The 56,176-nt window shown below is 69.5% G+C and carries 52 protein-coding genes and 2 pseudogenes (1 of these 54 running past the window's edge); 26 read left to right on the top strand and 28 right to left on the bottom strand.

Going from position 1 to position 56,176, the window contains the following annotated elements; all coding sequences use genetic code 11:
- The 3 genes from V5E28_RS20005 to V5E28_RS19995 form a co-directional block, all read right to left on the bottom strand.
- The coding region (locus V5E28_RS20005) for a DUF4158 domain-containing protein (protein WP_336208460.1) at positions 1-446 on the bottom strand (446 nt) is incomplete at its 3' end.
- Positions 447-809: 363 nt separating this feature from the next.
- Entirely contained in the window at positions 810-1,526 is a 717-nt protein-coding gene (locus V5E28_RS20000) for a TetR/AcrR family transcriptional regulator (protein WP_336208459.1), read from the bottom strand.
- Between the two features lie 380 nt (positions 1,527-1,906).
- Positions 1,907-2,635 (bottom strand): GbsR/MarR family transcriptional regulator, encoded by a 729-nt coding sequence (locus V5E28_RS19995; RefSeq protein ID WP_336208458.1) that lies wholly within the window; start codon positions 2,633-2,635, stop codon positions 1,907-1,909.
- Positions 2,636-2,942: 307 nt separating this feature from the next.
- Between V5E28_RS19995 and V5E28_RS19990 the strand changes: the two genes are divergently transcribed.
- The 5 genes from V5E28_RS19990 to V5E28_RS19970 all read left to right on the top strand — a co-directional run bounded on the left by V5E28_RS19990 (position 2,943) and on the right by V5E28_RS19970 (position 8,044).
- Entirely contained in the window at positions 2,943-3,317 is a 375-nt protein-coding gene (locus tag V5E28_RS19990) for a DUF1048 domain-containing protein (RefSeq protein ID WP_336208457.1), read from the top strand.
- Positions 3,318-3,546: 229 nt separating this feature from the next.
- Complete coding sequence (locus V5E28_RS19985; protein WP_336208456.1) at positions 3,547-4,785, top strand: serine hydrolase domain-containing protein; 1,239 nt, start codon at positions 3,547-3,549, stop codon at positions 4,783-4,785.
- A 500-nt stretch (positions 4,786-5,285) separates the two neighbouring features.
- The gene (locus tag V5E28_RS19980) at positions 5,286-7,010 is read left to right on the top strand and encodes a CocE/NonD family hydrolase (RefSeq protein WP_336208455.1); all 1,725 of its coding nucleotides are present in this window, start codon (positions 5,286-5,288) and stop codon (positions 7,008-7,010) included.
- Between the two features lie 219 nt (positions 7,011-7,229).
- Entirely contained in the window at positions 7,230-7,355 is a 126-nt protein-coding gene (locus V5E28_RS19975; protein ID WP_336208454.1) for a hypothetical protein, read from the top strand.
- 161 nt (positions 7,356-7,516) lie between these two features.
- Positions 7,517-8,044, top strand: coding sequence for a GNAT family N-acetyltransferase (locus V5E28_RS19970; RefSeq protein ID WP_336208453.1), 528 nt, complete (start codon positions 7,517-7,519; stop codon positions 8,042-8,044).
- A gap of 79 nt (positions 8,045-8,123) precedes the next feature.
- On the opposite strand, the gene V5E28_RS19965 is transcribed toward V5E28_RS19970, so the two are convergent.
- Entirely contained in the window at positions 8,124-9,011 is an 888-nt protein-coding gene (locus V5E28_RS19965) for a serine/threonine-protein kinase (protein ID WP_336208452.1), read from the bottom strand.
- 39 nt (positions 9,012-9,050) lie between these two features.
- Positions 9,051-10,853 (bottom strand): N-6 DNA methylase, encoded by a 1,803-nt coding sequence (locus V5E28_RS19960; protein ID WP_336208451.1) that lies wholly within the window; start codon positions 10,851-10,853, stop codon positions 9,051-9,053.
- Positions 10,854-10,929: 76 nt separating this feature from the next.
- Between V5E28_RS19960 and V5E28_RS19955 the strand changes: the two genes are divergently transcribed.
- Both V5E28_RS19955 and V5E28_RS19950 read left to right on the top strand, forming a co-directional pair.
- Positions 10,930-11,700: a PP2C family protein-serine/threonine phosphatase gene (locus V5E28_RS19955; protein ID WP_336208450.1), complete on the top strand. Its 771-nt coding sequence runs from the start codon at positions 10,930-10,932 to the stop codon at positions 11,698-11,700.
- A gap of 112 nt (positions 11,701-11,812) precedes the next feature.
- The gene (locus V5E28_RS19950; protein ID WP_336208449.1) at positions 11,813-12,715 is read left to right on the top strand and encodes a CHAP domain-containing protein; all 903 of its coding nucleotides are present in this window, start codon (positions 11,813-11,815) and stop codon (positions 12,713-12,715) included.
- An 18-nt stretch (positions 12,716-12,733) separates the two neighbouring features.
- Here V5E28_RS19950 and V5E28_RS19945 read toward each other — a convergent pair whose 3' ends face one another.
- Positions 12,734-13,774 carry a glucose 1-dehydrogenase gene (locus V5E28_RS19945; protein WP_336208448.1) on the bottom strand — a complete coding sequence of 347 codons (1,041 nt, stop codon included), beginning with the start codon at positions 13,772-13,774 and terminating at the stop codon, positions 12,734-12,736.
- Positions 13,775-13,877: 103 nt separating this feature from the next.
- Here V5E28_RS19945 and icmF point away from each other — a divergent pair, with 103 nt between their 5' ends.
- Both icmF and tpx read left to right on the top strand, forming a co-directional pair.
- Positions 13,878-17,099 (top strand): fused isobutyryl-CoA mutase/GTPase IcmF, encoded by a 3,222-nt coding sequence (gene icmF, locus V5E28_RS19940; RefSeq protein ID WP_336208447.1) that lies wholly within the window; start codon positions 13,878-13,880, stop codon positions 17,097-17,099.
- Positions 17,100-17,139: 40 nt separating this feature from the next.
- Positions 17,140-17,646, top strand: coding sequence for a thiol peroxidase (gene tpx, locus V5E28_RS19935; protein WP_336208446.1), 507 nt, complete (start codon positions 17,140-17,142; stop codon positions 17,644-17,646).
- Here tpx and V5E28_RS19930 read toward each other — a convergent pair.
- Positions 17,633-18,538 (bottom strand): TIGR03619 family F420-dependent LLM class oxidoreductase, encoded by a 906-nt coding sequence (locus tag V5E28_RS19930; RefSeq protein WP_336208445.1) that lies wholly within the window; start codon positions 18,536-18,538, stop codon positions 17,633-17,635. The genes tpx and V5E28_RS19930 overlap by 14 nt on opposite strands.
- 3 nt (positions 18,539-18,541) lie before the next feature.
- The gene (locus V5E28_RS19925; protein WP_336208444.1) at positions 18,542-19,345 is read right to left on the bottom strand and encodes an SAM-dependent methyltransferase; all 804 of its coding nucleotides are present in this window, start codon (positions 19,343-19,345) and stop codon (positions 18,542-18,544) included.
- A gap of 123 nt (positions 19,346-19,468) precedes the next feature.
- Here V5E28_RS19925 and V5E28_RS19920 point away from each other — a divergent pair, with 123 nt between their 5' ends.
- A complete protein-coding gene (locus V5E28_RS19920; protein ID WP_336208443.1) occupies positions 19,469-20,260 on the top strand; it encodes a helical backbone metal receptor in 792 nt (263 codons plus the stop codon).
- Here V5E28_RS19920 and V5E28_RS19915 read toward each other — a convergent pair.
- Genes V5E28_RS19915 through V5E28_RS19900 form a run of 4 tightly spaced genes read right to left on the bottom strand, consistent with a single transcriptional unit; the run spans position 20,225 to position 24,549 of the window.
- Positions 20,225-21,406: an ROK family transcriptional regulator gene (locus V5E28_RS19915; RefSeq protein WP_336208442.1), complete on the bottom strand. Its 1,182-nt coding sequence runs from the start codon at positions 21,404-21,406 to the stop codon at positions 20,225-20,227. The two genes, V5E28_RS19920 and V5E28_RS19915, sit on opposite strands and share 36 nt — an antisense overlap.
- Before the next feature lie 5 nt (positions 21,407-21,411).
- Positions 21,412-22,257, bottom strand: a complete 846-nt coding sequence (locus V5E28_RS19910; protein ID WP_336208441.1) for a carbohydrate ABC transporter permease — start codon at positions 22,255-22,257, stop codon at positions 21,412-21,414.
- On the bottom strand, positions 22,254-23,165 hold the full coding sequence (locus V5E28_RS19905) for a carbohydrate ABC transporter permease (RefSeq protein ID WP_336208440.1): 912 nt from the start codon (positions 23,163-23,165) through the stop codon (positions 22,254-22,256). Before V5E28_RS19905 ends, V5E28_RS19910 begins: the two co-directional genes overlap by 4 nt.
- Before the next feature lie 16 nt (positions 23,166-23,181).
- Positions 23,182-24,549 (bottom strand): ABC transporter substrate-binding protein, encoded by a 1,368-nt coding sequence (locus tag V5E28_RS19900; RefSeq protein WP_336208439.1) that lies wholly within the window; start codon positions 24,547-24,549, stop codon positions 23,182-23,184.
- A 597-nt stretch (positions 24,550-25,146) separates the two neighbouring features.
- Between V5E28_RS19900 and V5E28_RS19895 the strand changes: the two genes are divergently transcribed.
- The 3 genes and pseudogenes from V5E28_RS19895 to V5E28_RS49560 all read left to right on the top strand — a co-directional run.
- Positions 25,147-26,103 (top strand): zinc-dependent alcohol dehydrogenase, encoded by a 957-nt coding sequence (locus V5E28_RS19895; protein WP_336208438.1) that lies wholly within the window; start codon positions 25,147-25,149, stop codon positions 26,101-26,103.
- Positions 26,100-26,885 (top strand): sugar phosphate isomerase/epimerase family protein, encoded by a 786-nt coding sequence (locus tag V5E28_RS19890; RefSeq protein ID WP_336208437.1) that lies wholly within the window; start codon positions 26,100-26,102, stop codon positions 26,883-26,885. The genes V5E28_RS19895 and V5E28_RS19890 overlap by 4 nt, the downstream gene beginning before the upstream one ends.
- A pseudogene (locus tag V5E28_RS49560) lies at positions 26,882-28,060 on the top strand (MGH1-like glycoside hydrolase domain-containing protein); the annotation flags it as partial. The gene V5E28_RS19890 and the pseudogene V5E28_RS49560, both read left to right, overlap by 4 nt.
- 9 nt (positions 28,061-28,069) lie before the next feature.
- On the opposite strand, the gene V5E28_RS19885 reads toward V5E28_RS49560, so the two are convergent.
- Together V5E28_RS19885 and V5E28_RS19880 are read right to left on the bottom strand one after the other, a co-directional pair.
- A complete protein-coding gene (locus V5E28_RS19885; RefSeq protein WP_336208436.1) occupies positions 28,070-29,179 on the bottom strand; it encodes a zinc-dependent alcohol dehydrogenase in 1,110 nt (369 codons plus the stop codon).
- Positions 29,172-30,122: a Gfo/Idh/MocA family protein gene (locus V5E28_RS19880; RefSeq protein ID WP_336208435.1), complete on the bottom strand. Its 951-nt coding sequence runs from the start codon at positions 30,120-30,122 to the stop codon at positions 29,172-29,174. The genes V5E28_RS19885 and V5E28_RS19880 overlap by 8 nt, the downstream gene beginning before the upstream one ends.
- Positions 30,123-30,228: 106 nt before the next feature.
- Between V5E28_RS19880 and V5E28_RS19875 the strand changes: the two genes are divergently transcribed.
- The 3 genes from V5E28_RS19875 to V5E28_RS19865 all read left to right on the top strand — a co-directional run bounded on the left by V5E28_RS19875 (position 30,229) and on the right by V5E28_RS19865 (position 33,244).
- Positions 30,229-31,203 carry a glucosyl-3-phosphoglycerate synthase gene (locus tag V5E28_RS19875; protein WP_336208434.1) on the top strand — a complete coding sequence of 325 codons (975 nt, stop codon included), beginning with the start codon at positions 30,229-30,231 and terminating at the stop codon, positions 31,201-31,203.
- A complete protein-coding gene (locus V5E28_RS19870) occupies positions 31,200-32,321 on the top strand; it encodes a glycosyltransferase (RefSeq protein ID WP_336208433.1) in 1,122 nt (373 codons plus the stop codon). The genes V5E28_RS19875 and V5E28_RS19870 overlap by 4 nt, the downstream gene beginning before the upstream one ends.
- Before the next feature lie 233 nt (positions 32,322-32,554).
- Positions 32,555-33,244: a carbon-nitrogen hydrolase family protein gene (locus V5E28_RS19865; protein WP_336208432.1), complete on the top strand. Its 690-nt coding sequence runs from the start codon at positions 32,555-32,557 to the stop codon at positions 33,242-33,244.
- On the opposite strand, the gene V5E28_RS19860 is transcribed toward V5E28_RS19865, so the two are convergent.
- Complete coding sequence (locus V5E28_RS19860) at positions 33,245-34,039, bottom strand: universal stress protein (RefSeq protein WP_336208431.1); 795 nt, start codon at positions 34,037-34,039, stop codon at positions 33,245-33,247.
- Between the two features lie 77 nt (positions 34,040-34,116).
- Between V5E28_RS19860 and V5E28_RS19855 the strand changes: the two genes are divergently transcribed.
- From V5E28_RS19855 to V5E28_RS19840, 4 genes and pseudogenes are all read left to right on the top strand, one after another.
- Positions 34,117-34,431, top strand: coding sequence for a hypothetical protein (locus V5E28_RS19855; RefSeq protein WP_336208430.1), 315 nt, complete (start codon positions 34,117-34,119; stop codon positions 34,429-34,431).
- 87 nt (positions 34,432-34,518) lie between these two features.
- Positions 34,519-34,806: a hypothetical protein gene (locus tag V5E28_RS19850; RefSeq protein WP_336208429.1), complete on the top strand. Its 288-nt coding sequence runs from the start codon at positions 34,519-34,521 to the stop codon at positions 34,804-34,806.
- A gap of 12 nt (positions 34,807-34,818) precedes the next feature.
- Positions 34,819-35,079: pseudogene (locus V5E28_RS19845) on the top strand (phosphatase PAP2 family protein); the annotation flags it as partial.
- 9 nt (positions 35,080-35,088) lie between these two features.
- A complete protein-coding gene (locus V5E28_RS19840) occupies positions 35,089-36,003 on the top strand; it encodes a threonine ammonia-lyase (protein ID WP_336208428.1) in 915 nt (304 codons plus the stop codon).
- A gap of 66 nt (positions 36,004-36,069) precedes the next feature.
- Here the strand turns inward: V5E28_RS19840 and V5E28_RS19835 are convergent, their stop codons facing one another.
- Both V5E28_RS19835 and mscL read right to left on the bottom strand, forming a co-directional pair.
- Positions 36,070-36,654: a hypothetical protein gene (locus tag V5E28_RS19835; RefSeq protein WP_336208427.1), complete on the bottom strand. Its 585-nt coding sequence runs from the start codon at positions 36,652-36,654 to the stop codon at positions 36,070-36,072.
- A 120-nt stretch (positions 36,655-36,774) separates the two neighbouring features.
- Complete coding sequence (gene mscL / locus V5E28_RS19830; protein ID WP_336208426.1) at positions 36,775-37,206, bottom strand: large conductance mechanosensitive channel protein MscL; 432 nt, start codon at positions 37,204-37,206, stop codon at positions 36,775-36,777.
- A gap of 262 nt (positions 37,207-37,468) precedes the next feature.
- Here mscL and glgX point away from each other — a divergent pair, with 262 nt between their 5' ends.
- The 4 genes from glgX to V5E28_RS19810 all read left to right on the top strand — a co-directional run bounded on the left by glgX (position 37,469) and on the right by V5E28_RS19810 (position 44,620).
- Positions 37,469-39,562 (top strand): glycogen debranching protein GlgX, encoded by a 2,094-nt coding sequence (gene glgX / locus V5E28_RS19825; protein WP_336208425.1) that lies wholly within the window; start codon positions 37,469-37,471, stop codon positions 39,560-39,562.
- Entirely contained in the window at positions 39,555-41,690 is a 2,136-nt protein-coding gene (treY, locus tag V5E28_RS19820; RefSeq protein WP_336208424.1) for a malto-oligosyltrehalose synthase, read from the top strand. The genes glgX and treY overlap by 8 nt, the downstream gene beginning before the upstream one ends.
- On the top strand, positions 41,680-43,389 hold the full coding sequence (treZ, locus tag V5E28_RS19815; RefSeq protein WP_336208423.1) for a malto-oligosyltrehalose trehalohydrolase: 1,710 nt from the start codon (positions 41,680-41,682) through the stop codon (positions 43,387-43,389). Before treY ends, treZ begins: the two co-directional genes overlap by 11 nt.
- Before the next feature lie 214 nt (positions 43,390-43,603).
- Positions 43,604-44,620, top strand: coding sequence for a hypothetical protein (locus V5E28_RS19810; protein ID WP_336208422.1), 1,017 nt, complete (start codon positions 43,604-43,606; stop codon positions 44,618-44,620).
- Positions 44,621-44,630: 10 nt separating this feature from the next.
- On the opposite strand, the gene V5E28_RS19805 is transcribed toward V5E28_RS19810, so the two are convergent.
- A complete protein-coding gene (locus V5E28_RS19805; protein WP_336208421.1) occupies positions 44,631-45,902 on the bottom strand; it encodes a hypothetical protein in 1,272 nt (423 codons plus the stop codon).
- A 148-nt stretch (positions 45,903-46,050) separates the two neighbouring features.
- Here V5E28_RS19805 and V5E28_RS19800 point away from each other — a divergent pair, with 148 nt between their 5' ends.
- Entirely contained in the window at positions 46,051-46,980 is a 930-nt protein-coding gene (locus V5E28_RS19800; RefSeq protein WP_336208420.1) for a hypothetical protein, read from the top strand.
- Positions 46,981-46,988: 8 nt separating this feature from the next.
- On the opposite strand, the gene V5E28_RS19795 is transcribed toward V5E28_RS19800, so the two are convergent.
- The gene (locus tag V5E28_RS19795; RefSeq protein ID WP_442945843.1) at positions 46,989-47,117 is read right to left on the bottom strand and encodes a VOC family protein; all 129 of its coding nucleotides are present in this window, start codon (positions 47,115-47,117) and stop codon (positions 46,989-46,991) included.
- On the opposite strand from V5E28_RS19795, the gene V5E28_RS19790 reads away from it, so the two are divergent.
- A complete protein-coding gene (locus V5E28_RS19790; protein ID WP_336208472.1) occupies positions 47,116-47,388 on the top strand; it encodes a hypothetical protein in 273 nt (90 codons plus the stop codon). The two genes, V5E28_RS19795 and V5E28_RS19790, sit on opposite strands and share 2 nt — an antisense overlap.
- Here V5E28_RS19790 and V5E28_RS19785 read toward each other — a convergent pair.
- The 9 genes from V5E28_RS19785 to V5E28_RS19745 all read right to left on the bottom strand — a co-directional run.
- A complete protein-coding gene (locus V5E28_RS19785) occupies positions 47,378-48,385 on the bottom strand; it encodes a winged helix-turn-helix transcriptional regulator (protein ID WP_336208419.1) in 1,008 nt (335 codons plus the stop codon). The genes V5E28_RS19790 and V5E28_RS19785 overlap by 11 nt on opposite strands.
- 73 nt (positions 48,386-48,458) lie before the next feature.
- Positions 48,459-50,060 carry an FAD-dependent monooxygenase gene (locus V5E28_RS19780; protein WP_336208418.1) on the bottom strand — a complete coding sequence of 534 codons (1,602 nt, stop codon included), beginning with the start codon at positions 50,058-50,060 and terminating at the stop codon, positions 48,459-48,461.
- Positions 50,061-50,237: 177 nt separating this feature from the next.
- Positions 50,238-50,528: an MTH1187 family thiamine-binding protein gene (locus tag V5E28_RS19775; protein ID WP_336208417.1), complete on the bottom strand. Its 291-nt coding sequence runs from the start codon at positions 50,526-50,528 to the stop codon at positions 50,238-50,240.
- A 446-nt stretch (positions 50,529-50,974) separates the two neighbouring features.
- Positions 50,975-51,298: a hypothetical protein gene (locus tag V5E28_RS19770; protein WP_336208416.1), complete on the bottom strand. Its 324-nt coding sequence runs from the start codon at positions 51,296-51,298 to the stop codon at positions 50,975-50,977.
- A gap of 10 nt (positions 51,299-51,308) precedes the next feature.
- Positions 51,309-51,986: a uracil-DNA glycosylase gene (locus tag V5E28_RS19765; protein ID WP_336208415.1), complete on the bottom strand. Its 678-nt coding sequence runs from the start codon at positions 51,984-51,986 to the stop codon at positions 51,309-51,311.
- Between the two features lie 108 nt (positions 51,987-52,094).
- Positions 52,095-52,994, bottom strand: coding sequence for a carbohydrate ABC transporter permease (locus V5E28_RS19760; RefSeq protein WP_336208414.1), 900 nt, complete (start codon positions 52,992-52,994; stop codon positions 52,095-52,097).
- Complete coding sequence (locus tag V5E28_RS19755) at positions 52,991-54,367, bottom strand: ABC transporter permease subunit (RefSeq protein WP_336208413.1); 1,377 nt, start codon at positions 54,365-54,367, stop codon at positions 52,991-52,993. The genes V5E28_RS19760 and V5E28_RS19755 overlap by 4 nt, the downstream gene beginning before the upstream one ends.
- Before the next feature lie 12 nt (positions 54,368-54,379).
- On the bottom strand, positions 54,380-55,702 hold the full coding sequence (locus V5E28_RS19750) for an ABC transporter substrate-binding protein (protein WP_336208412.1): 1,323 nt from the start codon (positions 55,700-55,702) through the stop codon (positions 54,380-54,382).
- A gap of 7 nt (positions 55,703-55,709) precedes the next feature.
- On the bottom strand, positions 55,710-56,176 hold the 3' end of the coding sequence (locus V5E28_RS19745; RefSeq protein WP_336208411.1) for an ABC transporter substrate-binding protein. It continues 802 nt past the right edge of the window; 467 of the gene's 1,269 nt are visible here — the last part of the coding sequence; its start codon lies off the right edge, out of view; the stop codon is at positions 55,710-55,712.

Below are 56,176 nucleotides of genomic sequence, written 5' to 3'. Positions count from 1 at the left end.
CCGGGGCCGAGCGCTGAGTCTTGAGGTAGGGCGTGGGACGGCGTCTCCTGCCGCCCGTCTCGCAGCCGTATAAAGGCACGGTCAGGCGGCGAACCTTGAGGTGACCGGTAGAGCCGGATGCTCGTGCTGCCCGCGGCGCAGCCCACCACGCCGAGGTGAAGCGGTGTACGGCCCGGGGCGGCTACTGGCCGGCCGAGCTGCTCGGCGACGTAGTCGACGACCACGGCCGGCGCGTCGGTCGGACCGGAAAGGAAGGTGCCGAGAAAGCGCACCGTTCCCAGTTGAAGGGCGTAGCCGATTTGGTTGCGAGCGCCGTTGGCGGCCATCGCCTCGCGCCGATCTACGGCGTCCAGGTGGAAGAAGGCGCCCAGCTGGGCCGGGTCGGGGACGCCGTTGAAGGCTCCCCATCGGCTGCGTTGTTCGTCGGTGAGGAAGTTGACGGGCATGTGATCCCTTCAGACACGCCAGGGCGCCTCCACCTCGCCAGTGTGGTGAAGGCGCCCCGGATATCGCCAGCGGCCAGGCCGAGTGATCGACTTGGCCGAGTACGTGCTGAATTGTGCCAGCCCTTCAGGCTGCATGATCACCGCTGGCAGAGGGCTTCGGGCCGAGGCCGGAGCGCCACCGCGACCGCCCGGCGCGGGAGGCCTCGACGCCCAGATCTGATGGTTGCTTTTGCTGGGGCGATCTCTATCGTCGAGATCATGGCAGCCCGCGCAATCCCAAGAAGGACAAGGCCGCCCGGCGGCGCCGCCCAGAGCGCCGTCCGACGCCCTCGGGCAGGCGGGTGCGGGTGAGCATCGAGACGGTCACCAGCCCTCGTGCGATCTGGTGGAGATGAGCTGTTCGAGGCCGTCGAGGATGCGGTGCAGGCCGAACGTGCGGGTGTTGTGCGTGGTGGGGTTGGCGGTCGCGACCGCGGCTGTCACTGACGGATAGCGTTTGCGGTGTTCGTGCAGTTGTTCGCCGATGCTGTCGGGAAGCTGTCCGTCGGCGGTCCACGGGAGGGTTCCCGCGGTGTCGGCCGACCGGGTGTTGCGGGTGTGGCTGCTGACCAGGCGTACGGCGTCCATCTGTTCATCGCCGTTCAGTCCCGTGTCGGTGAGTGCGCTGAGGGCGGCCTCGACCCAGCCGACTTCGTTGGGTCCCATGATCCGGTTGCCGACGGTGACGTCTGGTAGCCATGGGTGGGCCTCCCAGGCCGCCCACATCCGGTTGGCCCATTCCTCGAGCCTGCTCCGCCAACCACCGGTTATCCGGGTCAGGTCCGGTGGGTCGCCGACGGCCGCTTCGATCATGGCGGCAATCAGTTCATTCTTGCTGGCGACGTACCGGTAGAGCGCCATCTTGGTGTAGTCGAGCTCGCCGGCGACGCGCTGCATGGTGACCGCGTCGAATCCCTCGGTATCGGCGATGGCCACGGCGGTGCGCGCGATCTGCTCGATGCTCAGTGTCGGCTTTGGGCCGCCCCCGGCCCACGGCTCGCGCAGTCCCCACAGCAGCTCAACGGTGCGTGTCGGGTCCATCATCACTCTCCCTGACTTGGCTCTTGCGATCCTACACCGTCTGCGGCTACCGTACACAGCGTCCCAAGGACACAGCGTCCAAGAGACATGTCTACGATCGTGAGGGCCGGGAACGAGGCCATGGGTGTCAGGCCGGATCGGGTATCGCAAGATCGAACATTGCAGGTCAGGGGATTCATGATGGGAAAGAGCAACAGCGGCTTCTCCGAAACGGGGCTGCGCAGGCTGCGAGAGGTGCTGGCAGGGCGGGTCGAGTCCGGGACGATTCCCGGGCTTGCCGCCCTGGTCAGCCGAGGCCATGAGACACACCGGTTACGAGGTTTCCAGGAGGCGCCGACATGACGCCCAGTTCCCTGGCCCTCGCCATGAGCCGCGAGAGATCATGACGGGTGCCCGGGTTGGCGGTCGGCCTGGTCCTGCTGCCACTGCTGCATGACCTGTCCGAGGCTCGCGTTCACCAGGAGCAGGAACTCGGCGGAGGTGCCGAAGCGGGCGCCGGCCGGGGTTGCTGCCCCGAGGACCTCCGCAGCGCGCTGCGAGGTGGCGGCCAGGGTCTCGTTCATCTGCAGGGCGGCGAGGGTGGAGCGGACCCAGAGTTCGTCGTCGATGACATAGCGTTCGCGGCGTCCCCCTGGTTCTCGTTCCCGCTTGAGGAGTCCCTGCTGCTCCAGGAGGGCGATGGTCTGTGAGATCGACGCGGGGCTGACGCGAAGCCGCTGGACCAGGTCGGCGGCGGTGAGGTTGCCGGAGTCGGTGACATGCAGGCAGGCCAGCACCCTGGCCGCCATCCGGGGCATCCCCTGCTGCTCCAGGAGGGTGGCGAAGGATTGCGTGATGTCTTGGACCGCCTGGGGGTCGCGTCCGTGGCTGCTGTCGCCGAGCGGCGGCGCGGGGGGCTTGGCCTGCCGGTGCCGGCGTGCGCGCTGCTGGGTGGCCTCCTGTGCCCGCTGCGCCCGGTAGTCGTCGGGTCCGCCGTTGCGGGTGACCTCTCGCATGATGGTCGAGCCGGGCCGCCCGAGACGCCGGCCGATCTCGGTGTATCCGAGCCCCTCGGCCAGTCCCGTAGCGATGTGCCGGCGATCCTCATCGGTGAGTCTGTCTCCGGGCATCGGTGCTCGTCTCCCATCTGCCGGCGTGCGCGCCTCGGCGCCCGCACTCCCGCCGCACAGTATGCAATCACTCGCAGTCCATTGCAACAAAAGCTCTGATCATTTATTGCAATCAGTGTCACGTTCATTGCAATGCTCGCCATAGAGTCGCGTTTAGCAGGCTAGTTAGCTCGCAGTGCAAGTTGACTCATTTGTGAATGCAATGTACCGTCGTAGCAGTTTAGTGATGCATGAACGAACGGCTGGTGGCGGACTGGAGCTTCCCCACGCAACGGCTCGAACAGCTCCACCAAGGAGACGGATCATCATGTCTGACACAAAATTTGGCGGTTTCATCGCGACGATGGTCGGCCCCAAGCGGCGGTGGCGGCAGTACCAGGCACGCGTACGACAGCTTCCGCCGAACTACCGGGCAGCGGTCGAAGCGACTCAGCGGCACATGATGCACTTCGTGCCGACCGACGCCGACAGCGACGCGTCCAGGTTCGAAGACCTCGCCGCCCTGTTCGAGCAGGCCGCGGCGAACGGCACGCCGATCCGCGAGGTCGTCGGGCCGGACCCGGTGAAGTTCGCCGAGGCGTTCGTCCACAACTACTCCGACGGCGGATACGTCCCCGCCCGTGCGCGTAAGCAGCTGACCGAGGCCATCGAGCGCGCCGCCGGCGAAGGCTCCGGAAAGTAGCCAAGACAGGCTGACAACACCCCAGCACCGCGCAGCCGAAACCGAGCACCGCTTTCCTCGAAGGCCATTCACGGTTCACCGACCGCCCCCTGCAGGGCTGCGAACCGAGGCCACACCGAACCCACCCTCGACCCTCGTAGGTCGCCCATGCCCGTGAGCGCCACGCCGGGACGGGGTTCGCAAGATCCAACACTTTGAGTATCGAACACTGTCTGTAAGGAGATCCATCATGGGAACTGGCAACAACGGCTTCACCGACGCGGGACTGCGCAGGCTGCGCGAGGTGCTGACGCGGCATGTCGAGTCCGGGAAGATTCCCGGACTGGTCGCCCTGGTCAGCCGAGGCGAGCAGACGCACGTCGAGACGATCGGGACGATGCGCCATGACGGTGGCGCACCCATGAGCCGCGACACCATCTTCCGGATGGCTTCCACGTCCAAGCCGGTCGCGGTGTCGGCGACGATGGTCTTGCTGGATGAGTGCCGGGTGCGGCTGGACGACCCGGTGGATCGGTGGCTGCCGGAGCTGGCCGACCGGCAGGTGCTGACGCGGCCCGACGGCCCGCTGGACGACACCGTGCCCGCGCGGCGGCCGATCACCGTACGGGACCTGCTGACCTCCACCTGCGGACTCGGCATCGACCTGACGGCGAAGACCGCCCCGATCATGGGGGCGCTCTTCGAGCGGGGAGTCTACGGCCAGGAGGACGGATGGCTGCTGCCGGCGCACGAGCCGGATGAGTGGATGCGCCGCCTGGCCACGCTCCCGCTGGCCAACCAGCCCGGCGAGCGGTGGATGTACAACCTCAGCGACGACGTGCTCGGCGTGCTGGTCGCCCGGGTCACCGGACAGCCCTTCGAGACGTTTCTGCGCGAGCGCATCTTCGAGCCGCTGGGCATGACCGACACCGCCTTCCACGTGCCCGTCGACAAGATCCACCGGTTCCCGCCGCTGTACGCCCCCGACTGGCAGACCGGAGAGTTCAACGTCGAAGACCCGGCCGAAGGCGGACACCACAGCCGGCCCCCGGCGTTCCCGTCCAGCGGCGGCGGACTCGACTCCACCGCCGACGACTACCACGCCTACTTCCGCATGCTCCTCAACGGCGGCACGCACGACGGCCGACGCATCCTGTCCCGGGCCGCCGTCGAACTGATGACCACCAACCGCCTCACGCCCGAGCAGCAAGCCGCCCGAGAGGTCCATGCCCGCAACGTCCTCCACACCGGGTACGGCCTCGGACAGCACGGCGGCTGGGGCTTCGGGATGGCGGTACGCACCTACCGCGGCGACTACGCGCCCATCGGCCAGTTCGGCTGGGACGGCGGAGCCGGCACCACCACCTACGCCGACCCCAAGAACGGCCTCGTCGGCATCCTGCTCACCCAGACCGGCATGTCCACCCCGGACTCGGCGCGGGCCATCCACGACTTCTGGACCACCCTCTACCAGGCAATCGACAACTGACAGCCCATCCTGCCTCGTCGAGATCGCTCCGGCAGAAAGACCACGACCAGGCTCCGGCCTTCGACGCCGGCACCGTCAGGCCGAAACCCGCAGCACGACACGTTCTCCACCAGGCACTGCACCGACTGCTCACAGCGCTCGCGCTGCACCAGGGCCACACTCGCTCGCACACGACGAGCATGCCGCTGCCCGTCGGCGCACTCGCCGCCGCCGCGGCGTGCTCTGCCAGCCGCCGCAAATCCCGCTGATCTGGCCAGCACACGCCGCGCTGACAAGCGCAAACGCTTCTGGTGCCACCCATCGCAATGACCAACCCCAAAGGAGGGCACATGTCCAACCGCCCACGGCGAGGGCTCCTCGCCGCAGTCACCCTCGCGATCCCGCTCGTGATCGCCGATGCTCCCGCCGCCTCCGCGGCGGACAAGCCGGAGATCAAAGTCTCCGGCGGGGTGACGCAGCCCGTCTTCTCCTACCAGGACGCCATCCGTGAGCACGTCCGGGTGCAGTCGCCGGTCGACAGTGACGGCGACGGCAAGAAGGACCTGATCCGGGTGGACATCATCCGGCCGAAAGAGAGCGGTTCCGGACTCAAGGTCCCGGTGATCATGCACGAAAGCCCGGCTTTCGACGAACCGGGTGCCGGTTTCGAGGTGGAAAAGAAGAAGTATGACGCGAACGGGAATGCGACGAAGTTCCCGATGTTCTACGACAACTACTTCGTGCCGCGTGGGTATGCGTTCCTGTCCGTCGACATGATCGGCACCAGGTTGTCTGAGGGCTGCCCGACCACCTACGGCGCCCCCGACGTGCTCGGCGGCAAGGCGGTCATCGACTGGCTGAACGGCCGGGCGAGCGCCATTGACGACAAGGGTGACCCGGTCAAGGCCTCCTGGACCACCGGGCGTACCGGGATGATCGGCCACTCCTACGAGGGAGCGCTCGGCATCGGCGTGGCCGGCACCGGCGTGCAGGGGCTGGAGACGATCGTGCCGATCGCGTCCTACACCAGCGGGTATGAGACGTCGCGGATCAACGGCGCCCTCACTTTCTCCAAGGGCACGCAGGAATTCATGGCCAAGCGGCTCGACGCCGATCCGGATGAGAAATGCGCGGCGGTGCACCAGCGCCTTCGCGAGGGCTCCGACGACGCCACCGGCAACTACAACGCCTACTGGCACGAGCGCAACTACCGGACCGGACCGATCTCCAAGGCGCGCAACGTGCGCGCCAGCGTCTTCGGCGTTTATGGGATGCAGGACCGCAACGTGGTGGGCAGCCAGTTTGCCGAGTGGTGGGCCAAGCTGCCCCGCACCGTGCAGCGCAAGGCGTGGGTGACGCAGTACGCGCACCTCGACCCGTTCTGGACCCGCCGCGAGGTGTGGCTCACCACCCTGAACAAGTGGTTCGATCACGAACTGATGGGCGTGGCCAACGATATTATGCGCCAGCCCCGCGTCGACGTGCAGCACGGCCCGGACCGGTGGATCAGCCAGGCCGACTGGCCGGCACCCGCGGCGCGGACGACGACCCTGCGGCCGCAGCGGGACGGCTCCCTGGGGCGCACGCCCTCGGCTGGCACCGGCAGCTATCTCGACACCGCCCAGACCGAGATCGCGATGGCCGACAACCCCGCCACCACCAACCCGAACCGGTTGGCCTTCCTGACCCCGCCGCTGGAGAACGCGCTCAGGCTGTCCGGGACGCCGTCGGTGAGCCTGCGCCTGAAGCTGGACAAGCCGACCGCCAACCTAGGTGTCCTGCTCGTCGATTACGGCACCGACACCCGCATCAACGTCCGTGAACTCGGCGCAGATCGCGCCTATGGCTTCAAGTTCATCGGCGGCGAAGACTGCGTCGGCCCAAGCACGGTCGATGACGACGGCTGCTACCTCAAAGCCGGCGACAACACGGCGACCACCGGCTTCAACGTGGTCACCCGCGGCATCCTGGACGCCCAGAACCACCAGTCGCTCAGCCGCCAGACTCCGCTGACGCCGGGCAAGCCGTACCAGATCACCTGGAAAATGCTGCCGCAGGACTACGAGTTCAAGGCCGGACACCGCCTCGGCCTGGTCCTGACCGGAACCAACGACGACTTCAACGTCGCCGCGGACGGCCATGGCAGCGAGAACAAGGCAGAACCCGGCACCGGAGCCCAGGTCACCATCGACCTGACCGGCACCTCGATCTCCCTACCGGTGGTCAACGGCGCTCCCAGCAAGTAACAGCATGACCGATCATGCGTACGGTCGCGGCCGAGGGACGCGACCGTACGCATGACGTACCGAGCACGGCACAGGCACAGCGGGGAGCTCGCGGGCCGGGCGACATCCGCGCAGGTGGGAGCGGATGGGAGAGCGGTGGGGCGGCAGCGCAACGCCGCCAGCTGGTCTGCTACATGGCTCGACTGTCAGCCTGGCCGCGGACCGCCGTAGCGAATCCGCTTGCGGTCAACCGGGGGTGTCACCGAACTGGCCCAGGTGGCGATGTTCGAGCTGAAGATCGTCGGCCAGAAGCTCGTCAAGCGCGGCATCCGCCCGGAGTTCGCCTGGGCGGAGCCGCCGGCGTAGGCCGTCTCCTCGGGCCGCCATCCGCGCGATCAGGCGGCCGGCTGGTCCTCGTCGATCGCCTTCTGCTCCTGGAAGCGGTATCGACGGAATGTCGTACGTCGTCCGTACGGTTTCACCGTTGAGTTCGACCGGCCGTCGCCGCCTGCCCGAAGGAGAATGCCATGTTGACCGGAGAGCGCGTACGCCTGCGAGCCCTGGAGCCGGCTGACAGCGAGCCCCTGTGGCGCTGGTACCACGATCCCGAGGTGGGCCGGTGGATGGACGCCGCACCCCCGATCTCCCTCGCGCAGAACATGGAGAAGGGCGCCGACCGGCCCCGCAACACCTTCGAGCAGATGGTGCTCGGCATCGAGACGATCGAGGGCGGCAGGTTCATCGGATACGTCTCCCTGGGCGACACCGACCTCATCCAGGGAGAGGCCACCCTGCAGAGCATCGCCATCGGCGATCGTGACCACTGGGGCGGCGGTCATGCGACCGACGCGCTACGGGTGATCTGCCGCTACGCCTTCGAGGAGATGGGCCTGCACCGGGTCACCCTCTGGGTGGTCGCTGCCAACGCGGCGGCCGTCCGCGTCTACGAGAAGGTCGGCTTCGTCGTGGAGGGAAGGCGCAGAGAGGCCTTCCGTGCCCGGGGCAAGCGGCACGACCTGCTCATGATGGGCCTGCTGGAGTCGGAGCTGACGTGAGCGGCAGGACCCGATGCAGCTCTTGTCGCGGCGCACCAACGTCGCGGCGCACCAACTGGGAGGCGACGCGAACGCGCCTCTAGCTGAGCACCCGGCCCACCATGCGCGCGTACATCCGGCCCGGACTGGGCGCATGCGTCAGGAAGCCCGGCAGCATCGGCAGCGACACCGCGAACGGCTCCAGCCGCCGATAGAGCTCGTCCGCGTCCGCCGGCCGATCCCCCGGGTTCTTCTCCAGCAGTTGCCCGAGCAGGGCGCCCACCCCGGCGGGAAGCCCGGGTATGGCCGGTGGCCGCTCCTTCACCTGCTTCTCGAACACCACATAGTCCGTGGGCCCGGTGAAGAGCTGCCTCCCGGTCAGCATCTCGTGCAGCACGCACCCGAGCGCGTAAAGGTCGCTGCGAGGCTCGGCGATCCCGTGCTGGATCTGCTCGGGCGCCATGTACGCGGGGGTCCCCAGGATCTGCCCGATCCGGGTGAACGTCGTCACCTCGGCGTCCCGCAGCATGGCGAGCCCGAAGTCGAGCACCTTGACGCTGCCGTCGGGGCACAGCATGAGATTGGTCGGCTTCAGATCCCGGTGGCAGATGGACAGCGCGTGCGCCGCCGACAGCACCGCGCAGGCCTGCGCGGCGATCGCGGCCGCCCACGGCACCGGGAGCGGCCCGTGCTCGCTCACCACGTCGGCCACCGTGACGCCCTCGATGAACTGCATCACCTGATAGAGCCGCTGCTCGTGGGTGCCGAAGTCGTAGAGCACGGGCGCGCCGGGGTGCTCGAGCCTGGCCAGGATGCGCGCCTCACGGATGAACCTGCGCTCCAGCTCCTGGTCGGGGCCGCTGGGCAGCCTGAGGAGCTTGACCGCGACCCTGCGGTCGAGGTGGCGGTCGTGGCCGGCGTAGACGGCTCCCATGCCGCCCTGGCCGAGGGGGAGGGCTTCGAGCTCATACCGGTCTCCGATGACCATAACCCCCCTCCCCACACCCTTCCGGGAAAAGCTACACCGTCAGGACTGCGGGTGCAGGTGGCCGTCGGTCAGCCCGTCGAGCCCGAGCCGGATCAGCGTCTGGCCCAGCGCCGAGGTCTCGCGCAGCGCGTCCTCGAGCACGGCGAGCTGCCTGAACGCCTCGCCGTAGGCGTGCTGTTCCTTGAGTGAAAGTCTCGGCAGGCGGGTGCGCCGCACGTCGAACCTGCTGGAGCCGGTGGAGGCGCGGCTGCCGGCCGCCCTCAGGAATCCCGCGAGGAAGTCGGCGTCGAGCCTGCGCGCGTCCACCCGGTAGAGCGTCAGGTGCGGCCCGAGCACGCTGCCGGCGTCGGCCATCACCCGGACGCTGGAGTAGGAGGCCACCACGTCGCCCGGCTGGATCGTCACCAGACCCTGCCGAGTGCCGGTGCGGCCGGAAGGCGGCGTGCCGTGGGCCACGTCGTCGGCGGTGAGCACGGGGACGTCGCCGTCGCCGGCGGCCATCCTGGGCGGCGCCTGGGACACCGTCACCAGGCCCTCCTTGATCAGGTCGCCGACCGTGGTGACCGGCTGGTCGAGAGGCTGGTCGAGCACCTTGAGGTCGGGCGGCGTGGCGGCGGCGGCCAGGAACCGGTCTCGGGTCTCGGTGAACGCCCGGCCCAGGTCGTCGCGGCGCTGGTGGCGGGCCGGGGTCATGTCGACCTCGTCGGCCAGCAGGTCGATGATCCGGACGGCCTGCCCGGAGCCGTCCTCCAGGTAGGCCTGCCAGGCCGGCTCGACGGCCGACTGGTCGGCGGCGGCGTCGAGGATCAGCACGTCGGACGGCGGGCGCTCGCCGGCGGCCGGACGGCGCAGCAGCCACAGGTCGGAGCCCGGCAGCGAGATCACCGCCCGCAGGGCGCCGGCTCGGAGCAGGTTGGCGCGGATGCGCCTGCCCGCCTTGCGGCTGGCCGCGGCGGGCGGCATCAGGATCGCCACCGGCCCGCCCGGCTTGACGTGGGTCAGGCAGTGCTGGACCCAGGCCAGCTCGGGCTCCCCGCGCGGGGGCAGGCCGTACTCCCAGCGGGGGTCGCCGACGAGCTCCTCGTAACCCCAGGCCCGCTCGTTGAACGGCGGGTCGCAGACCACGGCGTCGGCCTTCTGCCCGGCGAACCCGTCATGGCGCATCGCGTCGCCCGCCACGATCGTCGCCTCGACGCCGCGCAGGCGCAGCCGCGCGTCGGCGATCGCGGCGGAGCCGTCGCCGAGCTCCTGACCGAGTACCCGCGCGGCCCCGGCCTCGAGCAGCAGCGTCCCCACGCCGCAGGCGGGGTCGAGGACCGTGGCGCGCCCTTCGCCCTCGCCGCCGGGGTCGACGCCGTCACCACAGCCTCTGGAGGCGGATCCGACGCCGACAAGCCGCACCATCAGCTCCGCGACGTCGTCGCGGGTGACGGAGAGCTGCCTGGAGTGGGCTTCGAGATAGCGCTCGACGAGGAACTCGTAGGCCGTCAGCGGCCCGTGCCGCTCCGCGAGCTCCGACACGAGCGCCGCCACTTCGGGCTCCAGCTCGCTCGCACCGGTGGTCAGCAGCGCCCCTGCCTGGGCAACGACCTCGCCAAGGCGCAAATCGCCCGTGGCTTTCAGGCGTTGCCATGCCCGATCTCCCAGGGATAGCTGGTAGGACTTCCCATAGCGTCGCAGCCATGCCTCGACCTGTGGCAGCGAGAAGAGCGGCTGATTGGCGGTGCCGCCGACAGGGGGCGGGAAGTCCTCGTGGCGGCGACGCCAGTTGCTCACCGCGGCACGCCCGACACCGGCGAGCCGGGCGATGTCCCCGGCGTTCAGGGTCGGGTCGTGGCTCATGAAGCCCAGACTAGTTCAACCGAGTCTTCAGCGCATCTGCTTGTGAAGTCTTTCAACCAATGATTTACTGCTAGGTATGAAGCACAACATCCGCTATGCCGCCGGATCAGATGTGGGCCGCCGCAGGGAGCAGAACGAGGATTCCGGCTACGCGAGCGGCCGGTTGCTCGTGGTGGCTGACGGGATGGGTGGACATGCGGCCGGCGAGCTGGCGAGCTCGGCGGCCATCGCGGTCATGCGCGAGCTGGACGCCACGCTTCCCGAGACGGGCACCGACCTTGAGGCAGCGCTCGAAGGCGCCGTCCACGAGGCCGCGCGCAGGCTGGTCGAGCTGGCCGACATCGACCCCGCGCGCAGGGGGATGGGGACCACGGTGACCGCCATGCTGTGGGACGGTTACCGGTTCGCCCTGGCTCATCTTGGTGACTCCCGCGGATACCTGCTTCGCGACGGCGCGCTCTATCAGATGACCAAGGATCACACACTTGTGCAGTCGATGGTGGACGAAGGGCGCATCACGGAAGACCAAGCCGCCGTGCACCCGCGCCGCTCCATGGTGCTGCGGGTGCTGGGCAGTGAGGGCAGGGCGGAGCCTGACATGGCGCTGCGCGAGGCCGAGCCGGATGATCGCTACCTCCTCTGCTCGGACGGGCTCACGACCGTGCTGGGGCCCGAGACCCTGCACGAGGTGCTGACCACGGTGGCAGACCCGGCGGTGGCCGTCCAGAGGCTCATCGACCTGGCCAACGAGGGCGGCTCACCGGACAACGTGACGGTCATCGTGGCCGACGTGGTCGCGTCCGGAGCGGGCGACGCGCAGATCTTCAGGGTGGGCGCCGGCTGCTGATTCACCAGCGCCCCCACCAGTCACAACAGCCCCAAGGCCGATATTTCGACTCATAGCTAGACACTTTCCGGGTGTCCCGCGCACGTTCGCGATGCCGCTATTACAGTCCATCGTGATCTGCCACATTCTGGGGGGAGTCGAGCTGGACCCGATCGCTGAAGAGTTATTAGGTACGGTCCGCAAGGAACTCGGCTACCGGGAGAAGAGCGGCGAGCACACCAAGTTCGGTCATTGGTACGCCGACCGCGTCCAGGATCCGCAGTATCGGGACGCCCCCTGGTGTGACATGTTCATCGCCTGGGCCGCCGACAAGGCGGGCATCGCCGACTACGTAGGCCAGTTCGCCTGGACCCCTTCCCACGCGGTCTGGTTCATCAAGCAGGACGCCTGGACGCAGCAGCCCGAGCCTGGAGCCCTGGTCTTCTTCGACTGGAAGGGCGGCAAGAGCTACAAGGGCGTCGACCACGTCGGGATCGTGGAGCGCGTCGAGGGCAAGAAGATCCACACGATCGAGGCCAACGTGGACCGCGTCTGGCTCAAGCGCAAGACCCGCGAAACCGACAAGGTCGTAGGTTACGGCCTGCCGCGCGTGGTCAAGGCCAACGCCACCCTGGGCGAGATCCGCTCCACCGAGCAGCCGTTCCCGCTCGGTGAGCGCGCCGACCGGCCGCAGAGCTCGCCGCTCGACGTCCTGGGCACACCGCTGGCCCTGCTGGCCGTCATGGTCGTCACCACCGTCGTGGTCTCGCTCCGCCTCGCCGGCCGTGGTCGCGGCCATCACCGCCGCTTCCGCTGGCCTTGGAACGCGCCATCCGATCCGCCGCCCGGCAAGACCGCCGAGGCGCCCCCGCCGATGGGCCCGCGCGTCAGCCCTCCCGTCCCGCGCGCCAGGTCGGGGTCGCCGAAGCCCGCGTCGGCGACGCGCGAGTCCGGCTCCGTCGCCACGAAGACCCGTGTCCCGGTAGGCACGGGCCGCACCCCGGCCAGGCGCAGGCCGTACGAACCGAAGGGGTGACGGACCCGCGCACGCGGGTCAGCCCTCCAGTTCGATGATCACCTTGACGTCATCGCTGGGCTCGAAGGCCTCAAGGGCCCGGTCCAGCGGCAGCCGCCGGGTGATGAGGCGCTCCAGCCAGCGGTGGTCCGCCTCGGTCAGGGCCTTCGCGGCGGCGCGGTAGTGCCGCAGGTTGGCGTTCACGCTGCCGAAGACCACGTCGTTCTCCAGCACGATGTCCCGGTTGACCTGCCCCGCGTCGACGCTGAGGGTCCGCCCGCCGCTGGAGACGCCGGTGAGGCAGACGATGCCGGCGGCCGCGGTGTTGAGCATGGCCTCCATCACGAGCGGTCCGGCGCCGGTGGCCTCGATGATGATGTCCGGCTTGAAACCGATGCTCTCCAGGGCGGCGCCCGAATGGTAGGTGGCGCCCAGGTCGGCCACGAGGGCGGACTTGACCCCTTCGGTGGCGCGGTCCAGGACGTGCACGTCCAGCCCTCGCTGGACGCCGAGCAGCGCCGCCAGCAGTCCGATCGGGCCGGCCCCGGTGACGAGCACGGTCTGCGGCTCGAACCAGGCCCGCGCGCCGATGCGCTCGATGTGCTCCCACGCCTTGGCCACCACGGACGTGGGCTCGACGAGCACGCCGAGGGTGCCGAGCGCCGGGTCGATCCTGACCGCGTAGCCCGCCTCCACGGTCCAGCGCTCGCTGCCGTAGCCGTCCAGCTCCTTGATGCCGCGCTCGGTGTACTCGCCGTTGCGGCACATGTCGAACTCGCCCATGGCGCAGGCGGGGCACGGCTCGGGGTCCGGCCGGCGGACCACGCCGACCACGAGGTCGCCGGGGGAGTAGGCGGAGCCTTCCGGGATCTGGAGCACCCGGCCGAGCGACTCGTGGCCGAGGATCATGGGCTCCTCGCGTGGCCAGCCGTACTCGCCGGAGTTCAGTTCCCTGTCCGTCCCGCATATGCCGAGTGCCAGGCCCTGGACGAGCAGCTCTCCCGCCCGCGGTCGTGGCTCCGGAACCTCCGTCACGCCGAGCGTGCCCTCCTTGCCGGGAACCAACGTGATCGCACGCATGCCCTCACCTCCGAGGGCACTACTACCCACCGAAGGCCCCTTGGGAAATAGTAGGACGTCCTAGTATCTTCGAAGCAGGCCCCTCACGAAGGAGTGATCAGGCGTGCACGTTCCGGTCCATCCGGTCCGATTCGTAACAGCGGCAGCGCTGTTCGACGGCCACGACGCGGCGATCAACATCATGCGACGGATCCTCCAGACCCAGGGCGCCGAGGTGATCCACCTCGGGCACAACCGGTCGGTGGACGAGATCGTCACCGCGGCCATCCAGGAGGACGTCCAGGGCGTGGCGATCAGCTCCTATCAGGGCGGCCACGTGGAGTTCTTCTCCTACCTGGTGGACCTGCTGCGCGAGCGCGGCGCCGGCCACGTCAAGGTGTACGGGGGCGGCGGCGGTGTCATCGTGCCCGAGGAGATAGAGCTCCTCCACTCGCGGGGCGTCACCCGGGTCTTCTCACCGGAGGACGGCCAGCGCCTCGGCCTGCCCGGGATGATCAACAAGCTGATCGAGGAGTGCGACGTCGAGCTGACGGGCGCGCCCACCGTGGAGGCCGTGGTCTCGGGCGACCAGCCGGCCCTGGCCCGCGCGATCACCCTGATCGAGTCCGGGCGGGCCCCGGCCGAGCTCGTCGAGGGGTTGCGCGCGGCGCGCCGGTCCGCGCCCGCGCTGGGCATCACGGGCACCGGCGGGTCGGGCAAGTCCTCGCTCACCGACGAGCTGGTCCGCCGGCTGCGCGTGGACAACGACGACAAGCTGCGCATCGCCGTCATCGCGATCGACCCCACCCGCAGGCGTGGCGGTGGCGCGCTGCTCGGCGACCGGATCAGGATGAACAGCCTGAGCCCCCAGACCTACTTCCGCTCGCTCGCCACCCGGGGCGCCCCCAACGAGGTGCCCGCCTGCCTCGACGACGTGATCGCCGCCTGCCGCGCCGCCGGATACGACCTGGTCGTCGTGGAGACGCCCGGCATCGGCCAGGGCGACGCGGGGATCGTGCCGCACGTGGACGTGCCGATCTACGTGATGACGCCCGAGTTCGGCGCCGCGTCCCAGCTTGAGAAGATCGACATGCTTGACTTCGCCGAGGCGGTCGTGATCAACAAGTACGAGCGGCGCGGTGCCGAGGACGCTCTGCGCGACGTGCGCCGCCAGCTCGTACGCAACCGTGAGGCCTTCGGCGTCTCGCCGGACGAGATGCCGGTGTTCGGCACGATCGCGGCCCGCTACAACGACGCCGGCGTCACGGCCCTCTACCACCACCTCAAGGACATCCTGGTGGACAAGGGCATGCAGGCCGGTCCGGGGCTGCTGCCCGCGGTGAGCGGCCGCACCTCGCAGGCTTCGGCCGCGATCGTGCCGCCCGCGCGGGTGCGCTATCTGGCGGAGATCGCCGACACCGTGCGCGCCTACCACGCCGAGACGCTCGCCCAGGCGGCGGTGGCCCGCCGCCGGCAGCAGCTCGCCGAGGTGCGCGCGCTCCTGGACGCCGGCGAAGGCGGCGGCGCGGCCGACGCGCGGCTGGCCGAGCTGGCCGAGCGGGCCGAGCAAGAGATGAGCGAGGAGAGCCGGGCGCTGCTGGACTCCTGGCCCGCGACCAGGGAGCAGTACACCGCGGACGAGCTGGTCGTGCGGGTGCGCGACCGGGAGATCCACACGCCGCTGTGGCGCGAGACCCTGTCGGGCAACCGCATCCCCCGGGTGGCGCTGCCCCGCTACACCGACCACGGCGAGCTGCTCAGGTTCCTGCGCGCCGAGAACCTGCCGGGCAGGTTCCCGTTCACCGCGGGCGTGTTCCCGTTCAAGCGGGACGACGAGGACCCGACCAGGATGTTCGCCGGCGAAGGCGACCCGTTCCGCACCAACAGGCGCTTCAAGCTGCTGTCGGCGGGGCAGCCCGCGACCAGGCTCTCGACCGCGTTCGACTCGGTGACGCTGTACGGGAACGACCCCGACCTACGGCCCGACATCTACGGAAAAGTCGGCACTTCTGGGGTGTCGATCGCGACGCTCGACGACATGAAGGCGCTCTACGACGGCTTCGACCTGGCCGCGCCCAACACCTCGGTGTCCATGACGATCAACGGCCCGGCCCCCACGATCCTCGCCTTCTTCCTCAACGCCGCCGTCGACCAGGCGATGGACCGTTTCCAGGCCGAGCACGGGCGCACCCCGTCCGAGGAGGAGGCCCGTGACCTGAAGGCCAGGACGCTGGCCACCGTCAGGGGCACCGTGCAGGCGGACATCCTCAAGGAGGACCAGGGCCAGAACACCTGCATCTTCTCCACCGAGTTCTCGCTCAGGATGATGGCCGACATCCAGGAGTGGTTCATCCACAACGGCGTCCGCAACTTCTACTCGGTCTCGATCTCCGGCTACCACATCGCCGAAGCCGGCGCGAACCCCATCAGCCAGCTCGCCTTCACCCTGGCCAACGGCCTCACCTACGTGGAGGCCTACCTGGCGCGCGGCATGGACATCGACGACTTCGCGCCGAACCTGTCGTTCTTCTTCTCCAACGGCATGGACCCCGAATACAGCGTGCTCGGCCGGGTCGCCCGCCGGATCTGGGCCGTCACGATGCGGGAGAGGTACGGCGCGGCCGAGCGGTCGCAGAAGCTCAAGTACCACGTCCAGACCTCGGGCCGTTCGCTGCACGCGCAGGAGATGAACTTCAACGACATCCGCACCACCCTGCAGGCCCTGATCGCCATCTACGACAACTGCAACAGCCTGCACACCAACGCCTTCGACGAGGCGGTCACCACCCCGTCGGCCGACTCGGTGCGCAGGGCGATGGCGATCCAGCTCATCATCAACCGCGAGTGGGGCCTGGCGCGCAACGAGAACCCGCTGCAGGGCTCGTTCATCATCGACGAGCTCACCGACCTGGTCGAGGAGGCGGTGCTGCGGGAGTTCGAGCGGCTGTCGGACCGGGGCGGCGTGCTGGGCGCGATGGAGACCGGCTACCAGCGCGGCAGGATCCAGGACGAGTCCATGCTGTACGAGACCCGCAAGCACGACGGTTCGCTGCCCATCGTCGGGGTCAACACCTTCCGCAACCCGGGCGGCGACGAGCACGCCCCGCACAAGCTGGAGCTCGCCAGAGGGACCGAGGAGGAGAAGCGCTCCCAGCTCGACCGCCTGCACGGCTTCCACGAGCGGAACCGGGGCGAGGCGCCTGCGGCGCTGGCCAGGCTGCGCGAGGTGGCCATGTCCGACGGCAACGCCTTCGAGGTGCTGATGGAGGCGGCCCGCGTGTGCTCGCTGGGTCAGATCACGGATGCCCTGTTCGAAGCGGGAGGCCAATACAGGCGGAATGTCTGACCTAGGTAGCGTGGATGGGGTCGCCGTGAAAGGAGCCGACATGTCCGAGGTCACGTTCAAGGGCAAGCCCGTCACCGTGGGGGGCACGTTCCCCAAGCCGGGAGACAGCGCACCTGACTTCCGCCTGGTGGGCACCGATCTCGCCGACCACTCGCTGGCCGAGTACGGCACGGCGACGAAGGTGCTCAACATCTTCCCGAGCGTCGACACCGGCACCTGCGCCGCCTCGGTTCGGCGCTTCAACCAGATCGCCGGCGAGAACCCCGGCGTGGTGGTGCTGTGCGTCTCGGCCGACCTGCCGTTCGCGCAGCGGCGCTTCTGCGGCGCCGAAGGGCTGGACAGCGTGACGACGCTGTCGCTCATGCGCGGGCGCGAGTTCTTCACCGACTACGGGGTGGCGCAGGAGACGGGCCCGATGGCGGGTCTCGCCGCCCGCGCGGTGGTCGTGCTGGACGGCGCCAACGTGGTCACGCACGCCGAGCTGGTGCCCGAGATCTCCCAGGAGCCCGACTACGACGCCGCGCTGGCTGCGCTCAGCCGGGGCTGAGGCGGGACCTGAATTCCTCGGCCAGCTTGAGCAGGTGCTGGTCGTCGACGGCGGTGTGCTGGAGGTCCAGGATGATCTCGTGGACCCCGGCCGCCGCCGCCTCGTTCAGGTAGGCGGCGATCTGTGCCACGGTGCCGCTCCTGGGCGGCGCCGCGCCGGCCTCGCCGGTGATGACCGGGTTGGCGCGCAGGATCATGCGCAGGGCCTCCGGGTCGCGGCCGGCGGCCTCGGCGCCGCGCCGTACGGTGTCCCACATCGCGGTGAGCATGCGGATCGGCAGGGTGGCGGTGAGCCAGCCGTCGGCCCTGCGCCCGATGCGCTGCAGCGCGTCGGGCGCGAAGCCGGCGAGATAGAGCGGCGGGCGGCCGACCGGCTTGGGGTGGATGCGGCTGGGCGCCACCGTCCACAGCTCGTTGGCGTAGGCCACCGGGTCGCTGTGCCAGATCGCCTCCAGCGCGTCGAGCGTGGCCTCGTACCGCGCCGCCCTGGACTTCCACGGCACGCCGACGGCCGCGTACTCGTCCGAGGACCAGCCCAGCCCCAGGCCCACGTCGAGCCGGCCGTCGCTGAGCTGGTCGACGGTGGTGAGGGAGCGGGCCAGCAGCGGCGGCGCGTACCAGCAGGCGTTCAGCGCGCTGGTGCCCAGCCGGACCCGGGAGGTGATCGAGGCGGCGACCGACAGCACCGCGAACGGGTCCAGGAAGACCCCGTGCGCCTCCGGGATCGCGCCGTCGCCGCCGGGATAGCGGTCCCTGGGCTCCAGCGGCGTCAGCAGCCGGTCGCCCACCCACAGGGCGGCGAAGCCCATCGCCTCGGCCTCCCGCGCGACCAGGCGCAGGCTGCTCAGGGAGGCGAACCTGCCGTACTGCGGCACCGCCAGGCCGATCCGCATGTCTCAGTTCCTCCTGGCCACGCCGCACAGGATGAGCGACGATTCTGGACGGTCGATGAAGTCGATCGTGTCGGCCTGGCCGGGCCGCCACTCGGGCAGCCAGACCAGCCCGGGATCCACCAGCTCGAACCCCTCGAACATGGCCTCGATCCGCCGGCGGTCGCGCAGGACGAGCGGTGAGGTGGCCCGCCGGTAGACCTCGGTGCCCTTGTCGACGGCGTCGGTGCGGGCGTCGCTGGTGCCGTGGGACATGACGAGGTAGCTGCCCGGGGCCATGGCGTCGTGCAGGATCCGCATGATCTGCCGCGGGTCGTCGGCCTCGCTGATGAAGTGCATGACGGCGACCAGCAGGATGCCGACCGGCTTGGTGAAGTCGATGGCCTCCGTGACATCAGGGTCTTTCAGGATCTCCTGGGGTCTGCGCAGGTCCCCCTCGACCGCGGTGGTGTTCTCGTCCGCGGCGAGCAGCGCCCTGGCGTGCACCAGGACAACCGGGTCCCGGTCCACGTAGACCACCTTGCTCCCGGTGGAGACGGCGTTGGCCACCTCGTGCACGGCGCCCTGGGTGGGCAGGCCGGTGCCGATGTCCAGATACTGGTCGATCCCGGCGTCGGCCAGGAACCGCACGGCCCGTCCCAGGAACGCCCGGTTGGCCCGGGCGGCGGCCCGCAGTTCGGGAGCCACTTTCAGGATCCGCTCAGCGGCGTCGCGATCGGCCGGGAAGTGGTCCTTCCCACCGAGGTAGTAGTCGTACAGGCGGGCGACGTTGGGCGTGTTCGGATCGAAGCCCAGCGAGTCTCGCTCCAACCGACGATCCCCCGATTTCAAGAAAAAACGATCTTTTCAGGATTCTACGGATCTATAACCTCACTTGTGAGGCAATTCCCGGCAAGTCGGCCGGCTAAAGTCCAGCCGTCTAGAGTTTCTGCTGTGCGGAGCGAAGACGTCGATGACACCGGGACGGCCGTGCCCGTCCCCGAGACCGTGACGCGCATCGTGTCGCTGGTGCCGTCGCTGACGGAGTCGGTGGCCGAGACCGTCCCCGGAGCCCTGGTCGGCGCCACCGACTGGTGCACCCACCCTGCCGGCCTGGACGTCGCCAGGGTCAAGGGCACCAAGAACCCCGACCTCGACCTGATCAGGCGCCTGCGCCCGGACGTCGTCCTGGCCAACGCCGAGGAGAACCGCGCCCCGGACATCGAGGCGCTGCGCGAGGCGGGCGTGCCCGTCTGGGTGACCAGGATCGAGACCCTGGAGCAGGCCTTCGCCTCGCTGGGCAGGATGTTCGCCCTGGCCTGCCGCGCCGGGCGGCCCGGATGGCTCGACCGGGCCGAGGAGAGCTGGGGGGCGCCGTACGAGGGGCCGAGGAGGACCGCGGTCATCCCCATCTGGCGGCGCCCGTGGATGGTGGTGGGCCGCGACACCTTCACCGGTGACGTGCTCGCCAGGCTGGGCGTGGACAACCACTACGCCCGCCACCCCGACCGTTACCCGAAGATCCCGCTGCCGGAGCTGGTCGAGGCCCGCCCCGACCTGGTCGTGCTGCCCGACGAGCCCTACGCCTTCAGCGCCGCCGACGGCCCGGAGTCCTTCCCCGGCCTGCCCTGCGCGCTCGTCAGCGGGCGGCTGCTCACGTGGTACGGCCCCTCGCTCGTCACGGCGAGGGCCGGGCTGGAGACCGCGCTGTCAGCTGACCGCGCCGGTCCTGGGCCGTCCCTTTGACGGGTTGAGCTTGGCCAGGGCGGTGTCGACGGCCTCGGGGGACAGGACGTGCTCCATGACGATGACGGCCGTCCCCACGATGCCCGCCCGGTTGCCCAGCGAGCTCGGCACGATCTCCAGGTTGCGGGTCGTGTACGGCAGGCTCCTGCGGTAGACGCTCTCCCTGATGCCCGTCAGGTAGTGCTCCCTGGTCTCCGCCATGTCACCGGCCAGCACCAGGACGCCCGGGTTCAGCAGGCTGACAGCGGTGGCCAGCACGATGCCCAGGGTGCGGCCCCCCTCCTGGGTGCGCGCGATGGCCGCCGGATCGCCGGCGTGCACCAGGCGCACCACGTCACGGCTGCTCTCCTGGCCCAGGTCCGTGGCCAGGGCGTGGCCGCTCGACAGGGAGGCGACGCAGCCGCGCGAGCCGCAGGTGCACACCCGGTCGTCCGTCTCGTGCAGGCGGACGTGGCCGATGTTGCCCGCGGCCTCCTCCACGCCCCGGTAGATGTGCCCGCCCAGCACGATGCCGGTGCCGATGCCGGTGGACACCTTGATCAGGATGAGCGAGTCGCAGTGGCGCCAGAACGACCACCACTCGCCCAGCGCCATCGCGTTGGCGTCGTTCTCCACCAGGATCGGCACGTCGAACCGCTCCCGCAGGACCTCGCTGATCGGATGGTCGTCCCAGCCCGGCATCAGGAACGACCTGATGACCCGGCCCGTGGTGTGGTCCACCGAGCCGGGCAGGTCCAGGCCGATGCCGCACACCTGCTCGGCGGTGCGGCCGGTGCGGTCGAGCAGCCGCTGGAAGGCCTGCCCCACCCACGACAGGACGGCGTCGGGGCCGAGCTCGATGCGCATCTCGGTGTGCTCCTCGGCCATCGGCCGGGCCGCGAGGTCGGTCAGCGCCACGCGGGCGTGACTGGCCCCGAGGTCGGCCACCAGCACCAGGCGGCTGGTGGCGTCGATGTCGAGCACCGAGGGCGGTCGCCCGCCCCCGGAGGTCCCGACGCCGGACTCGTGGATGTATCCGGCCTCGATGAGCCGGTCGACCCGGTCGGTGATGGTCGACCGGGACAGGCCGGTGAGCTCGATCAGTTCTTTGCGCGTCCGGCAGGAGCCATCGCGGATCAGCTGGAGGACCTGCCCTGCCGTCAGCATGGTCGCTATCCCTTCTCCGCTCCCGCCGTGAGCCCCTCCGTCAGCAGTCTCTCGCTGGCGAAGAACACGAGCACGATGGGCAGTGTCAGAACCACCGATCCTGCCATGAGAACCGTTGTCGGGATCTCGATGCTGCCTGCCAGCTGAGAGAGCCCAAGCGAAACGGTCCAGCTGTCCCGCTTCTCCACCAGGAACAGCAGAGCGAACAGGAACTCGTTCCAGGCGATCATGAACGCGTACAGCCCGGTGGCCATGAGCGCCGGCTTGGACAGCGGCAGCACCACCCGCCAGATGGTCGACAGGCGGGTGCAGCCGTCGATCGCGGCCGCCTCCTCCACGCTCTGTGGCACCGTTTCGAAGTAGTTGCGGAGCATGTATACCGTGACGGGCACGGTCTGCGCGATATACACGAGAATCAGGCCGACCAGAGAGCCCCGCAGCCCGAGCATGGTGAAGAGCACGAAGAGCGGGATGGCCAGCACGATGGCCGGGAACAGGTACACGGCCAGGAACAGGAAGTGCACCTGCCGGCGCCCGAAGAAGCGCAGCCGCGCGACGGCGTAGGCGCCGGGAATCGAGATCAGCAGCGTGACCGCGACCGAGGCGACCGCGACGATGGCGCTGTTGCGCATGAAGATCAGGAAACCCTGCCTGCCCAGCACGTTCACGTACGTGTCCAGGGTGAAGTTCCGCGGCCACAGCGAGCCGGGCTCCAGGATGAGCTCCTGGATGTCGCGGAAGGACAGCATCACCATGTAGTAGAACGGAAACGCGGTGATCAGGAAGAGAAAGGCGATCACCAGCGGCTTGAGCACCTTGAAGAGCCCACGCTCGAACCTGTCCCTGCTCATGAGTCGCGTTCACCTCCCCCGAAGAACTTCAGATACACGACCAGGAACACGACGAGCACGACCGCCAGCACGATCGCCTGCGCGGCCGACGCCCCGATGTCGTCGCGGGCGGTCAGGAAGTTGTAGACGCGCACGCTGACGACCTCCGTGCCGGCTCCGCCGCCGGTCAGCAGGTAGACGTCGTCGAACTTGGTGAAGGTGAACACGAACCTGAGCACCGACAGCAGGGCGATGATCCGCCAGAGCTGCGGCATGATCACGTAGCGGAAACGCTGCGTCGGCGTCGCCCCGTCCACCACCGCGGCCTCGTCCAGCTCGGCTGGCAGCGCCTGGAGCCTGGCCAGGATGAACAGGAAGGCGAACGGGAAGTAGCGCCACGCCTCGAACGCGATCACGGTCAGCAGCGCCACCGGCACCTCGATGCCGAGAAAGGTGCCCTTGGCCTGGGTGAGGAAGGCGATCGGCTCGCTCAGCCAGGTGTTCACGATGCCGTACTGGGGATTCAGCATCGTCTCCCACAGGAACGCCACCGCCACCACCGGCGCCACGTAGGGGATCAGGATGGAGGCCCTGATCAGGGTCCTGCCCTTGAACCTGTCACGCAGCGCCAGCGCGGTCACCAGCCCGATCACGATCGACAGCGCCGTGCCCGCCACGGTGTAGACGAGCGTGTTGACCAGGGCCGACCAGAACCCCGGCTCGCTGATCACGTACGCGAAGTTCTCCAGCGTGTAGTTGCCGAAGAGCCCCGCCTGGCGGATGTTGATCAGCCGTACGTCCTGGAACGCCAGCATGATCGCCCACAGGAGCGGCAAGACCACCACCACCAGCGTGATGATCAGGGTCGGCGAGATCAGCGCCAGCCCGGCCCTGCCCTCCTGCTGGCGCAGGGTCTGCCCGCGCCTCACTCCGCACCTCCGCCGCTCACTCGCGTATTCCGCGCTTGATGGTCTCGACCTCCGTCTTGGCCTGCGTGGCCGCGGCCTGCGCGGTGAGCGAGCCGTCCACGATCCCGCTCAGCGCCGTGGGCACCGGCAGCTCGCCCATCGTGGCGCCCACGAGCTTGCCCTGGCCCTGCGGGATGCCCCAGCGCCCGAACGTGTCCGGGCTCTTGCGCAGCGCGTCGAGCACCTCGGCGGGGAAGACGTCGGCCAGCGGCTTCTTGGTGTCGACTCCCGCGGGCAGCTGGTTCCACTTGTCCTCGAACCCCTTGCGGGTGGGGAACTTGCCCTCGGGCGCCATCCCGATCCACCGCTCGTAGCCCTCGTTCATCATGAAGCTGACGAACTTGGTCGCCGGGTCGGTGGCGGAGTCGCGCATGACGGCCCAGGAGACGATCTCGCCATACTGTGCGGGCGCGCTCCCGTCGGGCCCCTTCAGCGCGGTGACCACTCCGGTGTTCTTGGCCAGCCACTCGGGATCCTCGCGGCACTCGGGGCAGCTGGGCAGGGCGTCCTTACGCAGGCCGGCCAGCTCGTCCAGGATGAACGACGACCAGATCGTCATGGCCGCCTTGCCGGCGAAGTAGGTGGCCCTGGTGGAGTCGACGTCCTGCATGCCCTTGACCGAGTGGCTCTTGGCCAGGTTGGAGTAGAACTCGAAGGCCTTCACGCACGGCGGCGCGTCGAGGGTGACGTTGCCCGAGCCGTCGACGAGCTGGCAGCCGTTCGCCAGGGCGACGTGCTCGAAGCTCTGCGCGGTGAAGGAGTCCTTGGGCGCGATCGCCAGCGTGATGCCGGCGGTCCCGCCGGAGTTCAGCTTCGCGGCCGCCGCCTCCAGCGCCTCGTAGGTGTCGGGCGGCTGCAGCCCGGCCTTCTCGAACAGGTCCTTGCGGTAGAGGATGAGCTGCGCCCATCCGTCACTGGGCACGGCCAGCAGCTTGCCTCCGGAGCTGTCGAGCTCCAGGGCCCGCGGCGAGAACGTGTCGCGCCCGAGCTGATCGACGATCTTGCCAGGGGTCTCGGTGTCGAGCAGGTCGTTGGCTTCCAGCTCGCGGATGGAGGCCAGAGGCAGCGCTCCGATCACGTCGGGCAGGTCGCCCGCCGCGGCGGCGGAGGTGACCACCTGGCTGAATTGGTCCTCGGCCACTCCGACGAGATTGACCTTGATTCCGGTCTTCGCGGTGAACTCTTCGATGATCTTCTTCTGCACGGCCATCCGGTCTTCGAGGTTCTCCTCGGTCCAGACCGTGATCTGATTGATGGCCGTTGGTTCGCTGTCGTCGCCGCACGCAGCCAGGCAGGTCGCTGCCAGCAGGGCGGCGGAGAGGACGGCGGTTACCTGTTTCGGCATGGCACGCACCTCCGGTGGGGATATGCCGCCCTTACCCTCGGACGAGATGGCGCAACGTGTGCCGTGCGATACCGAGACCGGTCTGTTCTCTTCCCGTCGCCGGCTCTTGTCGTCCGTTCTCCTCCGCCACACCGGTCACTTCCGGCTTCACCTGCGTCTATCGGCCCGGGCGCGGAATGTTCTGCCTGCCGGGCACACGGGCAAGCGGAAGTCCGTTCTGCGCGAAAGATTCTCGCGACTCGATCACCCTGGTAGCGCCGAAACGCTCGGTCTGATCGGATTTCGGTCACAGCCGAAGAGGCTTCCGGTCCGGGTGGCGATGTACGGAATCATGCGGGATGACCTGGTGTTGAGTGCCGGTAAGGTCGCTTTCCGGAAGACACACTGTCAGAAACCCCAATTGCATCAGCTGCCTCTGGCAGAAGTCGTAGACTTACGAGTGTTCCGGGCGTAACTATGGTGTGCAAACAACAACTAATTGATCGACTTTTGCCTGATCAAAAAGCGTAAGTGTGGGAAATGCGCGTCATCACCTTCCAAGAGCCAGGCCTTGTCTCCGTCAGCCTGGAAACGCCCGCCGAGCTTGTGCCGGGGAGCGTGCGAGTCCGCACTCTGTACTCGGGCGTCTCCGCGGGCACAGAACTCACCGCCTACCGCGGGACCAACCCCTATCTCAGTCGCAGGTGGGACACCGAGCAGCGTCTCTTCCTCGACGGCAACACCCACGCCTACCCGCTCACCGGCTGGGGCTACCAGGAGGTCGGTGAGGTGGTGGAGGCGGCGCCCGACGTCGCCGACCCGCCCATCGGCAGCCTCGTATGGGGCATCTGGGGCCACCGCACCGAGGCCGTCCTACCGGCCGCCAAGCTCGTCGGCCACGTGCTGCCACCCGGCGCCAACCCGATCGACGCCGTCTTCGCCCGAGTCGGCGCCATCGCGCTGAACGCCGTGCACGCCGCCGACATCCATCTCGGCGACCAGATCGCCATCTTCGGCCAGGGCGTCATCGGCCTGCTCGCCACCCGGCTCGCCGTGCTCAGCGGCGCGCGGGTGGTCGCCGCCGACGCCATTCCGGCCCGCCTGGAGCTCGCCAGGAAGTACGGCGCGGCCGAGACGTTCGACGTGCAGTCCGGATCGGTCGCCGAGTTCATGCGCAAGCGGGTCGAGGGCGCCGACACCGCCATCGAGCTGAGCGGCAGCCACCTGGGCCTGCAGGAGGCCATCAGAACCGTGCGCAAGGGCGGCAGGGTCGTGGCCGCCGGCTTCTACCAGGGCGACGGGATAGGGCTGCGCCTCGGCGAGGAGTTCCACCACAACCACGTGCAGCTCGTCTCCTCCCAGATCGGCGGGGTCGCCTCCTGGCTCTCCCACCGGTGGGACGTCGAGCGCCTGCAGCGCACCTTCATGGAGGTCGTGCACCGCGGCGACATCGACGTCACCGACCTGATCAGCCACGTCGTCCCCGTCGACGACGCCGCCGCCGCCTTCGACCTGATCGACAAGCACCCGTCAGAGGTGCTCCAGCTCGTCTTCACCTTCGAGGAGTCACAGTGAAGCTCGCCGCCCAGGAGCAGCTCCTGCCCGGCCGTTCTCTGCAGGAGAAGTTCGCGTTCGCGGTCGACGCCGGGTTCGACGCGATCGAGCTGCGAGGAAAGGGCGACTTCCACTTCGCGGGCCGGCTGACCGAGCTCAAGCGGGCGCTGGCCGACGGCGTGGTCATGCCGACCGTGTGCGTGGACATGCCGCACTTCATCGGTGACTTCGACCCGGCCAAGCGCATGGACGCGATCCAGCAGCTCAGGTCGCAGCTGTCGGTCATCGGCGAGCTCGGCGGCATCGGCGTGATGACGCCGGCCTCGTGGGGCCAGTTCTCCCTCAGGCTGCCCCCGTTCGTCCCGCCGCGCAGCGCCCAGGAGGACCGCGAGGTGCTGGCCGAGGCGCTCGGCATCCTCGGCGAGCACGCCCAGCGCAACGGCGTGCTCATCATGCTGGAGCCGCTGAACCGCTACGAGAACCACATGGTCAACACCCTGGCCGGCGCCGTCTCCTACTGCGCCATGGACTCGATCAGGATCGTCGGCGACACCTACCACATGAACATCGAGGAGGACGACCCCTGCCGCTCGCTGGCCGAGGCCGCCCCCTACCTCGCGCACATGCAGATCAGCGAGTCCAACCGCAACCAGCCGGGCACCGGCCACCTCGACTGGGGTGCACAGCTAGGCACCCTGGACGCCGTCGGCTACGACGGCTATCTCGCGCTCGAGTGCCGACTGCGTGGCGAGCCCGAGATCGTCCTTCCCCAGACAGCCGCCTTCATCAGGAAATTCCTATGATCCTCCGCGACGCGGTGCGTGTACTGGTCGACAACTGGGACGGGGGCTACACGGTCCCGTCCCGCAGGCTCTACCCCCACCAGTGGAGCTGGGACTCCGCCTTCATCGCCATCGGCAACGCCCAGCTGTCGCCCCGCCGGGCCAGGTCCGAGCTGCTGTCGCTGTTCGGGGCGCAGTGGCGCGACGGCAGGGTGCCGCACATCGTCTTCAACCCCAAGGTGCCGGAGGGCGCCTACTTCCCCGGCCCCGAGTTCTGGGAGGCGCGCTCGCCCTCCGGCTCGGCGACGTCCGGCATCGTGCAGCCGCCCGTCCACGCGCTGGCCGCCTGGCGGGTCCACCAGGCCGAGCCCGACGTGGCCTTCCTGCGCAGGATCTATCCCCGGCTGGTGGCGCAGCAGCACTTCCTGCGCACCGCCAGGCGCTCGCCCGAGGGGCTGATCTCGATCGTGCACCCCTGGGAGTCGGGCATGGACAACAGCCCGGCCTGGGACGAGCCGCTCGCCGCCGTCGAAGCGGGCCCCAGCGGCTACAGCCGCAAGGACCTCGACCACGTCAACGCCGAGGAGCGGCCCACCGACCGCGACTACGCGCTCTACACCACGCTGGCCCGCGCCTACCGCGACACCGGCTACCGCCGGGCGGGCGCGTTCCAGGTCGAGGACCCGCTGTTCAACGCCGCCTATGGGGCGGCCGAGCAGGCGCTCGCGCACATCGCCGACGCCTGCGGGTTCGACCCCGAGCCGCACCGCGCCGAAGCCGCCGCGACCACCGCCGCGATGATCGAGCACCTCTACGACGACGGCCTGTTCCAGGCCCGCGACGTGCGCACCGGCTGCCTGATCCGCTCCAGCAGCGCCGCCGGCCTGGTCCCGCTCATCCTGCCGGGCCTGCCGCGCGAGGTCGCCAACGCGCTGATCGGCACCGGGCTCGACCGCTTCGGACTCAAGGACGGGGTGCTGCCGAGCTTCGCCCTGGCCACGCCCGAGTTCGACCCGGCCCGCTACTGGCGCGGGCCGAGCTGGATCAACCTCACCTGGCTCGTCTGGCAGGGGATCAAGGACCGCCGCCCCGACCTGGCCTCCTCGCTGGCCGACGGCATGATCAACGCGGTGTCGCGGTCGGGGTTCCGCGAATACTTCGATCCCTTCACCCTGGAGGGTCACGGATGCCACGACTTCAGCTGGTCAGCCGCCCTCATCCTCGACGTGGTCGCTGAGCACGGCCTGCACGGTGTGACGCCGCCGGTCGGCGAGCTCGGCCAGCAGGCGGGGGCCTTCGGCAAAATCGACGACATCGGTGATCACGTGCCGGCGTAGCAGGTCGCCGCGCTGCCTGAGCAGGCCGATCGTCTCGTGGGACAGCCGCTCCCTGTCCCACGCGTGAGCCAGGCCGCGCGGCACCCGGCCGATCTGGGCGCAGCGCAGTGACAGCCCGTTGTGGTGAAACTCCTCGCCCAGCCGCACCTCGTCCGCGCCGTGCGTGTAGAAGGCCAGATCGACCGCGGTGCCCTGGGGCCGCAGCAGCTTCAGCGCCAGGGCCAGCGCCCGCGCCTGCCCCCGGCACTGGAAGACCACGTCCGCGCCCCGGTCGTTCGGCCCGTGCCGCCAGCGCCGCTTCAGCTCCACGGCCGGGTCGTCGCCGGTCGCCAGGACGTTCGCGCCCAGCGCCTCGGCGATCGCGAGCCGGTCGGCGGTCTCGTCCACGACCACGACCTCAGCCGCGCCGTACGAGATGGCGAACGACGCCGTCAGCAGCCCGACCACGCCCGCCCCCACCACCACGACGCGCCGGCCGCGCACCCCGTCGCCGAGCTGCTGGACGTTCGGCCCGTGCAGGTCGGCGGCGGCGTGCAGGAGGCCGTTGGCGCAGATCGGGCCCATGTGGGCGACGTAGATGCCGAGCATCGCGTCGAGGTCGTCCGGCAGCTCCACGAAGCGGTCCTGCATCGGGTCGGCGACATAGCCGGTGCGGTGCCCGTAGGCCATCGCGACCAGGCGGCCCTCGCGCACCGCCCGGGTGCGGGCCTCGACCACCCTGCCCACCTGCATGTAGCCGATGCCGCGCACCGGATAGACCACCGACGGCGTGCCCTGCTGGAACAGGCCGAGCGCGGGATCCCAGGTGGAGGTCAGGTAGGGATTGTCGCCCTTCACGTAGGTGAGCTCGGTGCCGGCCGAGATCCCGCTGTGCGTGGTCTCGACCCGGAACCCGCCGTCGGGCACCTCGCCCAGCTTGTCCTCGACCAGCGTCACCTCGCCCGGCGCCTCGATGCTCAGCACCTTGCCGCTAGCCATCGAGCGTCACCGGCTCCCGCTCCCGTGCCGACCGGGCCAGCGCGAGCGCCAGCCGGTGGGTCTTCAGTGCCTCCCGGTACGGGGCCCGCACGTCGGCCTCCTTACCCTGCACGGCGTCGACGAACGCGCGATCCACCATCGTCTTGGCCTGCCCGCCGTCCTGGACCTGCCGCTGCCCGTCGACGACCAGCTCCGTCTCGCTCAGGCCGAGCGCGATGCCGTCGGCGTGCACCTCCAGCCCCACCCGGTGCTTGTGCCGCAGCAGGCAGGTGGTGGCCAGCAGGCCAGCCGCCCCGTCCGCGAACCGCAGCACAGCCGCCGTGGCGTGGTCGATCTCTCCGGTCGCCGAGTTCTCGGCCGGCACCGCGTGCACCATGCTCACCTCGCCCACCAGCAGCCGCGCCAGGTCGAGGACGTGGACCGCCTGCTCGACGGTCTGGCCGCCGGACATCGCCGGGTCCAACCACCAGCCGACCGGAGGCACCTTGTCAAGCCAGTGGCCCATCGCCAGGCGGACCGGGCGGCCGGCGAGCAGCTCTTTTGCCTGGTCGAGTATGTCCAGGTAGCGCCAGTGATGACCGACGGCGGAAGGCAGGCCGCGCCGGTCGATCTCGTCAGCGATACTTTCTGCGGTTTCGAGGTCAAGCGAGAGAGGCTTCTCCACAAAGATCGGGATATTGCGCGACAAGATGTCGAGCTCGGGGCTACCGTGCGCGAAGGGAGGCACGCAGACGTAGACGGCGTCCAGGCCGCCGGCCTCCAGCAGGTCGGCGTGGCCGCCGTAAGCGGGGGAGTCATGCTTCGACGCCAGCGTTTCGGCCCTGCGGGGGTCTGTGTCGGCGATTCCGGCGATCGTAACATCCGGGAAACCGGACAGGACGTCTGCATGCCTCGCGGCGACATTTCCGGCACCTACGATGCCAATACGGGTAGTGGGGACCATAACCCGGCATATCCCACCTCTAGCCGAAAACAAACAAACATGTTCGAAGACGCATGGCTAGGGCAGATGTCGCCGACCGTGACCTGAAAAGATCGGGGTTGACTGCATGGAGACAGATCTGCGGGCCTTGGCAAGGGCCCAGGAGTGGTACGGGCCGCACTCGAGCACGGCAGCGGATTGGCCGGTCGAAGCACTGCTCCTTGCCAAGGGGACGACCACGGTGAGCGTCGTGCTGCCGGCTCGTGACGAGGAGTCGACAGTAGGCGACATCGTCACCGTGATCCGCCGTGAGCTCGTCGAGCGGACGCCACTCGTGGACGAGATCATCGTCGTGGATTCGAACTCCACCGACGCGACCGCCGTCCGGGCGGCCGCCGCGGGAGCGCGGGTCGTGGCGCAGAACGCCGTGCTCTCCCACCTTCCCCCCCTCACCGGCAAGGGGGAGGCGCTGTGGAAGGGGCTGGCCGCCTCCAGCGGCGACATCGTCGTCTTCGTGGACGCCGACCTGCGCAACTTCGCCTCCCACTTCGTCTCGGGCCTGCTGGGGCCGCTGTTCGTCGACCGGGACGTCCAGTTCGTCAAGGCCGCCTACGAGCGGCCCTTCACGGGGGAGGACGGCGTGGTCCGGCGCGGTGGCGGCGGGCGCGTCACCGAACTGGTCGCCAGGCCACTGCTGAACATGTTCTGGCCGGAGCTGTCCGGCTTCGCGCAGCCGCTCGGCGGTGAGTACGCCGCCCGCCGCGAGGTCCTGGAGCAGGTGCCGTTCGTCACCGAGTACGGGGTCGAGTTCGGCCTCCTGGTCGACCTCCTCCAACTGGTCGGGCTGGACGCCATGGCTCAGGTCGACCTGGGCACCAGGACCCACAGCCACCAGTCGGTCACCGCCCTCGGCCGCATGGCCGGGCAGATCATGGCCACCGCCTGGTCGCGGCTGGAGCGTCAGCGCAGGGTGCTCTCCTCTGAGTCTCCCTCTCACACACTGCTGCAGTTCGGGCACGACGGGAAGGCCGATCTGGTGGACGTGGCCGTGTCAGAGCGGCCTCCACTGGCCTCCCTTGTTCTGGAGGAGGATGTGGCATGAACGTCCTGGTGAACGCGGGGCCGTGGCTCCAGGTCCCGCCCCCCGGCTACGGCGGAATCGAGAACGTCGTCGCCACGCTGGTCCCGGCGCTGCGCGAGCGCGGAGTGCGGATCATCCTGGCCTCGGTGGGTTCGAGCACCCTCGAAGTGGACGAGCTGATCAGCGTCTTCGAACAGGGCCAGTTCGCCCACCTGCAGAAGCCGTACAATCAGGTGATGGGCATCGCGCACGCCCACCAGGCACGGGTGGCCGGCGAGCTGCGCCGCCGCGACGACATCGACCTGGTCCACGACCACCTCGAGGTCGTCGGGCCCGCCGTCCTGTCGGCCATGGACGGCCCGCCCGTCCTGCACACCCTGCACTGGGACCTGCGCAAGCACGCCGCCTTCTACCGGTCGTTCCCGCAGTCGATCGCGGTCAACGGCGTCTCGCACTCCCAGCTCGCCCGCGCTCCCAGAGCCGTGCAGGACGCCGCGCTCGGCGCCGTCCACCTGGCCACCCCGCTGGCCGACCGCGACCTGCGCGTCGAGCAGGGCGAGCACCTCGTGGTGATGGGCCGGATCTGCGGCCTCAAGGGCCAGCACATCGCGGCCAGGGTCTGCCAGAAGCTGGGCCTGCCGCTGGTCCTCGCGGGGCCGGTGAGCGGCCTCAACAGCCCGGCCGAGCTGGAGGTCGTGGCCCAGGACCCCTACCACCCGCTGCACGGCCACCCGGACGTGCGCTACTACGTCGACCACATCTCCTCCTACCTCGACGGCGACCTCATCGAATGGGTCGGCTCGGTGGGCGGCGACGAGCGCGACACCCTCTACGCCTCGGCCCGCGCGGCCCTGTTCCCCATCCAGTGGGACGAGCCCGGCGGCACCGCCGTCGTGGAGGCCATGGCGCTCGGCGTGCCTCCGGTGGGCCTGCGCCGGGGCTGCCTCCCCGAGATCATCGACCACGGCCGCACCGGCTTCCTCGCAGACACCGAGGAGGAGCTGGCTGAGTGGGTCCTGCGGGTGGACGACCTCGACCCCGAGGAGTGCCGCCGCGAGGCCCGGGCCCGCTTCTCGCCGTCGGTCATGGCCGACCGCTACCTGGAGCTGTACCAGCAGGCGGTCACGCGCGGACGTTGATCGCCCCGCGGCGATACGGCGCGGGAAGCTGAAGGAGTTGATCCGCCTTGCGACGCCCGGCGAACGAGCGGCAGTCGTACAGGAGCTGAGAAAGCAGCCACAGGACGCGCGCCATCCGCAACTCGGGGGACGGGTGGCCACGCGGGCACCCAGCGAGGACGTGCCGTTCTTCGATGAAAGGATGGCCATCACCCGGGTCGGCTGTGGTGGCGGTTCCTTCTTTGGAGGCCCTTGTGCTCGTGCTGGCGGTGGCTCAGCCGGACTGCGTGTCGTACGACGTAGAAAAGAACGCGGTACGGCACGCGGAGATGGTGCGAAGAGCGGAGGCAGGGGTGGTGATATTTCCGGAACTGTCACTTACGGGGTACCACCTGGACGCTCCAGCGATCACCGTGGAAGATTCGAGGCTGGGGCCGATCGTGGAGGCTTGCGCGGAGGCGGGGGCGGTGGCCCTGGTGGGGGCACCGGTCAAGGAAGAGGGGCTTGAGTACATCGCGACGCTGACGGTGGACGGCGACGGGGCCAAAGTGGCCTATCGCAAGGTCCACGTGCATGCTAGCGAGGAACGGTTCGCCGGCGGGGAGCGGTCCGAGGTGATCGAGGTGAACGGCCTGCGGCTGGGACTGGCGATCTGCCGGGACATGGCGGTCGCGCAGCATGCTGAAGACACCGCCGCGCTAAGGATCGACGTCTATGCGGCTGGGGTGGTTCATCAGGCGGCAGAGGTGGCGGTCCAAGAAGAGAGAGCGCGACGAATCGCCACCGATCACCGTGTCTGGGTGGCGGTGGCGAGCTTCGCGGGACCGACCGGCGGTGGCTTCGAGCACACGGCCGGGCGCTCGGGGTTCTGGAGGCCGGGTGGCGACCTGGTCGCTCAGGCAGGACCGGAGCCGGGGGAGGTCGTCCGGCTGGCCATCGGCTAGCTAGGAGAATCCGCGGGGCAGCACGGCGACGGGACAGGGGGAGGCGCGCAGCAGCTTCATGGCCAGCTCGCCGATGAAGACCCGGTGCGGCTGGGCGTCCTCGCTGGCCGCGCAGACCAGCAGCTCACCGGGCAGCCACTCGGTCGCGGCGACGGCGCTGACCACGTCGTGCCCCTCGGAGACCTCCGCCTCGGCCTCGATGCCGGTGCCCTCCCAGGCCAGGCGCACGGCCAGGGCGAGGTCGTCCCTGAGCCGCCCCTGGTCCTCGGTCCGCAGGTCGAACGTGATCAGGCGGAGCGGCACATCCAGCCTGAGGGCGGCCTGCGCCACCCGCTCGACCGCCGTGTCGCACTGCGGGCGGTGCACGTAGGCGAGCGTGAGCCGGGAGGGGCGCTCGGGCGGCTGGTAGCCCGCGGGTGCCAGCATCACCGCCTCCGGCGACAGGTGGAGCAGATGGTCGGAGGTGCTGCCCAGGTGGATCCGGTCGCGCGGGCCGCCGTCCGCCGAGCCGGCCACCACCAGGTCCGCCCTGATCCGGCTGGCCAGCACCGACAGCCCGCGACCGGCGCCCCTGCTCTCGAACGCCATGAACTCGGCCGGCACGCCCTCCAGCAGGGCCGCCGCGTGCGCCAGGTTGGCCTGCGCCTCGACCGCCTGCCCGGGGCTGCCCGGCGGGTAGATCGTCGCCACCGTGAGCTCGCCGCCGGTGACTCCCGTGATGGCGGCACCAAGGACGAGGGCGTCACGCCCACCCGAGTCGTCGGTGTAGCCGACGATCACGTGCTCTCCGATCACGAGTGCCTCCATACCCGCTCTGAGCTGGGAATACGCGGCCTCCTGGCAGAGTTGTAAACACCCGGAGGCGGAAACAATTGAAGATCACTCTTGACACGAAGTTCAACGGCTCAATGGGCCTGATCACCCTCGGCGACGCGGTCGCGCAGCTCAAGGCTCAGGATCTGGCCTGCAAGGTTCCCCCGGCCGCGGTCGAGCGCAAGGGCGCCGCGTTCGTCACCTGCGTAGAACGCGGTTTCACGCCGCTCCGCAGCGAGATCATGGCCGCCTGCTACCTCGCCCAGCGTGAGGCCGCGACCGAGGAGTTCGGCCGGGGCGTGATCACCGAGGTCGAGCTGCAGCAGAAGCACCTCGACCTGACCCGGGCGTTCCTCGGCGGCGCCTTCGCCTGACACGCGCGCTCGTCCCTTTGGTCGAGGCGAAATCGTAGATCCACTCGTAAGGTCGTGTCCATCACCTGTTAACTGATTGGACACGAGTTGTACCGCGACATCGTCGATTTCGCCCTCACCACGCCAGCATGGCTGCACCCCCTCGCCGAGGTCGGCACCGATGCCGGGCTGTTCATCTTCGCGGCGCTGTTCGTGCTGTGCTGGTGGCGGGCCAGGAACGCGCCGGCCCGCGAGCTGGCGCTGACCCTCGTCGGTCCGGCGGGGGTCGTGGGCGCGTACGTCACCAGCGAGGTCGTGAAGATCCTCGTCAGGGAGGACCGGCCGTGCCGGAACGGGATCGCGACGATCGCCGCGTGCCCGCCCGTGGACGACTGATCCTTCCCCAGCAACCATGCGGTGATCGCCGCCGGGGCCGCGGGGGCCCTCATCCTGACCTGGCGCTCCCTCGCCTGGGTGGTGCTCCCGCTGGCGGCGGTCATGGCGCTGTCGAGGGTGTTCGTCGGCGTGCACTACCCGCACGACGTCGCCGCCGGGTTCCTGATCGGCCTGGTGCTCGGCCCGCTCTACGCGCTGCTTCTGGTCGGCGCCGTCACGCCGGTCGTCCGGCTGGCTCGCACCCGTCTGTCGTCAGCCGCCCCGCGATCGTAGGGTGAGAGCATGCGGCTGGTGACGATCGAGGACATCCGGGCGGCGGCCGAGCGCATCGAGCCGGCGGTGCTGCGCACCCCGCTGGTGCCCGTGGGAGACGTGCACGTCAAACCGGAGAGCCTGCAGAGGGTCGGCTCGTTCAAACTCCGCGGCGCCTACAACGCCGTCGCCTCGCTGCGCCCCGCCGGGGTGGTCACCCACTCCTCGGGCAACCACGGCCAGGCGCTGGCCTACGCGGCCAGGTCTTTCGGGGTGCCGTGCGTGGTGGTGGTGCCGGAGGGCACGCCGCAGGTCAAGACCTCGGCCATCGAGGCGCACGGCGCCGAGCTGGTGATCGTGCCGCGCGAGCGGCGCCTCAGCGAGGCCGAGAAGCTGGCCGCCGAGCGCGGCCTCACCATGATCCCGCCCTACGACCATCCCGCAGTGATCGCCGGTCAGGGCACGATCGGCCTGGAGATCGTCGCCGACCTGCCCGAGGTGGACGTCGTGGTGGTGCCCGTCAGCGGAGGCGGGCTGATCTCCGGCGTCGCCGCCGCGGTCAAGGCGCTGCGCCCGGAGGCCACCGTGATCGGCGTCGAGCCCGAGCTGGCGGCCGACGCCGCCGAGAGCCTCGCGCTCGGCCGGCCGGTGGTCTGGGAACCGGCCCGCGCCTTCCGCACGATCGCCGACGGCCTGCGCGCCCACCTGTCGGAGCTGACGTTCGCGCACCTGCGCGCGCACGTGGACGGCATCGTGACGGTCTCGGAGGACGAGATCCGCGCCGCGATCCGCCACCTGGCCGTGACAGGCCGCCTGGTGGCGGAGCCGAGCGGCGCGGCGGCCACGGCCGCCTGCCTGTCGGGCCGGATCCCGGCGGGGCGCACGGCCGTGCTGTTGTCGGGCGGCAACGTCGACCCCGCGCTGTTCCGCGAAGTGATCTCCTAGGACCAGCCTGAGCGGCGGCACCCCGGGATCATGAATTCGGGGGCGCGGAGCCCCACGGGGCAAGCCTCAGCCCGCCGCGGCGGTCCACTCGTGCCGGCCGAGGAACCCGCGCTCGCCCGTCGCGTACTCCTGGAAGGCCCGCTGCACCTCGTCGAGCTCCGGCACGTCGGCCCGGACGAGCTCGTCCTCCTTGTACTCCAGCTCGTAGCCGGGGGAGACCTGGATGAAGTGCCGCCCGAAGTTGACCAGGGCCACGAACGGGTTCTGCGGCGACAAGGTGGCGAGCACGTCGTGCACCAGGCCCAGGTCGGGGTCGTGCACCATCATGCCGTCGCCGGTGTGGAGCTGCATCCCCTCGTAGACGCCCAGCGGCGCGACGTTGTGCACGAGATCGCGTTGCGGGTCGTAACACGCCATGCCGTGCGCGCGGGCGACCGCGAACACCTGACCCGACATCTCGTCCATCGAGTCCAGATCCATCGTCACCAGCACGTGATCCCGGAAGGCCGTGACGACGCCGGGCAGCTCCTTGGCGATGCCCGGCAGCTCCCCGGTGACGGGCTCGGTCTTCTTGACCTCGAGGTACGAGGCTCGCGCCTGGTCCCTGGAGATCGGCTCGGGCTCGTCCCAGACCAACAACTCAACGCTCACCCGTCCATCTTGTCGAACCCGTGCCGCATCTGCGCAGGTACTGGCCCGAAGAACGCGAAACCCACGTCCCACCAGCCCTTCGCCCGCGTGGCGTCCAACCCCCAGACGCGCGAACGGGCCCTATGCCGGATCCACTGCGGGCTTCTCGGAGTCGGGAACCAACTCGACCGTGCAGTACATGCAGCGGCGAGCCTCTGCCGGGATGTCGCTGACGCACTCGGGGCACTGCTTCGTCGTCGCGGCCTTGTTCCGGTCGAGCAGGCCGACCAGCCGGGTCATCGGCATCACGATCAGCCAGTAGACGACGGCCGCGATGATCATGAACGCGATCAGGTGGTTGAGGAAATCGCCGTACTTGAACTCGCTGCCGTTGACGGTGAAGGAGTATTCGGCGAAGTTGGGCTGCCGTCCACCCGTGATGGCCCCGATCAGCGGCGTCACCATGTCCGTGACCAGGGCCTGGACGAGCCCGCTGAAGGTGGTCCCGATGATCACCGCGACCGCGAGCTCGACGATGTTGCCGCGCAGGATGAAGTTCTTGAATCCGCCCATGGCAACGCTATGTAGCCGGTCAAGCGATGGTCAAACGCGCCCGATCGTATCGCCGGCCGGGAAGCTTCTCACCGCGCGTCCCGATGCTCGCGGGACCCCCGCAGAAGAGGTGAGGACCTCGGTGGTTAGCGGCCCGAGACAGGGTACGTGGTGATCAGCCCCGGGCGGGGGAAGGTACGACATGCCGTCGTGGGCGTACGAGGCCGGGCTTGTCCGGTGGAGCGGGAGAACAGAACATGGGAATGACCGTGAGGGAGCCTCGATGATCGAAGTCTGGCCGGGAGACCCCTACCCACTCGGGGCGACCTACGATGGCGCGGGCACCAATTTCTCGCTCTACACCGAGGTCGCGCACTCCGTGGAGCTGTGCCTGTTCGACGAGGACAACAGCGAGACGCGGGTGCCTCTCACCGAGGTGGACGGGTTCATCTGGCACGGCTTCCTTCCCGGCATCAACCCCGGGCAGCGCTACGGCTACCGCGTCAACGGCCCCTACGAGCCGGCGCGCGGGCTGCGGTGCAACCCCGCCAAGCTGCTCCTCGACCCGTACGCCATGGCGATCGAGGGCGCGGTCGACTGGAACGAGGCGGTGTACGGCTACCGCTTCGGCTCGCCGGACACCCGCAACGACATGGACTCGGCGCCTTACGTACCGCGCTCCATCGTGATCAACCCGTTCTTCGGCTGGGGGCACGACAGGCCGCCGGCGACGCCGTACCACGACACGGTGATCTACGAGGCGCACGTGCGCGGCCTGACGATCAGCCACCCCAAGATCCCCGAGCACCTGCGCGGCACGTACGCCGCCCTCGGCCATCCAGAGATCCTGGACCACCTCACCAAGCTGGGCGTGACGGCACTGGAGCTGATGCCGGTGCACCAGTTCGTCACCGACCACATCCTGGAGCAGCACGGGCTGTCCAACTACTGGGGCTACAACTCCATCGGCTTCTTCGCCCCGCACAACCGCTACTCCAGCCAGGGCCAGCGCGGCGGGCAGGTGCTGGAGTTCAAGGCCATGGTGCGGGCCCTGCACGAGGCGGGCATCGAGGTGATCCTCGACGTCGTCTACAACCACACAGCCGAGGGCAACCACCTGGGGCCGACGCTGGGCTTGAGGGGCATCGACAACCCCGACTACTACCGGCTGGTCGACGGCGACAAGCGCTACTACATGGACACCACGGGCACGGGCAACAGCCTGCTCATGCGCTCACCGCACGTGCTGCAGATGATCATGGACTCACTGCGCTACTGGGTCATCGAGATGCACGTCGACGGCTTCCGCTTCGACCTGGCCTCCACGCTGGCCCGCGAGCTGCACGAGGTCGACCGGCTGAGCTCGTTCTTCGACCTGGTGCAGCAGGACCCGGTGCTGTCGCAGGTCAAGCTCATCGCCGAGCCGTGGGACGTTGGCCCCGGCGGCTATCAGGTGGGCAACTTCCCCTCCCGCTGGACTGAATGGAACGGGCGCTACCGCGACACCATCCGGGACCTGTGGCGCGGGCAGGCGGCCACGCTGCCGGAGTTCGGCTCCAGGTTCACCGGGTCGAGCGACCTCTACCAGGACGACAGCCGCCGCCCCGCCGCCTCGATCAACTTCGTCACCTGCCACGACGGCTTCACCCTGCAGGACCTCGTCTCCTACAACGGCAAGCACAACGAGGCGAACAAGGAGGGCAACCGCGACGGCACCGACGACAACCGGTCCTGGAACTGCGGCGAAGAGGGGCCGGCGGGCTGGGCCATCGAGTCGCTGCGCGAGCAGCAGAAGCGCAACTTCCTGACCACGCTCTTCCTCTCGCAGGGCGTGCCGATGCTGTCGCACGGCGACGAGCTGGGCCGCACCCAGCAGGGCAACAACAACGGCTACTGCCAGGACAACGAGCTGACCTGGGTGGACTGGTCCGATGTCAGGGAGAACTGGCTGCTGCTGGAGTTCACGCAGAGCCTGGCCGCGCTGCGCAAGAAGCATCCGGTCTTCAGGCGCAGGAGGTTCTTCTACGGCAAGCCGGTGCGCGGTCTGAGCGACATCGCGTGGCTCACCCCCTCCGGTGAGGAGATGACCGACAGCGACTGGAACGTCGGCTACGCCAAGTCGCTGGCCGTCTTCCTCAACGGCGACGCCATCACCGAGCCCGACCGGCGCGGCCGGCCGATCAGGGACGACTCGTTCCTGCTGCTGTTCAACGCCCACCACGACACGATCAGGTTCACGATCCCCAAGGACTACGGCGAGATGTGGCAGACCGAGATCGACACCGCGATGCCGATCGGGCTGGACGTGCGGATGTGCCGGGCCGGTGAGGGAGTGGCCGTGCCGGGACGCAGCGTGCGGGTGCTGCGCCGTGTCTAGGCCGATCTCGACCTACAGGCTGCAGCTGACCCCGGACTTCGGCTTCGCGCAGGTGGCGGAGGCCGCCGGCTATCTGCGCGAGCTGGGCGTCAGCCACCTCTATCTGTCGCCGATCCTCCAGGCGACCCCCGAGTCCCGGCACGGCTACGACGTCACCGACCACTCCAGGATCCGGGAGGAGTTCGGCGGGGCCAAGGGCTTCCGCGAGATGGCCGAGCAGCTCGCCGCGCACGACCTGGGCGTCATCCTCGACATCGTCCCCAACCACATGAACACCACCAACCCCGCGTTCTGGTCGGTGCTCCGAGACGGCCCAGGCTCGTCGTACGCGAGCTGGTTCGACATCGACTGGGACGGCGGGAAGGTGTCGCTGCCCGTCCTGGGCGACAGCACCGAGCCGGTGGCCGAGGGCGACCTGCTGCGCTACCACGAGCACACCTTCCCGTATCCCGGGCACTACCGGCTCGTCGACTGGCGGGAGGGGCCCGGCTACAGGCGCTTCTTCGACGTGTCCACGCTGATCGGGCTGCGCGTCGAGGATCCGGAAGTGCTCTTCGCCACCCACGAGGTGATCTTCTGGCTGCTCGACGAGGGGCTGGCCGACGGGCTGCGGGTCGATCACCCCGACGGCCTGGCCGACCCGCGCGGCTACCTGGAGCGGCTGCGCGCCAGGACCGGCGGGGCGTGGACGGTGGTGGAGAAGATCCTCATCGGCGACGAGCGGCTGCCGGACGACTGGGCGTGCGACGGCACCACCGGCTACGAGGTGCTGAACCGGATCAACGCCCTGTTCGTCGACCCCGACGGCAAGACGCCGCTGGTCGAGCTCTTCACCCGGCTGACCGGCGAGCCGGACGACTACCTGAGCGTGGTGATGCGGGCCAAGCGCGAGGTCATCGACCTGTTCTTCGGCGCCGAGGTCGCCAGGCTCGCCCGCGCCGCCTCCAGCGAGCCCGAGGCGGTCGCCGAACTGCTGGCCGCGATGCCGGTCTACCGGGCCTACGTGGTGCCCGGCGAGCCGCCGCCGCCCGAGTCCGTCGAGATCGTCGAACGCGCCGCCGCGACCTGCTCTCCCGCCGTCCAGCCGCTCGTCCAGCAGGTCCTGTACGGCTCGCCCGAGGTGATCATCCGTTTCCAGCAGGCGTGCGGGCCGGTCATGGCCAAGGGGGTGGAGGACACCGCGCTGTACCGGTGGTTCCCGCTGTCCTGCCTGAACGAGGTGGGAGGCGAGCCGGGCCTGTTCGGGATCCCTGTGGAGGAGTTTCACCAGTTCTGCGCGGAGATGCGGCCGCACACGATGACCACCCTGTCCACCCACGACACCAAGCGGTCCGAAGACGTGCGGGCCCGGCTCTCCGTGCTGTCCGAGATGCCGGAGGAATGGGCCGAGGCGGTGTCGCAGTGGTCGTCGGAGCTGAGTTTCGACCCCCACCTGGACTATCTGGCATGGCAGAACCTCATGGCGGCCTGGCCGATCTCGGCCGAACGGTTCGCCGACTACCTGCTCAAGGCGGCGCGCGAGGCCAAGACCGCCATCTCGTGGATCCACCCCGATCCCGGCTACGAGCAGGGGCTGCGCGAGTTCGCCGCCGCCGCGGTGCGGCTGCCGGTGGGCCGCTTCACCGAGCGCGTCGACACCTACGCCATGTCCAACTCGCTCGGCGCCAAGCTCGTCCAGCTCATGATGCCGGGGGTGCCGGACGTCTACCAGGGCAACGAGACGACCGACTTCTCGCTGGTGGACCCCGACAACCGGCGTCCCGTCACGTTCCCCCGCACGCCGGCCTCCGCCTGGGACCGGGCCAAATACGAGGTCACCACCCAGGCTCTGCGACTGCGCCGGCGTCTCGACCCCGCCGCGCCGTACACCCCGCTGCGAGCGGAGGGGGAGGCGGCGGAGCACGTGATCGCCTTCACCCGCGGTCTCGGCGGCGGGCCGCAGGCCGTCGCGGTCGCCACCCGCCTGCCCGTCCGTCTGGCCAGGCGCGGATGGGGCGGCACCACGCTGGCGCTGCCGCCCGGCGACTGGCGCGACCTGCTCGGCGGCGGCCTCTACACCGGGAGGACTCCACTGGCTCACCTGCTCGGCAAGCATCCCGTCGCACTCCTGGAGAGACATGATCTTTGAGGTGTGGGCACCCAAGGCCACGGCAGTCGAGGTCGACATCCTGGGCGGACGCCGGTCGCTGTCCGCGGGGAGCAGGGGCGGCTGGTGGTCGGCCGATGTGCCCGAAGCCGGGCACGGGACCAGATACGGCTTCGTGCTCGACGGCGACGGCCCCTTCCCCGACCCCCGCTCCCGCTGGCAGCCCGAGGGCGTCTTCGGCCCGAGCGCCGTGTACGAGGATGCCCGCTTCACCTGGTCCGACCACGACTGGAAGGGCCGGGACCTGCGCGGGAGCGTCATCTACGAGCTGCACATCGGCACCTTCACCCCGCCGGGCACCTTCGAGGCCGCGACCGAGAGGCTCCCGCACCTGGTGGAGCTCTGCGTCGACTTCGTGGAGATCATGCCGGTGGCGCCGGTGCCCGGCGTCCGCAACTGGGGTTACGACGGCGTGGACCTGTACGCGGTCAACGAGACCTACGGCGGACCCGACGGGCTCAAGACCTTCGTGGACGCCTGCCACCGCGCCGGTCTCGGCGTCATCCTCGACGTGGTCTACAACCACCTGGGTCCGTCGGGCAACTTCCTGCACCCGTTCGGGCCGTACTTCTCGGGATACGCGGGCAGCTTCTGGGGAGAGGCGGTCAACCTCGACGGGCCGGGCTCCGACGTGGTGCGCCGCTACTTCATCGACAACGCCCTGCAGTGGCTGCGCGAATATCACATCGACGGGCTGCGGCTGGACGCCGTCCATGCGCTGCACGACAGCCGGGCCACGCACCTGCTGGCCGAGCTGTCCGACGAGGTCGACGCGCTGGCCTGCTCGGTCGGCAGGCCGCTGACTCTGATCGCCGAGTCCGACCTGAACGATCCGCGCATGGTGCGCTCGCTCGACGCCGGCGGGCTCGGCATGACCGCGCAGTGGAACGACGACGTGCACCACGCCCTGCACACCGCCGTCAGCGGCGAGAGCCACGGCTACTACGCGGACTTCGCCGACCTGTCCGCTCTGGCCAAGGTGCTGACGTCGGGGGTCAGGCACGACGGGGGGCATTCGAGCTTCCGCGACCGCTCGCACGGCGGGTCGTTCGCCGGGGTGCCGGGCTACCGGTTGGTCGCCTGCCTGCAGAACCACGACCAGATCGGCAACCGGCCCATGGGTGACCGGCTGCCGATGCCGGAGCTCAAGCTCGGGGCGGGGCTGCTGCTCACCTCGCCGTTCACGCCGATGCTGTTCATGGGCGAGGAGTGGGGGGCCACGACGCCGTTCCTGTTCTTCTCCGACCACGTCGAGCCGGAGCTGCGCGACAGCGAGGGCGGGCGCAGGCAGCGGGAGTTCGAGGGGTTCGGGTACGCCTGGGAGGCGCCCGACCCGTCGGAGGAGGAGACGTTCCTGCGCTCCAAGCTCGACTGGGGCGAGCTGAAGGAGGAAGATCACTGGTCGCTGCTGTGCTGGTACCGCGACCTCATGGCGCTGCGCAAGGCACTGCCCGAGCTGACCGACCCGCACGTGGACCGGGTGCGGGTGGAGTTCGACCCGGAGGGGAGGTGGCTGGTCATGCGGCGCGATTCGCTGGCCGTGTCGGTGAACTTCTCGCCGGAGTCCTTGACCCTGCCGCTTCCGCTGGGGGTGGCGCTGCTCGCCTCGGACGAGAACGTGTCCGACGGACCGGAGGGGGTGCGGCTGCCGGGACAGTCCATGGTGATCCACCGGCCATGAGGGCTGCTTCCACGGCGGGGTCGGTGGCTGTCTCCGCGGCGGGGCGGTGGGCTGTATTCGCGGCGGGGTCGGTGGCTGTCTCCGCGGTGGTGTGACGGTTCTTTCCACAGGTACGGCCACCGTCGCCGGGCCTGTCCACAGAACCACGTTCGCCCCAACGCCACCGACCCGGCATTGACGATCCTGAGTGCCTCACCGGACTCCGGAGGCTTCCATGAAGATCGTCCTTGCGCTGCCCCAGGCGTTGACGTCCCTGTTCGTCGTCACCACCGAGCGAGAGCCGTTCGACGTCTCCTCCGTGCCCTGGCGTGTCGGCGCCCCCCACCGGAAGGCCGCCATAAGAGCGCTCGGCAGCCCACCGCTCCTGGTCACCCATCACCCGTCACGCTGGAAATCGGGCACGGCCGACCTCACGGCAGACGAGCGGCGCCTCGTGCGCCGGTCCAGGCAGCACATCGTCGTCTCCACCACGGCGCCGCCGCACGACCTGCCGGACAGCGTGCAGGTCGCCCGTGCGACCGCCCGCGCCATCGCCCGAGAGTGCCACGGCCCGCTGATCGATCCCCTGACCGGCGTCACGGTGCCCACCTGCGAGAGGTCCGAGGGCGAGCCGGTGGACTTCGACCTGGACGACGACTGGCTCGGCTGGGACGTCCACACCCGCGACGCCGCCGCCTGCCCGCGGTGGAGCCCTCCAGCCGGAAGCCCGGCGGGCACGGCCCCCTGCTGGGAGGCGGCGGGCGCCGGCCCGTGCGAGAGCCTGACCGTCACCTCTCGGGGCCTTCAGCGGTTCGCGCTGCCGGAGATCACCATCGAAGGCGCGGCCTGCGCTCACAGCCTGTGCGCCACCGGCCTGCTCCGCGCGGTGGCCCGCCGGCTGGTCACGGACCACCTGGCCTTCGTCGCCGCACACCCCGACGCCAGGCGGCGCACCATCGATGACCACCTGCGGATAGAGCCGTCCCTCCCGTACGGCGGAGCACCCTTCGGCGTCCGCCTCACCCCGTGCGAGCCGAGCCCCTCGAAGCCAGGGGGCGCAGGTGGCATCGGTCGCCTGAAGGTCGGCCCCACCGGTGGCGCGGGCCAGGTCACCTGCCTCCGAGTCGGCCCGCCTTCGGGCTTCACCGGCTCGCTCAACGACTGGCTGTGGGGCATTCAGGAGGCGAGCCGAGCCGCCCTGACGTCGAGCGGCGCCCACATCCCGGAGCCGTCGCCGGTCCTCGCCGCATAGTGTCGCTCGCTCATCCCTGACTCGGCAGGGCACCGGGGTCGCTCTGTGCCGAGGCTGCCCACGCAGCCTCGGCACAGAGGAGACGGGCCGCCTCGACCGGTTCGGCGTCGCGGACGTGATAGCCCTCTTCGTCACGCCAGAGGATGGTGACGATGCCGGTGACCAGCGTCGTGCCGCTCATCACGTCCTCGTAGACGACGTGGCGGTCGACGGTGAGCGATTCCCCGTCGGGGGCTCCAGGGCCTTCCCAGCGCCAGCCCCGGCAGGTGTCGCCCGTCCGAGGGGTGCTGGTGCGGATGTCGGCGGTGAACGTGCGGGCGCCGCCCGGGTTCAGGATCGTGGAGACGCGCAAGCGGGCGACCAGCGCACGTGCCAGGTCGTGGCGGCGCTCTGCCGGCCAGTGCACGGCCTCGTGCGAGATCGGCAGCCACTGCGGGCCGAGGTCGGGATATCGCTGTGCCAGCTCCCTCCACCAGTCCGGCCATCCGTCACGCTCGGCCACCTCAGCGAGTCTCCGCTGCCTCAACGCCGCCACGAACCGGTCAAAGGGGGTGTCGGGCGGCAGACCCTCGGCCGCCATGAAGACGGTCGCGAAGTCGGTGGTGAGGTCGGTCGTGGGGCTGGTCGGGGGAGTGATTCGCTGGGCGCGCCGCTCCTCCCAGGCTGCCTGCTCGGGCGTGATCCGGGACGCCGGCCAGTCCGCCGCGTCGGACACCGGCACCTCGACGGGCAGGGGTCGCTGCTCCACACCGTCGAGGAGCGAGGGGCGCGCCGCCTCGCCCTCGGCCTCGTCGGGCGAGAGAGTCCGCCCGTCGGCGGCCGGCAGCTTGACATGGTCCGGGCGGGCGTGCCTGGCGGGATCGAAGGCGTCCTTGAGCGGCCAGAACCTGATGAGCCACCGTTCTGGCTCCCGGCTGTCGTACGCCTCCTCCAACTCCTCCTCCGGCCCGGACTCCGGTAACTCGCCGGCAGGCTGGGTGTGCGCTGTCAGGCCGTACAGGAAGTGCGGTGGGCCGATGACGAAACGCTCGGTGGCGTCCTCGGCGACCGAGCCCACGGTGACGAATCCGGTGCCGCCCTCGATGGTGGTGTTCTCGACGAGGGTCCAGGACGTGTCCGGCTCGGGTGGCGGCGCGTCCCAGGCTTCCAGGCGGATGTGTGCGAGGTCGCCGTCACCGGTGCTCTCCAGGAGGATGTCGCCATCGTTGCGCTCGAAGAAGATGGCGAGCTCCCCGAACTCCACCAGCACCGTGTTGTCGAGACCGCGGATCAGACGTGCCACCGGACCTGCCTTCGCACTCAAAGTTGATCATTGCTTCGGAGCCTAGAGGACTCCGCCGACAAACCGCTGCCGGCGGTCAGCGGGGCGGCTCGCCTGGCAGAGCGGGAACGTCTGCGAGCGGTCATTCGTACAAGTGGATGTGACCAATGTGGAGAATCTCGATCGCGGACTTCGAGAGGCACGCGAGGACGTTCGCAGGTTCGACCGGCTGGCGGGGCGGCGGTCGGCGGTCGCGGCCCAGCTACGGGAGGTCAGCGAGCTGATCGGGCGGCTGGAGGAGCAGCTCGCCAAGGAGCGGCATGACGTGGCGCGGCTGGAGGGCGGCTTCGCGGGATTCATGGCCGGGCTGGTCGGGTCCAAGCAGGAGCGGCTGACCAAGGAGCGCGCCGAGGCGGAGGCCGCCTACGAGCGGCTCGACGGGCAGCGCGGGAGGCTTGAGGAGCTGACCGGCGACCTCGACCGCACCGACCGCGAGCTGGCAGAGACCGCGGGGGCGCACGAGGTCTACAGGCGGCTGCTCGCCGACAAGGAGCGGCTACTCGTGGAGCTGGGAGACGACCGGGGACCTCGGCTGGTCGAGCTGTCCACGCTGCTGGCCGACACGCAGGCCGACCTCCGGGAGCACGAGGAGGCGAGCCAGGCGGGCGCGACCGCCGGTCAGGCCGTCGGCCAGATGCTGAGCCTGCTCTCCAGCGCGCGCGGTGCCTCGACCTGGGACATGCTCGGCGGCGGCGCCTTCGCCGACGCCGTCGAACGCCAGCACCTCATGGCGGCGGACCAGACGGCGTGGCATGCCCAGCGGGCACTCGACGTCTTCTCCAGGGAGCTCGCCGACCTCGGCTGGACCGTCAACCCTCAGTTGCCCGAGGTGGACACCCGGTGGTTCGCCGACGTGTTCTTCGACAACATCATCACCGACGCCCTCAAGCACCAGCGCATCAACGGCACCCGCGACGCCGTCGCCGCGATGTCCCACTGGATCGCCGAAACCGTGCAGTCGCTCGCCCGGCGCACCACCGAGCTGCGTCAGCGTCACGCGGAGCTGCTCCAGGAGCGGGAGCGGCTGATCGCCGGCTGAGGAGCACGTCAGTGAGTCGTCGCGTCATGATCGGCGTCGCCGCGCAGGACGCAGAACTCGTTGCCTTCGGGGTCGGCGAGTACGGCCCAGCCCAATCCGTCGGGGCCGCGACGGTCGATGACGAGGGTGGCGCCCATGCCGAGCAACCGTGATCCGGCCGGCGGCGACCGCGTGGCGGGCCGGCTCCCGCGCTTCGCCACGCCGCTCGACGAGATCGTCCGCGAAGCAGCCCACCGGACGCTCCCCAAGCGCGTCCCGGTCGGCGGCGGTGTGGGCGGTCGGGAGGGCCACACCGAAGCCGAGGTGCCGTTCATGATCTGGCGGGTGGATGGGACGCCGGACGGGGAGGCATCGATGGTGGTCGCGCCACCGCTCCGAGACAACCGCAGGGTACGGATCAGTACGTGAAGCGGCGGTTTCGGGTGATGGTCCGGGCGGCCTCCAGGGACTCGGCGACGGCGGCGGGGATGTCGAGCAGGGGAAAGATGACGTGGCGGACGATCCGCAGGCGATCCACCACCAGGACCAGGCGCTTGAGGCGCATCGCCTGACCCGCGCGGAACGTGGGCAGGCGCAGTGCGGCCGCCAGCCGCACATCCACGTCGGAGAGCAGCGGGAACGGGATGGCCTCGGCTTCGGCGAAGGCGGCCTGCTCGTCAGGTCGCTGGGTGCTCACCCCATGGACGGCGATGCCTCCGGCGGCGAACTCGGGCAGCCTGTCGCGAAAGAGGCGGTTCTCGAGGGTGCATCCCATCGCGCCGGGGACGTCGTCCCAACTTGGCGGCTGAGGGGCGGGCACGCCTGTCGCCGGGTAGGCGAAGAGCACGGTGGCGTCCGCGTCGGCGACCACGTCGCGCGTTCCGGCAGGGGCGGCCCCGGCCTGGTCAGGGGCCGGGCCGGGCCGGGCCTGGGAGGCGGGGGCGGATCCAGCGAGGGTGGTCGGCTCGGGTCGATCGAGGGTGGCCGGGTCGGGGCGGCGGGTGGTCGGGAGGTGCAACGGGGCAGGGATGCGAGTGCCGAGGAGGCCGTGCACGCGGGCGGTCTCCATGCCGTGCGTCTCCGGCAGGCCGGTCAGGGCGCCGTCGCCGAGCAGCCAGCGGTCCGCCCAGTCCTGCATGGTGATGAGCATGGGAGCCAGGGCCCAGCCGGTGTCCGTCAACACGTACTCGTGCCGTACCGGCCGTGCCTGATAGACCTCGCGGCTCAGGACCTCATGCTCGACCAGGTGCTTCAGCCGCTCGGTGAGGATCTTGCGGGAGATGCCGAGCTCGCTGAGCAGGTCTTCGAAGCGCCGGTGCCCCCGCGCCACCTCCCGCACGATGAGCAGGCTCCACCAGTCGCCGATGACGGCGGCCGCCTGGGCGATCGAGCATCCCGCGTCCTGCGAACGCAACCCCCTGGCCATGACTGGACTCTAACCGAATAAGTCTCTTATGGGAACTGACTGGGTTCCCTTAAGAGACTTGATTCGGGACTGTTCAGCGGCTGAGTACGCGCCGCAACACCCTTTCCAGGGTGGCCGCGGGGTCGGCGTCCGGCGCCGGCGAGCGCCAGGCGATGTAGCCGTCCGGGCGCACCAGCACGGCGCCGCCCCCGCTGACGCCGTAGCGCTCCCGCCAGCACCCGTCGGCGTCCGTCAGCCCTTCGTCCAGCAGGACGGGAGTCAGCCGTACGCCCAGCCGCCGCGACACGAGGTGGCCCGCCTCCGCCCAGGGCTGCCCGCCTCGCCGGTCGGTCAGCAGCACGAACTCCGAGCCGAACAGGTCGATGATGGAGATCCGCCGTCCTTCCCAGTCGAGAGGCACGTGCGGGGCCCGGCTGCCGGGACGGCCCACCGGGTCACGGGAGTCCTCCAGGAGTGACCCGTCGTCGCCTGGCTCCGCGACGACGGCCGTGGAGTGGTAGCGGCATCCGAGCAGCGCCAGCAGGGGATCTTCGAGCGGCTCGGGATAGCCGATGCGGCTCGCCGGGGGCATGCGCACGCCGAGATTCGCCAGTTGGGCGTCGGCCGTGAGGGCGCCGATCGGGCGGCGTTCGGCGTCGTAGGTGTCGAGGAAGTCCGGGCCGGCCTGACCAGTGATCACCAGCCAGAGGCGCCAGGCCAGGTCGCAACCGTCCTGGAGCGCGGTGCCGCCGCCCTGTCCGCCCGTCGGCGGCATCGTGTGGGCGGCGTCCCCGGCCAGGAACACCCGGCCCTCGCGGTAGCGCTCCGCCAGTACGTGCGCCATGGCGAAGTTGTTCCTGTCGAGGATCCGTACCTCAAGGTCCGGAACGCCGGTGGCGAGCCGGATGAGTTCGACGCAGCGTTCGGGTGTGAAGTCGTCCTCGTGCTGGCCGGCGGAGGGTGAGTAGTTGACGGCCAGCACGTGCGCGCCCACCCCGGTGCCGGTCAGGATCACCCCGGTGAAGGTGTCGTTGCGCACGTACCAGAGGGTGACCTCGCGCTCGCCCACCAGCCCGGACAGGTCGGCGTCGAACATGATCGAGCACATCTGTCCCAGCTCGCCCCTGCCTGTGACCGGGATGCCGAGGCTCTGGCGCAGCGGGCTCCGGTAGCCGTCGGCGGCCACCACGTAGTCGGCGTGCACGAGGGTGTCCTCGCCGCCGGAGCGGATCACCGCCATCACGCCCGCTCCGTCCTGCTGGAGCGAGATCAGCTCGGTGGAGAAGCGGACATCGGCCCCGAGTTCCTCGGCTTTGGCGCGCAGAATGCGCTCCACCTCGGCCTGTGGCGCGCCGACCTGCGCTGCGGGCGTCGCGTCGTTGAGGAAGGCGAGCTCCTCCTTCTCGTCCGAGATGATCATGTGCGGATTCGGGTCACGCAGGCTGTTGGCGATCGCGATGCGCATGGTGTCGCCGATGCCCGCCCAGATCTCGCTCAGTGCCCGCTCGATCCCGGGAACGGGCCGCATCAACTCCATGGCCCGCAGGCTGACCCCGAACGCCTTGGGCTGAATCGACGTGCTGGAATGCCGCTCGACCAGCATGACGGGCACCTCGCGCCAAGCGAGCATCATCGCCGCGCTCAGCCCCGCATACCCACCGCCCACGACAAGAACGGGCACTCGCTCCTGTTTCATCTCCACCTCCGGATACGCGTAATATCGCGTCGTCGAGGGACACGATATGTCGCGTCTTTGGGTAGGTCAAGACATATCTCGTTTGACGCGATGAGGCAGGGCGGGAGCGAGCGACGACGGAAAGGGGGCGCAGAAGGGGCCGGAAAGTCCCGACGGGTGAAACGGAGAACGGGCCGATCAGCCCAGGTGGCGTTCCAGGGACTCCACCTTGCTGGTCATGCCGTCGGTCACTCCCGCGCGCAGGTCGGCCTTCAGCACCAGCCCGACGCGGGGCGCCACCTCGGCGACGGCGTCGACGGCGCGCTTGATCACCCCCATCACCTCATCCCATTCCCCCTCGATCGTGGTGAACATGGCGTCGGTCTGGTTCGGCAGGCCGCTGTCGCGCACGACCTTGACGGCGCGGGCCACGGGCTCGGCGACGCCTTCGCCGACGCCGAGCGGGGTGATGGAGAATGCCACGATCACTGCGTGCGCTCCTCGGGCTCCCGGCGCGGGTGGTCCGCGCCGACGAACGTGGCCAGGATCGCTCCAGCCGGTCCTCGCCGGCGGTCGGCTTCGCGAAGACGGCGGCGCTCACCTGGCTCTGAAGATCTTCGATCCTAGCGAGTGCCCGCCTGCCGGTTCCGGGCGGCTCCGGCGCGTCGGGCCCGCGCTGCCCGTGCCCGCGGCCGACCGGGCTCGCCAGGAGAAACGCGGCCATCGGGCTGGGCATGATGGCCGCGGTGCCGGGACGCGACAGGAGCCTGCGGATGATCGCGGTGCGAGTCTTCGGGATCTTCGCCGGGCGGGCGTCCGAGGATCCCGGCCGGTGCGAACTCACCGTGCCGCGGATCGCGCTCCGCTCCCCATCCTGAGTCTTGCTCGGCTCACCGGCCACGACGCCGCTCAGCGCCGTGGCGGGAGCGGACCGGTCATTGGTGGATGTGGTCTTCCTCTTCCTCTTCCTCGCTGGGACCGTCGGACGGCTCGACGCCGAGCACGGCCTCGCGCGGTTCGATCTCGTCTATGTGGTCGACAAGCTGCAGCACGTGCTCGGGCTCGATCAGCCACTGCAGGGCCGAGGCGCCGGTGTCGTCGGCGGAGACGAGCTCGGCCTGCTCGGTGCGCTCCTCGTCGGAAAGCTCGGCGTCGGGGTGGCGGATCTCGGCCAGTGCCGCTGCCTGAAGGGCGTCCACGTCGAGCACTTCGACCGTCAGCTCGACCGTGAGACGTAGGAATTTCTGTGCATCACTCATGGCGACGAGCCTAGGGCAGCTTCCACTCGACAGGTGCTGCGCCTTGCTGGATGAGCAGTTCATTGGCGCGGCTGAACGGCTTGGAGCCGAAGAATCCGTTGCGGGCCGACAGCGGCGAGGGGTGGGCCGACTCGATGCGCGGGATCTGGCCGAGCATCGGCGCGAGGTTGCGCGCGTCGCGCCCCCACAGGATCGCCACCATCGGCTTGGCACGGGCCACGAGGGCGCGGATGGCCTGCTCGGTGACCTCTTCCCAGCCCTTGCCGCGGTGTGAGGCGGGCTTGCCGGGCATCACGGTCAGCACCCTGTTGAGCAGCAGCACGCCCTGCTCTGCCCACGGCGTGAGATCGCCGTTCGCGGGCCGGGGCAGGCCGAGGTCGCTCTCCATCTCCTTGTAGATGTTGAGCAGGCTGCCGGGCAGCGGCCGAACGTCGGCGGCCACGGAGAACGACAACCCGATCGGGTGCCCGGGCGTGGGGTAGGGGTCCTGGCCCACGATCAGCACCTTGACGGCGTCGAAGGGCTGGTTGAAGGCGCGTAGCACGTTCGCGCCCGCGGGGAGGTACTGCCTGCCTTCGGCGATTTCCTTGCGCAGGAACTCGCCCATTGCGGAGATTCGCTCGGACACGGGCTCGAGAGCTCTGGCCCATCCGGCTTCGACGACTTCATTCAGAGGACGACCGACCATGGCCGATGAGCCTAACCAGGTCTGGCGCCGGTTGCGTACAGAACGGGAGAGAATGATCATAAGTGCGGGCGCCCGCGCCCCCGTGGGAAGGCGGACGCCCGCGTGGGGCTACTTGACCGAGCCGGCCATCATGCCCTGGACGAAGTAACGCTGGAAGGCGAAGAACAGGATCAGCGGGATGATCAGCGACAGGAAGGCGCCGGACGAGAGGATGTCCATGTTGGTGCCGAACTGCCGCATCTGAGACTGCAGTGCCTTGGTCATCGGCTGGTTCTCCGGGTTGGCGAAGACCAGCGCGATGAGCATGTCGTTCCAGACCCAGAGGAACTGGAAGATCCCCAGCGAGGCGATGGCGGGCTTGCCCAGGGGGAACACGACCGAGATGAAGATCCGCCACTCCGGAGCGCCGTCCATCCGGGCCGCCTCCAACAGCGAGGCCGGGATGCCGACGAAGAAGTTACGCAGAAGGAAGATCGCGAACGGCAACCCGAAGGCGACGTGGAACAGCACCACGCCTGGGATCGTGCCGAAGATCCCGACGCCTCCGTAGATCACGGCCACCGGGATGAGCGCGATCTGGATCGGCACGATGAGCAGCCCGACCACGATCAGGAAGCCCGTGTCCCGGCCGCGGAAGTCCATCCAGGCGAACGCGTAGGCCGCCATCGCGGCGATCCCGATCACCAGGACGGTGGTCGGCACCGTGATCGCCACCGTGTTCCAGAAGGACGCGGTGAAGCCGCTGGCCAGCAGGTTGCTGTAGTTCTCGAAGGTGATCTCGGCCGGCTTGGTGAAGATGGTCCACCAGCCCTCGGCGGCGTTGACCTCCACCGAGCGCAGCGAGACCACCATCAGCCCGAGGGTGGGCACCAGCCAGAACAGGCCGAGCAGCACCATCACGACCTGTACGGCGCCGCCGCCCAGGCGGTCGACGATGCGGCCGATCACGCTCCTGCGTGGCGCTCCCGCGTGCGTTTCCACGGGTGCCGTGGCCGTCGCGGTCGTCATGTGTCTTCCCTCCTGAACCTGCGGATGTTCATGATCATGAAGGGCAGGACCAGAATGAGCAGGAAGATGGCCAGCGCACTGCCGAGCCCCTGGTTGTTCCCGCCGCCGAACGACACGCGCCACATCTCCAGCGCGACCACGTTCGCCTCCGGCTGGACCGACGCCGGCGCGATGATGAAGACCAGGTCGAACACCTTCAGCGTATTGATGATCATCGTCACGAAGACGACGAGCAGCACGGGCGAGAGCAGCGGCACGGTGATCCTCCGGAACACCTGCCACTCCGTGGCGCCGTCGATGCGGGCCGCCTCCAGCGAGTCCCGGGGGATGGCCGCCAGTCCCGCCGCGATGAGCACCATGGCGAACCCGGCCCACACCCAGACGAAAGCGAAGATGATCGCCGGCGTGATGAGCGTCGGGCCGAGCCAGGTCAGGCCGTTGTAGGCGGCCTCGAAGTTCGACTGCGGCAGCCGTACGACATAGGAGCCGGCCGGCAGGCCCTCGAACCTGAAGGAGCCGTCCCCGGCCGTGGTGGCGGTCCCCGCCACCTGGCCGTTGCTGACCGCTTCCACGGTCATGCCCGGCAGGCCCTTCTCGGTGGCGTCGACGGCACCCGGCGCACCGCCGCCGCCCGGGGTGAAGTCGAACCAGACGGTGCCCGACAGCTCGGTGCCTCCGGTGGCCGCCTTGGCGGGCTGGGCCGCGGCCGGCATGATCTCCGGCTTGACGCCGACGATCGGGATCAGCACCGGCTGGCCGGCCTGCGCCGGCTGCTTGGTGACGACCGCCCCGCCGTCGAGGGCGACCGCGGACTGGTCACCTTCGCGCGGCCGGGCCTCCGGATAGCCCTGCGAGGAGGAGAACGTGTCGTGCACGGTGGTCAGGATGGCGTTGGCCACGCCCTTGTCCGGGTCCTCGTCGTACACGAGACGGAAGATCACGCCGGCGGCCATCAGGGAGACGGCCATCGGCATGAAGACGATCAGCTTGAACGCCGTTGCCCACTTGATGCGCTCGGTCAGCACCGCGAAGATCAAACCCAGCGTGGTGATCACGATAGGCGCGACGACCACCCAGATGAGGTTGTTGCGGATGGTCTTGAGCATGGCGCCGTCGGTGAAGATCGTCAGGTAGTTGCCGAGCCCGACGAACCCGTCTCCGGGGGCGTCGAACAGGCTGCGGAAGATGGAGTAGACGATCGGATAGATCACCCAGATCCCCAGCAGCAGGGCTGCCGGGAGCAGGAAGGCTATGGCCATCACCGGGGATGGGCCTAGGCGTCGTTGCTTTCGGGGGGTGTCAGCGGGTCCCGAGGTGGACCCGCCCGAGCCTGGCTCGGGCGGGGCCTGCGGGCCGTCCAACCTTTCGGTCACGGCCTTACCTCTTTACTTCCAGGCCTTCTTGGCCTCGGCTTCGAGCGCCTCCTGGGCGCCCTTGATGTCGGTCGGCTCGCGCAGGAAGTCCTGCAGAACCTTCCACTCGCCCTTGCCGTCCGTGCCGCCGAACGCGCTCGGGGCCAGGTCGGACATGTCATAACGGACCGCGTCGCCGGCAGAGATGATCGTCTGGCCGAGCGCCTTGGTCAGCGGGTCCGGGTAGTTGTCGGGGGAGACGTTCTTGTTGGGGGACAGGTAGCCGGGGAGCTTGGCCCAGATCTCGCCGCCCTCCTTGGAGGCCAGGAACTGCAGCAGCGCCATGGCGCCGGGGGAGTCCTTCATGGCCACCGCGACGTCACCGCCGAGCACGACCGGAGCGGTCTCGCCGACCTTCGGGAACGGGAAGTACTTGGCCTCTTCGCCGACCTTGGCGCCCGCCTGCACGGCGGTGACGGCCACGAAGTCGGCCTCGATGACCATGGCGGCCTTGTCCTGGCCGTAGACCTTGGTCACGCAGGTCGGGAAGTCGGTCTGCAGCGCGCCCGAGGTGCCGTCGGCGACGAGTTCCTTCTTGCCCACGATCTGCTGGATCTTCTCCAGGGCGGTGGCCACGCTGGCGTCCGTCCACGGGATCTCGTGCTTGGAGAGCTGGTCGTACTTCTCCGGGCCCGCGCTCGAGAGGTAGACGTTCTCGAACAGGTCGGTCAGCGTCCAGCCCGAGGCGCCGCAGAAGGAGAAGGGCGGGGTGCCGGAGTCGGCGATGGTCTGGCCGGCCTTGACGAGCTCGTCCCAGTTGGTCGGCGGCTGCACCCCGGCCTCTTCGAACGCCTGCGAGCGGTACCACACCAGCGACTTGTGGGCCGCCTTGATGAGCACGCCGTAGGGCTGGCCGTCGGCGGAGCCGAGCTCCTTCCAGTAGGGCGTGTAGTTGGCGTCGATCTCCTTGGTGACGTCGCCGGTGAGCGGCTTGAGCGCCTTCTGGTCGGCGTACTGCTGCACCAGGCCGGGCTGCGGCAGGATCGCCACGTCAGGCGGGCTGCCGCCCTGGATGCGCGGGCCGAGGTAGGCGCCGGTGTCCTCGCCGGTGGAGGCGTAGGTGACCTTGGCGCCGGTCTTGTCGGAGAAGGCCTTGAGCACCTGCTCGAAGTTCTTCTGCTCCTCACCGGTCCACTTGGCGGCCACCTCGAGCGTGACGCCCTCAAGTGACTTCGTGCCCGCCTCCGTGGGCGACGCAGAAGCCGTCGGCTGCGTGGTCGTCGGCGCGTTGCCACCACAGGCGGTGACGGCTACAGCCAGTCCCGCCAGGATCGCTGCTGCTCTGCCTTTTCGCATGGCTGCCTCACTGGGTTTTGATGATCTCTTCGAGTTCGGCTTTCAACGAGGCCGCCACGTCGTCGGCGGACTCGGAAGCCTGGGGTTTGAGCGCCTTGGCGACCGTGCTGGCGATCACCAGGCTGAGCTGGTTGTAGTTGGCGCCCGCCGCACGCGGCTTGGCGGCCAGGATGCTCTCCTTGAGTACGGGCAAGTACGGAAAGCGTTCGATCAGCTCGGGATCGTCGTACAGCTCCGTCCACACCGGCGGGAACGACCCTTCGGTGAGGACGCGGCGCTCGTTGTCCAGGCTCGTGAAGTAGCGGATGAACTCCTGTGCGGTGTGCTGGTGCTTGGAGAAGGCGCTGATGGCCAGATTGCTGCCGCCCAGCGCGCTGGAGCCGGGCCCGTCGAGCCCGGGCAGTCTGGTCACCGCCACCTTGTCTCCGAGCCTGTGCCTGGCCGGGCCGTAGGCGTGCGGCCAGTTGCGGGCGA

The organism is Nonomuraea sp. LPB2021202275-12-8, assembly GCF_037044575.1.
Taxonomy (GTDB): Bacteria; Actinomycetota; Actinomycetes; order Streptosporangiales; family Streptosporangiaceae; genus Nonomuraea.
Note: the sequence above shows the minus strand (reverse complement) of the source record. Positions and strands in the feature narration are given on the sequence as shown.

Bases quoted from the DNA above. Each gene is read 5' to 3' on its own strand.
- V5E28_RS20000 (WP_336208459.1), bottom strand. From the start codon at position 1,526: ATGGACCCGACACGCACCGTTGAGCTGCTGTGGGGACTGCGCGAGCCG.
- V5E28_RS19995 (WP_336208458.1), bottom strand. From the start codon at position 2,635: ATGCCCGGAGACAGACTCACCGATGAGGATCGCCGGCACATCGCTACG.
- V5E28_RS19990 (WP_336208457.1), top strand. From the start codon at position 2,943: ATGTCTGACACAAAATTTGGCGGTTTCATCGCGACGATGGTCGGCCCC.
- V5E28_RS19985 (WP_336208456.1), top strand. From the start codon at position 3,547: ATGGGAACTGGCAACAACGGCTTCACCGACGCGGGACTGCGCAGGCTG.
- V5E28_RS19970 (WP_336208453.1), top strand. From the start codon at position 7,517: ATGTTGACCGGAGAGCGCGTACGCCTGCGAGCCCTGGAGCCGGCTGAC.
- V5E28_RS19965 (WP_336208452.1), bottom strand. From the start codon at position 9,011: ATGGTCATCGGAGACCGGTATGAGCTCGAAGCCCTCCCCCTCGGCCAG.
- V5E28_RS19960 (WP_336208451.1), bottom strand. From the start codon at position 10,853: ATGAGCCACGACCCGACCCTGAACGCCGGGGACATCGCCCGGCTCGCC.
- V5E28_RS19955 (WP_336208450.1), top strand. From the start codon at position 10,930: ATGAAGCACAACATCCGCTATGCCGCCGGATCAGATGTGGGCCGCCGC.
- V5E28_RS19945 (WP_336208448.1), bottom strand. From the start codon at position 13,774: ATGCGTGCGATCACGTTGGTTCCCGGCAAGGAGGGCACGCTCGGCGTG.
- tpx (WP_336208446.1), top strand. From the start codon at position 17,140: ATGTCCGAGGTCACGTTCAAGGGCAAGCCCGTCACCGTGGGGGGCACG.
- V5E28_RS19930 (WP_336208445.1), bottom strand. From the start codon at position 18,538: ATGCGGATCGGCCTGGCGGTGCCGCAGTACGGCAGGTTCGCCTCCCTG.
- V5E28_RS19915 (WP_336208442.1), bottom strand. From the start codon at position 21,406: ATGCTGACGGCAGGGCAGGTCCTCCAGCTGATCCGCGATGGCTCCTGC.
- V5E28_RS19910 (WP_336208441.1), bottom strand. From the start codon at position 22,257: ATGAGCAGGGACAGGTTCGAGCGTGGGCTCTTCAAGGTGCTCAAGCCG.
- V5E28_RS19900 (WP_336208439.1), bottom strand. From the start codon at position 24,549: ATGCCGAAACAGGTAACCGCCGTCCTCTCCGCCGCCCTGCTGGCAGCG.
- V5E28_RS19885 (WP_336208436.1), bottom strand. From the start codon at position 29,179: ATGGCTAGCGGCAAGGTGCTGAGCATCGAGGCGCCGGGCGAGGTGACG.
- V5E28_RS19880 (WP_336208435.1), bottom strand. From the start codon at position 30,122: ATGGTCCCCACTACCCGTATTGGCATCGTAGGTGCCGGAAATGTCGCC.
- V5E28_RS19875 (WP_336208434.1), top strand. From the start codon at position 30,229: ATGGAGACAGATCTGCGGGCCTTGGCAAGGGCCCAGGAGTGGTACGGG.
- V5E28_RS19870 (WP_336208433.1), top strand. From the start codon at position 31,200: ATGAACGTCCTGGTGAACGCGGGGCCGTGGCTCCAGGTCCCGCCCCCC.
- V5E28_RS19840 (WP_336208428.1), top strand. From the start codon at position 35,089: ATGCGGCTGGTGACGATCGAGGACATCCGGGCGGCGGCCGAGCGCATC.
- mscL (WP_336208426.1), bottom strand. From the start codon at position 37,206: ATGGGCGGATTCAAGAACTTCATCCTGCGCGGCAACATCGTCGAGCTC.
- glgX (WP_336208425.1), top strand. From the start codon at position 37,469: ATGATCGAAGTCTGGCCGGGAGACCCCTACCCACTCGGGGCGACCTAC.
- treZ (WP_336208423.1), top strand. From the start codon at position 41,680: ATGATCTTTGAGGTGTGGGCACCCAAGGCCACGGCAGTCGAGGTCGAC.
- V5E28_RS19810 (WP_336208422.1), top strand. From the start codon at position 43,604: ATGAAGATCGTCCTTGCGCTGCCCCAGGCGTTGACGTCCCTGTTCGTC.
- V5E28_RS19790 (WP_336208472.1), top strand. From the start codon at position 47,116: ATGCCGAGCAACCGTGATCCGGCCGGCGGCGACCGCGTGGCGGGCCGG.
- V5E28_RS19795 (WP_442945843.1), bottom strand. From the start codon at position 47,117: ATGGGCGCCACCCTCGTCATCGACCGTCGCGGCCCCGACGGATTGGGC.
- V5E28_RS19785 (WP_336208419.1), bottom strand. From the start codon at position 48,385: ATGGCCAGGGGGTTGCGTTCGCAGGACGCGGGATGCTCGATCGCCCAG.
- V5E28_RS19780 (WP_336208418.1), bottom strand. From the start codon at position 50,060: ATGAAACAGGAGCGAGTGCCCGTTCTTGTCGTGGGCGGTGGGTATGCG.
- V5E28_RS19770 (WP_336208416.1), bottom strand. From the start codon at position 51,298: ATGAGTGATGCACAGAAATTCCTACGTCTCACGGTCGAGCTGACGGTC.
- V5E28_RS19765 (WP_336208415.1), bottom strand. From the start codon at position 51,986: ATGGTCGGTCGTCCTCTGAATGAAGTCGTCGAAGCCGGATGGGCCAGA.
- V5E28_RS19760 (WP_336208414.1), bottom strand. From the start codon at position 52,994: ATGACGACCGCGACGGCCACGGCACCCGTGGAAACGCACGCGGGAGCG.
- V5E28_RS19750 (WP_336208412.1), bottom strand. From the start codon at position 55,702: ATGCGAAAAGGCAGAGCAGCAGCGATCCTGGCGGGACTGGCTGTAGCC.